59 protein-coding genes, 1 tRNA gene and 2 pseudogenes (2 of these 62 cut by a window edge) are annotated in these 54,182 nt (G+C 52.6%); 31 read left to right on the forward strand and 31 right to left on the reverse strand.

Features of this window, described 5'->3' with window-relative positions; all coding sequences use genetic code 11:
• On the reverse strand, positions 1 to 213 hold the 5' portion of the coding sequence (locus WNY38_RS11075; RefSeq protein ID WP_342857401.1) for an FAD-dependent monooxygenase. Its footprint begins 1,029 nt before the window's first position; the window shows 213 of its 1,242 coding nt (coding positions 1-213); its start codon is at positions 211 to 213; the stop codon falls past the left edge of the window.
• Positions 214 to 462: 249 nt separating this feature from the next.
• Here WNY38_RS11075 and WNY38_RS11080 point away from each other — a divergent pair, with 249 nt between their 5' ends.
• Positions 463 to 1,281, forward strand: a complete 819-nt coding sequence (locus WNY38_RS11080; protein WP_342857402.1) for an HAD family acid phosphatase — start codon at positions 463 to 465, stop codon at positions 1,279 to 1,281.
• A 220-nt stretch (positions 1,282 to 1,501) separates the two neighbouring features.
• Here the strand turns inward: WNY38_RS11080 and WNY38_RS11085 are convergent, their stop codons facing one another.
• Positions 1,502 to 2,152: a pyrimidine 5'-nucleotidase gene (locus WNY38_RS11085; RefSeq protein ID WP_342857403.1), complete on the reverse strand. Its 651-nt coding sequence runs from the start codon at positions 2,150 to 2,152 to the stop codon at positions 1,502 to 1,504.
• A 115-nt stretch (positions 2,153 to 2,267) separates the two neighbouring features.
• Here WNY38_RS11085 and WNY38_RS11090 point away from each other — a divergent pair, with 115 nt between their 5' ends.
• Entirely contained in the window at positions 2,268 to 2,948 is a 681-nt protein-coding gene (locus WNY38_RS11090; protein ID WP_342857404.1) for a GntR family transcriptional regulator, read from the forward strand.
• A 5-nt stretch (positions 2,949 to 2,953) separates the two neighbouring features.
• On the opposite strand, the gene WNY38_RS11095 is transcribed toward WNY38_RS11090, so the two are convergent.
• Both WNY38_RS11095 and carA read right to left on the reverse strand, forming a co-directional pair.
• Positions 2,954 to 5,626, reverse strand: a complete 2,673-nt coding sequence (locus WNY38_RS11095) for a glycosyltransferase family 2 protein (protein ID WP_342857405.1) — start codon at positions 5,624 to 5,626, stop codon at positions 2,954 to 2,956.
• A 197-nt stretch (positions 5,627 to 5,823) separates the two neighbouring features.
• Positions 5,824 to 6,987: a glutamine-hydrolyzing carbamoyl-phosphate synthase small subunit gene (gene carA, locus WNY38_RS11100; RefSeq protein WP_342857406.1), complete on the reverse strand. Its 1,164-nt coding sequence runs from the start codon at positions 6,985 to 6,987 to the stop codon at positions 5,824 to 5,826.
• A gap of 200 nt (positions 6,988 to 7,187) precedes the next feature.
• Between carA and WNY38_RS11105 the strand changes: the two genes are divergently transcribed.
• Both WNY38_RS11105 and WNY38_RS11110 read left to right on the forward strand, forming a co-directional pair.
• Positions 7,188 to 7,646, forward strand: coding sequence for a GatB/YqeY domain-containing protein (locus tag WNY38_RS11105; protein WP_342857407.1), 459 nt, complete (start codon positions 7,188 to 7,190; stop codon positions 7,644 to 7,646).
• 202 nt (positions 7,647 to 7,848) lie between these two features.
• Entirely contained in the window at positions 7,849 to 8,037 is a 189-nt protein-coding gene (locus WNY38_RS11110) for a hypothetical protein (RefSeq protein WP_342857408.1), read from the forward strand.
• A 24-nt stretch (positions 8,038 to 8,061) separates the two neighbouring features.
• Here WNY38_RS11110 and WNY38_RS11115 read toward each other — a convergent pair whose 3' ends face one another.
• The 8 genes and pseudogenes from WNY38_RS11115 to lipB form a co-directional block, all read right to left on the reverse strand.
• Positions 8,062 to 8,598 (reverse strand): DUF2244 domain-containing protein, encoded by a 537-nt coding sequence (locus tag WNY38_RS11115; RefSeq protein WP_342857409.1) that lies wholly within the window; start codon positions 8,596 to 8,598, stop codon positions 8,062 to 8,064.
• 74 nt (positions 8,599 to 8,672) lie between these two features.
• Positions 8,673 to 9,086 carry a VOC family protein gene (locus tag WNY38_RS11120; RefSeq protein ID WP_342857410.1) on the reverse strand — a complete coding sequence of 138 codons (414 nt, stop codon included), beginning with the start codon at positions 9,084 to 9,086 and terminating at the stop codon, positions 8,673 to 8,675.
• Between the two features lie 24 nt (positions 9,087 to 9,110).
• The gene (locus WNY38_RS11125) at positions 9,111 to 9,800 is read right to left on the reverse strand and encodes a DUF4336 domain-containing protein (protein ID WP_342857411.1); all 690 of its coding nucleotides are present in this window, start codon (positions 9,798 to 9,800) and stop codon (positions 9,111 to 9,113) included.
• An 89-nt stretch (positions 9,801 to 9,889) separates the two neighbouring features.
• Positions 9,890 to 10,096: pseudogene (locus tag WNY38_RS11130) on the reverse strand (cation transporter); the annotation flags it as partial.
• Between the two features lie 273 nt (positions 10,097 to 10,369).
• Positions 10,370 to 12,061 (reverse strand): cytochrome c oxidase subunit I, encoded by a 1,692-nt coding sequence (ctaD, locus tag WNY38_RS11135; protein WP_342857412.1) that lies wholly within the window; start codon positions 12,059 to 12,061, stop codon positions 10,370 to 10,372.
• A 356-nt stretch (positions 12,062 to 12,417) separates the two neighbouring features.
• Positions 12,418 to 12,864 carry a cytochrome C gene (locus WNY38_RS11140; protein WP_342857413.1) on the reverse strand — a complete coding sequence of 149 codons (447 nt, stop codon included), beginning with the start codon at positions 12,862 to 12,864 and terminating at the stop codon, positions 12,418 to 12,420.
• A 128-nt stretch (positions 12,865 to 12,992) separates the two neighbouring features.
• Complete coding sequence (locus WNY38_RS11145; RefSeq protein ID WP_342857414.1) at positions 12,993 to 13,937, reverse strand: DMT family transporter; 945 nt, start codon at positions 13,935 to 13,937, stop codon at positions 12,993 to 12,995.
• 74 nt (positions 13,938 to 14,011) lie between these two features.
• Positions 14,012 to 14,665 carry a lipoyl(octanoyl) transferase LipB gene (gene lipB, locus WNY38_RS11150; protein ID WP_342857415.1) on the reverse strand — a complete coding sequence of 218 codons (654 nt, stop codon included), beginning with the start codon at positions 14,663 to 14,665 and terminating at the stop codon, positions 14,012 to 14,014.
• A 362-nt stretch (positions 14,666 to 15,027) separates the two neighbouring features.
• Between lipB and WNY38_RS11155 the strand changes: the two are divergent.
• A pseudogene (locus tag WNY38_RS11155) lies at positions 15,028 to 15,507 on the forward strand (peptidoglycan-binding domain-containing protein); the annotation flags it as partial.
• A 278-nt stretch (positions 15,508 to 15,785) separates the two neighbouring features.
• Here WNY38_RS11155 and WNY38_RS11160 read toward each other — a convergent pair.
• The gene (locus WNY38_RS11160) at positions 15,786 to 16,586 is read right to left on the reverse strand and encodes a LytTR family DNA-binding domain-containing protein (RefSeq protein WP_342857416.1); all 801 of its coding nucleotides are present in this window, start codon (positions 16,584 to 16,586) and stop codon (positions 15,786 to 15,788) included.
• A 139-nt stretch (positions 16,587 to 16,725) separates the two neighbouring features.
• On the opposite strand from WNY38_RS11160, the gene WNY38_RS11165 reads away from it, so the two are divergent.
• Entirely contained in the window at positions 16,726 to 17,247 is a 522-nt protein-coding gene (locus tag WNY38_RS11165; protein WP_342857417.1) for a DUF2306 domain-containing protein, read from the forward strand.
• A 150-nt stretch (positions 17,248 to 17,397) separates the two neighbouring features.
• Positions 17,398 to 17,484: transfer RNA gene (locus WNY38_RS11170), tRNA-Leu, on the forward strand.
• A gap of 1,089 nt (positions 17,485 to 18,573) precedes the next feature.
• Here the strand turns inward: WNY38_RS11170 and WNY38_RS11175 are convergent.
• Positions 18,574 to 19,191 carry a hypothetical protein gene (locus tag WNY38_RS11175; RefSeq protein WP_342857418.1) on the reverse strand — a complete coding sequence of 206 codons (618 nt, stop codon included), beginning with the start codon at positions 19,189 to 19,191 and terminating at the stop codon, positions 18,574 to 18,576.
• Positions 19,192 to 19,342: 151 nt separating this feature from the next.
• Here WNY38_RS11175 and WNY38_RS11180 point away from each other — a divergent pair, with 151 nt between their 5' ends.
• Positions 19,343 to 19,528 carry an antirestriction protein ArdA gene (locus tag WNY38_RS11180; protein WP_342857419.1) on the forward strand — a complete coding sequence of 62 codons (186 nt, stop codon included), beginning with the start codon at positions 19,343 to 19,345 and terminating at the stop codon, positions 19,526 to 19,528.
• A 157-nt stretch (positions 19,529 to 19,685) separates the two neighbouring features.
• On the opposite strand, the gene WNY38_RS11185 is transcribed toward WNY38_RS11180, so the two are convergent.
• The gene (locus WNY38_RS11185) at positions 19,686 to 20,261 is read right to left on the reverse strand and encodes a pyridoxamine 5'-phosphate oxidase family protein (RefSeq protein WP_342857420.1); all 576 of its coding nucleotides are present in this window, start codon (positions 20,259 to 20,261) and stop codon (positions 19,686 to 19,688) included.
• An 87-nt stretch (positions 20,262 to 20,348) separates the two neighbouring features.
• Between WNY38_RS11185 and WNY38_RS11190 the strand changes: the two genes are divergently transcribed.
• The gene (locus WNY38_RS11190) at positions 20,349 to 21,596 is read left to right on the forward strand and encodes a DUF4147 domain-containing protein (protein WP_342857421.1); all 1,248 of its coding nucleotides are present in this window, start codon (positions 20,349 to 20,351) and stop codon (positions 21,594 to 21,596) included.
• On the opposite strand, the gene WNY38_RS11195 is transcribed toward WNY38_RS11190, so the two are convergent.
• The 4 genes from WNY38_RS11195 to WNY38_RS11210 are packed head-to-tail and all read right to left on the reverse strand — an operon-like array spanning position 21,597 to position 24,022.
• A complete protein-coding gene (locus WNY38_RS11195; RefSeq protein WP_342857422.1) occupies positions 21,597 to 22,646 on the reverse strand; it encodes a YeeE/YedE family protein in 1,050 nt (349 codons plus the stop codon).
• Positions 22,647 to 22,677: 31 nt separating this feature from the next.
• Positions 22,678 to 23,043 carry a metalloregulator ArsR/SmtB family transcription factor gene (locus WNY38_RS11200; RefSeq protein WP_342857423.1) on the reverse strand — a complete coding sequence of 122 codons (366 nt, stop codon included), beginning with the start codon at positions 23,041 to 23,043 and terminating at the stop codon, positions 22,678 to 22,680.
• 18 nt (positions 23,044 to 23,061) lie between these two features.
• Entirely contained in the window at positions 23,062 to 23,562 is a 501-nt protein-coding gene (locus tag WNY38_RS11205; protein WP_342857424.1) for a heme-binding protein, read from the reverse strand.
• A gap of 31 nt (positions 23,563 to 23,593) precedes the next feature.
• On the reverse strand, positions 23,594 to 24,022 hold the full coding sequence (locus WNY38_RS11210) for a thioredoxin family protein (protein WP_342857425.1): 429 nt from the start codon (positions 24,020 to 24,022) through the stop codon (positions 23,594 to 23,596).
• A gap of 137 nt (positions 24,023 to 24,159) precedes the next feature.
• On the opposite strand from WNY38_RS11210, the gene WNY38_RS11215 reads away from it, so the two are divergent.
• The 11 genes from WNY38_RS11215 to WNY38_RS11265 all read left to right on the forward strand — a co-directional run bounded on the left by WNY38_RS11215 (position 24,160) and on the right by WNY38_RS11265 (position 33,332).
• Positions 24,160 to 24,915, forward strand: a complete 756-nt coding sequence (locus WNY38_RS11215) for a cytochrome c biogenesis protein CcdA (RefSeq protein ID WP_342857426.1) — start codon at positions 24,160 to 24,162, stop codon at positions 24,913 to 24,915.
• 2 nt (positions 24,916 to 24,917) lie between these two features.
• Positions 24,918 to 25,523 (forward strand): thioredoxin family protein, encoded by a 606-nt coding sequence (locus tag WNY38_RS11220; protein ID WP_342857472.1) that lies wholly within the window; start codon positions 24,918 to 24,920, stop codon positions 25,521 to 25,523.
• 146 nt (positions 25,524 to 25,669) lie between these two features.
• A complete protein-coding gene (gene soxX / locus WNY38_RS11225) occupies positions 25,670 to 26,143 on the forward strand; it encodes a sulfur oxidation c-type cytochrome SoxX (protein ID WP_342857427.1) in 474 nt (157 codons plus the stop codon).
• A 37-nt stretch (positions 26,144 to 26,180) separates the two neighbouring features.
• Complete coding sequence (gene soxY / locus WNY38_RS11230) at positions 26,181 to 26,597, forward strand: thiosulfate oxidation carrier protein SoxY (RefSeq protein ID WP_342857428.1); 417 nt, start codon at positions 26,181 to 26,183, stop codon at positions 26,595 to 26,597.
• Between the two features lie 31 nt (positions 26,598 to 26,628).
• Entirely contained in the window at positions 26,629 to 26,958 is a 330-nt protein-coding gene (gene soxZ, locus WNY38_RS11235) for a thiosulfate oxidation carrier complex protein SoxZ (RefSeq protein WP_342857429.1), read from the forward strand.
• Between the two features lie 32 nt (positions 26,959 to 26,990).
• Complete coding sequence (soxA, locus tag WNY38_RS11240; protein ID WP_342857430.1) at positions 26,991 to 27,851, forward strand: sulfur oxidation c-type cytochrome SoxA; 861 nt, start codon at positions 26,991 to 26,993, stop codon at positions 27,849 to 27,851.
• Between the two features lie 111 nt (positions 27,852 to 27,962).
• Positions 27,963 to 29,660 carry a thiosulfohydrolase SoxB gene (gene soxB, locus WNY38_RS11245; protein ID WP_342857431.1) on the forward strand — a complete coding sequence of 566 codons (1,698 nt, stop codon included), beginning with the start codon at positions 27,963 to 27,965 and terminating at the stop codon, positions 29,658 to 29,660.
• Positions 29,661 to 29,755: 95 nt separating this feature from the next.
• The gene (gene soxC, locus WNY38_RS11250; RefSeq protein WP_342857432.1) at positions 29,756 to 31,051 is read left to right on the forward strand and encodes a sulfite dehydrogenase; all 1,296 of its coding nucleotides are present in this window, start codon (positions 29,756 to 29,758) and stop codon (positions 31,049 to 31,051) included.
• Positions 31,035 to 32,090: a c-type cytochrome gene (locus tag WNY38_RS11255; protein WP_342857433.1), complete on the forward strand. Its 1,056-nt coding sequence runs from the start codon at positions 31,035 to 31,037 to the stop codon at positions 32,088 to 32,090. The genes soxC and WNY38_RS11255 overlap by 17 nt, the downstream gene beginning before the upstream one ends.
• A gap of 96 nt (positions 32,091 to 32,186) precedes the next feature.
• Complete coding sequence (locus tag WNY38_RS11260; protein ID WP_342857434.1) at positions 32,187 to 32,621, forward strand: DUF302 domain-containing protein; 435 nt, start codon at positions 32,187 to 32,189, stop codon at positions 32,619 to 32,621.
• A gap of 54 nt (positions 32,622 to 32,675) precedes the next feature.
• Positions 32,676 to 33,332: a Crp/Fnr family transcriptional regulator gene (locus WNY38_RS11265; protein ID WP_342857435.1), complete on the forward strand. Its 657-nt coding sequence runs from the start codon at positions 32,676 to 32,678 to the stop codon at positions 33,330 to 33,332.
• Positions 33,333 to 33,349: 17 nt separating this feature from the next.
• On the opposite strand, the gene WNY38_RS11270 is transcribed toward WNY38_RS11265, so the two are convergent.
• On the reverse strand, positions 33,350 to 33,553 hold the full coding sequence (locus WNY38_RS11270) for a DUF2892 domain-containing protein (RefSeq protein WP_342857436.1): 204 nt from the start codon (positions 33,551 to 33,553) through the stop codon (positions 33,350 to 33,352).
• 173 nt (positions 33,554 to 33,726) lie between these two features.
• Positions 33,727 to 35,226: a CoA-acylating methylmalonate-semialdehyde dehydrogenase gene (locus WNY38_RS11275; protein WP_342857437.1), complete on the reverse strand. Its 1,500-nt coding sequence runs from the start codon at positions 35,224 to 35,226 to the stop codon at positions 33,727 to 33,729.
• A gap of 139 nt (positions 35,227 to 35,365) precedes the next feature.
• Here WNY38_RS11275 and WNY38_RS11280 point away from each other — a divergent pair, with 139 nt between their 5' ends.
• The 3 genes from WNY38_RS11280 to coaD all read left to right on the forward strand — a co-directional run bounded on the left by WNY38_RS11280 (position 35,366) and on the right by coaD (position 37,440).
• Positions 35,366 to 36,256, forward strand: a complete 891-nt coding sequence (locus tag WNY38_RS11280) for a LysR family transcriptional regulator (protein ID WP_342857438.1) — start codon at positions 35,366 to 35,368, stop codon at positions 36,254 to 36,256.
• A gap of 57 nt (positions 36,257 to 36,313) precedes the next feature.
• A complete protein-coding gene (locus WNY38_RS11285; protein ID WP_342857439.1) occupies positions 36,314 to 36,748 on the forward strand; it encodes a CBS domain-containing protein in 435 nt (144 codons plus the stop codon).
• A 194-nt stretch (positions 36,749 to 36,942) separates the two neighbouring features.
• Positions 36,943 to 37,440, forward strand: coding sequence for a pantetheine-phosphate adenylyltransferase (gene coaD / locus WNY38_RS11290; protein WP_342857440.1), 498 nt, complete (start codon positions 36,943 to 36,945; stop codon positions 37,438 to 37,440).
• A gap of 110 nt (positions 37,441 to 37,550) precedes the next feature.
• On the opposite strand, the gene WNY38_RS11295 is transcribed toward coaD, so the two are convergent.
• The 5 genes from WNY38_RS11295 to tkt all read right to left on the reverse strand — a co-directional run bounded on the left by WNY38_RS11295 (position 37,551) and on the right by tkt (position 43,200).
• Positions 37,551 to 38,201: a MarC family protein gene (locus WNY38_RS11295; protein ID WP_342857441.1), complete on the reverse strand. Its 651-nt coding sequence runs from the start codon at positions 38,199 to 38,201 to the stop codon at positions 37,551 to 37,553.
• Between the two features lie 251 nt (positions 38,202 to 38,452).
• Positions 38,453 to 39,454: a type I glyceraldehyde-3-phosphate dehydrogenase gene (gap, locus tag WNY38_RS11300; RefSeq protein WP_342857442.1), complete on the reverse strand. Its 1,002-nt coding sequence runs from the start codon at positions 39,452 to 39,454 to the stop codon at positions 38,453 to 38,455.
• Positions 39,455 to 39,587: 133 nt separating this feature from the next.
• On the reverse strand, positions 39,588 to 39,728 hold the full coding sequence (locus tag WNY38_RS11305) for a hypothetical protein (protein ID WP_342857443.1): 141 nt from the start codon (positions 39,726 to 39,728) through the stop codon (positions 39,588 to 39,590).
• Between the two features lie 139 nt (positions 39,729 to 39,867).
• Entirely contained in the window at positions 39,868 to 40,869 is a 1,002-nt protein-coding gene (gap, locus tag WNY38_RS11310; protein WP_342857444.1) for a type I glyceraldehyde-3-phosphate dehydrogenase, read from the reverse strand.
• A gap of 309 nt (positions 40,870 to 41,178) precedes the next feature.
• Positions 41,179 to 43,200 (reverse strand): transketolase, encoded by a 2,022-nt coding sequence (gene tkt / locus WNY38_RS11315; RefSeq protein WP_342857445.1) that lies wholly within the window; start codon positions 43,198 to 43,200, stop codon positions 41,179 to 41,181.
• 385 nt (positions 43,201 to 43,585) lie between these two features.
• On the opposite strand from tkt, the gene WNY38_RS11320 reads away from it, so the two are divergent.
• Both WNY38_RS11320 and WNY38_RS11325 read left to right on the forward strand, forming a co-directional pair.
• The gene (locus WNY38_RS11320) at positions 43,586 to 44,101 is read left to right on the forward strand and encodes a hypothetical protein (protein ID WP_342857446.1); all 516 of its coding nucleotides are present in this window, start codon (positions 43,586 to 43,588) and stop codon (positions 44,099 to 44,101) included.
• 3 nt (positions 44,102 to 44,104) lie between these two features.
• On the forward strand, positions 44,105 to 44,506 hold the full coding sequence (locus WNY38_RS11325) for a cell division protein ZapA (RefSeq protein WP_342857447.1): 402 nt from the start codon (positions 44,105 to 44,107) through the stop codon (positions 44,504 to 44,506).
• An 85-nt stretch (positions 44,507 to 44,591) separates the two neighbouring features.
• Here WNY38_RS11325 and grxD read toward each other — a convergent pair whose 3' ends face one another.
• The 5 genes from grxD to WNY38_RS11350 all read right to left on the reverse strand — a co-directional run bounded on the left by grxD (position 44,592) and on the right by WNY38_RS11350 (position 49,466).
• Complete coding sequence (gene grxD / locus WNY38_RS11330) at positions 44,592 to 44,954, reverse strand: Grx4 family monothiol glutaredoxin (protein ID WP_342857448.1); 363 nt, start codon at positions 44,952 to 44,954, stop codon at positions 44,592 to 44,594.
• A 54-nt stretch (positions 44,955 to 45,008) separates the two neighbouring features.
• Positions 45,009 to 45,239: a BolA/IbaG family iron-sulfur metabolism protein gene (locus WNY38_RS11335; RefSeq protein ID WP_215943380.1), complete on the reverse strand. Its 231-nt coding sequence runs from the start codon at positions 45,237 to 45,239 to the stop codon at positions 45,009 to 45,011.
• 78 nt (positions 45,240 to 45,317) lie between these two features.
• The gene (locus tag WNY38_RS11340) at positions 45,318 to 45,803 is read right to left on the reverse strand and encodes a hypothetical protein (RefSeq protein ID WP_342857449.1); all 486 of its coding nucleotides are present in this window, start codon (positions 45,801 to 45,803) and stop codon (positions 45,318 to 45,320) included.
• Between the two features lie 106 nt (positions 45,804 to 45,909).
• A complete protein-coding gene (purL, locus tag WNY38_RS11345; RefSeq protein ID WP_342857450.1) occupies positions 45,910 to 48,069 on the reverse strand; it encodes a phosphoribosylformylglycinamidine synthase subunit PurL in 2,160 nt (719 codons plus the stop codon).
• 494 nt (positions 48,070 to 48,563) lie between these two features.
• Positions 48,564 to 49,466 (reverse strand): LysR family transcriptional regulator, encoded by a 903-nt coding sequence (locus WNY38_RS11350; protein ID WP_342857451.1) that lies wholly within the window; start codon positions 49,464 to 49,466, stop codon positions 48,564 to 48,566.
• A 320-nt stretch (positions 49,467 to 49,786) separates the two neighbouring features.
• Between WNY38_RS11350 and WNY38_RS11355 the strand changes: the two genes are divergently transcribed.
• The 6 genes from WNY38_RS11355 to WNY38_RS11380 all read left to right on the forward strand — a co-directional run.
• Complete coding sequence (locus tag WNY38_RS11355; protein WP_342857452.1) at positions 49,787 to 50,797, forward strand: lysophospholipid acyltransferase family protein; 1,011 nt, start codon at positions 49,787 to 49,789, stop codon at positions 50,795 to 50,797.
• Positions 50,798 to 50,799: 2 nt separating this feature from the next.
• Positions 50,800 to 51,612: an aspartate/glutamate racemase family protein gene (locus WNY38_RS11360; RefSeq protein WP_342857453.1), complete on the forward strand. Its 813-nt coding sequence runs from the start codon at positions 50,800 to 50,802 to the stop codon at positions 51,610 to 51,612.
• 199 nt (positions 51,613 to 51,811) lie between these two features.
• Positions 51,812 to 52,840 carry an N-acetyl-gamma-glutamyl-phosphate reductase gene (gene argC, locus WNY38_RS11365; protein WP_342857454.1) on the forward strand — a complete coding sequence of 343 codons (1,029 nt, stop codon included), beginning with the start codon at positions 51,812 to 51,814 and terminating at the stop codon, positions 52,838 to 52,840.
• A 27-nt stretch (positions 52,841 to 52,867) separates the two neighbouring features.
• A complete protein-coding gene (gene ccmE / locus WNY38_RS11370; RefSeq protein WP_342857455.1) occupies positions 52,868 to 53,311 on the forward strand; it encodes a cytochrome c maturation protein CcmE in 444 nt (147 codons plus the stop codon).
• A gap of 74 nt (positions 53,312 to 53,385) precedes the next feature.
• Positions 53,386 to 53,997, forward strand: a complete 612-nt coding sequence (locus WNY38_RS11375; protein WP_342857456.1) for a holin-associated N-acetylmuramidase — start codon at positions 53,386 to 53,388, stop codon at positions 53,995 to 53,997.
• Positions 53,988 to 54,182: the start of a holin family protein gene (locus WNY38_RS11380; protein ID WP_342857457.1), read on the forward strand. The gene runs 423 nt beyond the window's last position; the window shows 195 of its 618 coding nt (coding positions 1-195); its start codon is at positions 53,988 to 53,990; its stop codon lies off the right edge, out of view. The genes WNY38_RS11375 and WNY38_RS11380 overlap by 10 nt, the downstream gene beginning before the upstream one ends.

Here is a 54,182-nt window from a genome sequence, read left to right on the forward strand (position 1 = left end):
CAGATCGCGGGCTGGGCGCAGAAAGGCCGTGGACCGCAAATCGCTAGAAGCCTCATCGGCCACAGTCACGGGGGGCGTGGGGTCAACCATCAAAGTCTTAAATCCAGCAGCGCCAAACGCAGCCGCCGCAATCATGCCTGCGATGCCGCCGCCTGAGATCAGAACGTCAACCTTTTGGCGGGATGTGGCGGCGGCTTTGATCTGTGCGGGCATGATGGGGTCTCACGTCTTGAATATGTGCGGCTAGCTGTGGGAGTGAGCTATAGACGACCACGTTGGGACTGTCCAAGCGGCAAGCTGTCTCAATCGCGGTGTAGCGCGCTGTGTCATCATGAATTTATTTCAAACCTAAGCGAATTTTAGGCTCAATTGATCTGATTGTTTTGCGCTCGTTACGTTCAAGGCTCATGGCGGATGCGTGAGTACTGAATTTTTGCCCCTTTTGCCCCTTAGGAGAAGATCATGTCTAGATATCAACTTTGCGGAACTATCGCCGCAGTCGCGCTTTTGGCCACCAGTGCATTTGCGCAGGAGCTGCCGCAACACAACTCACTTGGATATGCCGTTGCTTGGAAGCAGACAGCCGCAGAGTATCGCGCTTTATATCATCAAGGCTTCAACATTGCGAAAATGCATTTAGAAGCAGCGCTTGAAAACCAAAAAGAGGGCGATAAGCCTCTCGCAATTGTATCGGATCTCGACGATACGCTTGTGCATCCGCTTGAGTACTGGGGACGCCTGATTCAAGACGATGAAGAGTTTTTCAACGATCCGCTTTGGGATAGCTGGATTCCGACGAATGGTATGGTGCCAACACCGGGTTCGAAAGAATTCTTGGATTTTGCTGCGGCCAACGGTGTGGAAATTTTCTACGTCACATCGCGTAACCAAGGTGAGCCAACATGGCAGTTTGCCAAAGAAAACATCCTTGCGATGGGCTTTCCCTTGTCTGATGACGCAAATCTGACCGTTTTGACCGATACGTCAAATAAAGAAACACGCCAAGATGAAATCCTACAGGACTACGATGTGGTTGCCTTCCTAGGGGACAGCCTGAACGACTTTCGTAGAAAGTATTATATAAAAGGTGACGTTTCTGGCCGCATCGCTGCGATGGAAGAAGATAAAGACAAATACGGCAGCGAGTACATTTTGTTCCCGAACCCAACTGACGGCCACTGGATTGCGGCAATCTTTGGGGAGTCCGAGCCGCCAGCCAGTGATGAAAATCGCCAGCGTCTCATGGAAGCTGCAACCAGCACGGCTTGGGATGGTGAATAACCCTAAGCCATCATAGTCTGTGAAGCTCAAGTTTACAGATCTGATATGTCTAAAGTAATGTCTGGAGCTTAGAAATTAGGGTTCAGACATTACAATTTGTGGGATGGATCAATCGTGCTCTGAGATGCGCGTTTTCTCTTAAGCGCCGTCCCCCGCCTTTACAGATATCTAGTACGCAAAAAGGCTGCCAAGCTTACCCTGCATGCTATATGATCACCCTTTATTGAACTCTAACTAAAAAACCAGTCAGATCATCCGTATGGTGGTGAATGTAGTCACGATCCGTGATCTCATCTTGGGGGGCGACGTGTACGGTTTTCATCCCCAAGGCGTGCGGCACTTCTAGGTTACGTGGGTCATCTTCAAACATCGCGGCTTTGGTTGGATCAAGTCCGTCTTGCTCAATGATACGCGCATAGGCGTCAGCCTTGGGCTTTGGCTCAAAGTTTGCGTGCTCTACGCCGTAGGTGGCATCGAATAAACCAGACAGCCCACGTGCTTCTAGCACATCGCCTGCATAAGGCGCTGTGCCGTTTGTGAAGATGATCTTTCGTCCCGGGAGTGTCTCAATCGCTTTGCGCAGCTCAGGGGCAGGGGCGAGCACCGTGAAGTCGATGTCGTGCACATCTTCCAAGTAGGGATAGGGCTGTACGCCGTGCAGCTTCATCAGTCCCGCCAGTGTGGTGCCATGCTCACGCCAATAGGTGGTGCGCAGAGCGCTCGCTTCAGCGTGTGAGACGCCAAGCGTGTTCATCATATACGACGTCATCTTGATCTCAATTTGCGGAAACAAAGAGGTTGCAGGCGGATAAAGCGTGTTGTCGAGATCAAAGATCCACGTACGCACATGAGAGAATTGTTTTTGCACCATGTCACCTTGTTAGGGCCGCGCTTTGGATCAAACAAGCCCCTGATGGTCTGTTAAAGCTTGAACCCGCACAAAGGGCCTGTTTATGGTACAGCCTCGCACGGTAAGAGGGAAGCTGATGAAAGACGCACGTAAAGATCACGCTTCAGGCCAATTGTCTGGACAGACCGCCGGACAAAAAGACGCCTATAGTTTGATCTTGGAGGCGATCGATATTGGCATTTATCGCCCCGGTGATCGCCTCGTCGAAAGTGAGCTTGCAGAACGCTTTGGTGTCTCGCGCACGCCCATTCGTGAGGCGCTGCAGCGGTTGGAAACCCAATCTATGCTGACCCGCGATGGGCGGTCTTTGATTGTTGCGTCCTTGGATCACAACCAAATGGCGGATCTTTATGTGGTGCGCACTGAACTTGAAGGTTTGGCCGCACGATTGGCTGCGCGTCATGCCACACCCGAAGAAATCCGTGTGCTGCGTGATATGGTCGATGAAGACCGAGCCTTGGTCGATGACCCCGATGCGTTGTCAAAGGCGAACAGGCGGTTTCACAAGCAAATTCATTTGGCGTCACACAACCGGTATTTGGTGAAGCAACTGGATTTGGTGCATCGCTCGATGGCGCTTTTGGCGACAACATCTTTGGCCGTCGAAGGTCGCGGGGCCGAAGCCATCGATGAACACGATGAAATTGTGTCTGCTATTGAAGCTGGCGATGGCAATGCCGCACACGCGGCACTCAGTAATCATATTTCCAAAGCCTTTGTGACACGCCTTAAAATTGACGCAGAAACAGAGCGTTAAGCCCTCTATTTACGGTTAGGGTTTAGGCCGCTTACAATGCTTTTTAAGCGGCGATGTTTTTGGCGTGGCGAGATGGGCAGCCAATCAGGACTGTTGGAAAACACGGCCGTATGTGCCAATTCAGGATCCATTTGGGCGTTGTCGGCAATAGGTTGCGCAGGATTTTGAAGTAATTTTGGCATGTTATTCGGACCGCCAGTGATCTGATCTTCTTGCTTCGACAAGGCGATGTCAGGTCGTTTTGGGGCTGGACGCATGCGTGACATATCAATAGCCGAACCTGCAAAGTCGGCATCGTCTTTCACAGAAACCGGCACGATGTCTTTTGCATCATAGGCCAAGTCCAGTCCAAAAGTCAGGCGTCGCTTTCGTGGTGCTGCCACAGGCGCGAATGTGAAATCTGCATGCGCCTCTGAAAACCCCGACGCACGTTTCAAAATTGGTAAATCGATACGATTGGCTTGCTCTAGTTTATAGGGTATATTCCCTGTCGCAACCCGTGTGCCTGGCCCCAAAATCAAAGGCATAGCACTTTGCACTGGTGGTGTAATTGGCATGTCCTTCGAGCTTTGCTTCACGACAAGACCAGAAAAACCCAATGGTCCGCTGATGAGGCGCACGCGGTCTATACCCTGCGTAGAATGTGAGGATTCTGGAATAATGCCCATCGACTTTTGTTCGGGGGCTGGCCTCGTATAGTCCAACTCCAACTCCAACTCCTCTTGACCTGCAATCATGTCATGCAAACCATGTGCGGTCTTGTCCCAGTAATATGGACGCGTGAGCACTTCCCACAACCCTTTGATGGCGGCAAGCGTGCCCAACGGGTAATAGAAATGCAGCGTCGGCACCCATTTCCAAAGGCCTTTATGCTTGGGGGTCGATGTGGCCAACATGCCGATTGCGACGGTGATCACTTCTGACATCAAAAACAAAGTGCCCAATGCCCAAAATGTCTCATTGGGGACGACGTCTTGTAACGGATGGTGCAGGCCGAGGGGCATCGACCAAAATGACCACAGCAGCGGGGCCAGTACGAAATTGGACAAAGCCCCGAAAAACAGAACCTGTACGCCAAAGAATTTCCACCACCCCAAATCCGCCAAAAGCTTGCGCGGATTGCGCATATGCATCGCCCAAGTCATCGCATAGCCCTTAAGCCAGCGCGATCGCTGTTTGACCCATGGCCACAGCCGGCAATTTGCCTCTTCATCGGTGACGGTGCGAATAAGTTCGGTGCGATAGCCATGGCGGGCCAATCGAATGCCTAAATCGGCATCTTCAGTCACATTGTGTGCATCCCAACCACCAAGCTTTTCAATAGCTTCGCGGCGGAAAAACAACGTTGTGCCGCCCAAAGGCACGACCAGCCCAAGGCGTTCATACCCTGGCAAAATGATGCGAAACCAAGAGGCGTATTCCACCGTAAAACAGCGCGCGAGCCAATTTGTACGTGAATTATAGAAATCCAAAATGCCTTGCACGCAAGCCACATCAGGGGCAGCTTGCGCGAAATGATGCGCCACCTTATGGATTTGGTCCGGCTCAGGCGCATCTTCTGCATCGTAAATTCCGATGATTGACCCACGGCAAAAGTCGAGTGCGAAATTCAACGCCCGTGGTTTGGTCTTGACCCCACCTCGGGGTACAACAATCATCCGCATCCAACGGGGTAATTCAGTGCGAGAAACGGCCTCTTGTGTGATGGTGTCGTCTTCCTCAACCACAAGGCAAATGTCCAAAAGCTCACGCGGATAGGTCAGCTTGGACAGCCGTTTGACCAATCGACCTGCAATTTCGCGCTCATGAAACAGCGGCACCATCACTGAAACGGTGGGTAACTTTTTTGTACGTCGACCCGTGCTAAAGGTGGATTGGCGCTTTTGCGACACACGCGCCTGTGCGAAAGCCGCTGCGAGTTTTAAGACAGACGTAATGACAAGCACCAAAATAGCCCAACACACCAACGCTAAAAACATTGCATGTGGAAAGGCGATTGTTGCGGCAATAGCAGCGAACCCGATGGCCGACATCACGCGTGTGAGGCGGGCAATATCGAGCTCGCGACAACTTTCATGTGCTGCAACACGTGTTTCCGCGGCCTTTGCCAGCCTGCGCTGACGAGATTGCAACAAGGCCTCATGCATTGCCGTTTCTGATACGACCGCCATGCGCACAGGCCCAAACAACGCCGTCAGACGGGCGCGCATCTCTTCAAACTGTTCTGGGCGGCAAGACGCGATCAGCACAGTTGAGCCCGCGCGACGCCAAGGCAAAAGCCCTTTGCGCAGGCACTCATCGGCCCCAAAGGCGTCAATCAGGCGCACATCTGCGACATGGGTGTCAAAATTCGCAACTTCTGCGCCGTATTGCTTGGCCAAGGCGCTGTACAAAATCGCTTCATCGACCATGCCATGTGCCAACAAAATATCGCCGATTCGTGCGTCATGACGTTGGCGCATCGCTGTGGCGCGCACCAAATCTTGCGGGGTTAGCGCGCCGATATCGACAAGCATCTGTCCGATTGGCGTTTTGTTCGGGGGGCAGACTGTTGCTGTTTCGTCTGCGCGCGCGGATAATAAAGGCTGGTGGCGCGCATCATTTGAGAGCTCAGCACTTTGGGAATGCGGATGCTCCAAAGCGGAAGTTTTAAATGTACCGTGCCGAAGCTGCGCCATGTCCACAAAAGATCCCAGTCCGAGCAAAGGATCTTGCCCCTTTGGCAGAATGGCGCGAGATGGTTAATGGGCCGTTAATTATTAATCAAATTTGGCGAGGATATGTTTCCCAAGTCGCGAGAGACGCTGGCAATTTTAGCGCGTTTTATGACAAAGCCGCCCCAAGGAGCCGGCTTTGTCGAAAAAACATCAACCATTTAGGCTGTCGCGCGGATTTTCATCGCCTCAGCGAAGCGCTCGAACAGGTAGTAGCTGTCCATTGGACCTGGAGAGGCCTCTGGGTGGTATTGCACTGAAAACACAGGTTTCCCAGAAACCTTGATCCCACAGTTGGACCCGTCAAACAAAGACACATGGGTTTCAACCACACCTGCAGGCAAAGATTGGGCATCCACAGCAAAACCATGGTTCATCGAAGTGATTTCAACCTTGCCAGTGTCTTTGTCTTTCACAGGGTGGTTGGCGCCGTGGTGACCGTGGTTCATCTTGATGGTTTTTGCCCCAAGTGCCAAAGCAAGCATTTGGTGACCAAGACAGATGCCAAACACAGGCAGGTCTGCGGCCAAAACGCCTTTGATCATCGGCACGGCATATTCACCGGTTGCTGCGGGGTCACCTGGGCCATTGGACAAGAAAACGCCGTCTGGTGCGTGCGCGAGCACTTCTTCTGCCGAGGCTGACGCTGGCAAAACCGTGACATCGCAGCCCGCAGAGGCGAGGCAACGCAGGATGTTGCGTTTGGCGCCAAAATCGATGGCAACGACTTTAAAGCCTTTGATCTCGCGTTTGGGGAAGCCGTCAGGCCAAGCCCACCGCATTTCGTCCCAGACATAGGATTGTGTGCAGGTGACGTCTTTGGCCAAATCTGTGCCCTCGAGCCCTTTGAAATTACGTGCCATTTGTACCAAGGCTGCGATGTCAAAGTTGCCTTCGGGATCATGGGACATCGCGACATGCGGGGCACCTTGTTGGCGGATCGCGCGGGTCAGGCGGCGGGTGTCGATGCCCCCCATGCCGATACGTCCACGCGCAGATAACCATGGGCTTAGCTCGTTTTCCGTACGCCAATTCGATGGATCTGTGGGATCCCATTTGACCACCATGCCAGCCGCGACTGGATCGGCTGTTTCGTCATCTTCGGCGTTCACACCGGTGTTGCCGATATGCGGAAACGTAAAGGTCACGACTTGCCCCGCATAGGACGGGTCTGTCATAATCTCTTGATAGCCAGTCATGGCTGTGTTGAAGCACAACTCGGCAGTGGTGGTGCCCGTGGCCCCAAACCCTTTGCCGTAGAAAATAGTGCCGTCCGCAAGCGCCAAGCATGCTGTCGGTTTCGCAGTTGAGTGTACGGTGGTCATGGCACGACTCCCCTTAAAAGGCCCAAAATTGTCGGGAAACTAAGGAAAGCGACGGGGGGCGTCAAGCGCGTGTTGCGATTTTGCGCAAAGTTTCTGTTATCTATACTTTTCAATAACTTACGCTGAAAGTTAAGATGTTGTTAAATGCCGATTTTTTGGGTAGGGTGAGGACTTGCAATGGCTCAGGGGATGAGACACCAATGGATATGAGAACGCGACTTAGCACGGCTTTAAAGACGGCTATGAAAGAAAAAGACGCAGCACGCCTGTCAACATTGCGGTTGATTAGCGCTGCGATCAAAGATCGCGATATTGCGCTGCGCGGCGAAGGCAATGATGCAGGGGTATCTGATGCAGATGTCCTTGGAATTCTTGAGAAAATGGTCAAACAGCGCAAAGAAAGCGCCCGTGCTTTTGACGAAGGTGGACGTGTCGAAATGGCCGAAAAAGAACGCGCTGAGATCATCGTGATCGGTGATTTCTTGCCACGCCAATTGGGTGACGATGAGGTTTCAAAAGCCATCGATGATGCGATTTCCGCCTCCGGTGCCGAGTCGATCCGCGATATGGGCAAAGTGATGGGCGCTTTGAAAAGCAAGTACACGGGCCAGATTGACTTTGGTGCTGTTGGCCCTCGCGTGAAAGAAAAATTGGCTTAATGCGCTCAGGATGCGCATTTGTGCGCGTTTTGTGTAAATCAATGACAGTTTAAAAAGACCGCCGCGCATCATCGGCGGTCTTTTGCGTTTGCCCCCTTTAAGGGGCAGTTTTTCGATATTTGCGTTTTGTTAAGAGGTCTCGGCCACTCTCAGCTGGATTGGGGCGCTTGTTTTGGCCCTGCTTTCGATTTGGGAGGATTCTATGACGACAGGTGTGACTTCAAATTTCCTTGATACCCGCCATGCTGCCGAGACGGCCTATCTGGCCAAACAAAACATTGACGCCGCACAACACTTGGAAGGTCTGCCGCGCCAAATGTTTGATCATTTGACGACCAATGAGCTGGCTGAAATGGCGATGATGAATTCAGAACAGTCGGCGGCAGCATAAGCGATCACTAAGCCAAGTTTTGTGCTAACGAGGTTTGAGTTGGCCTAAGACAAAGGCCAAATCTTTGTGCAGCGTTTGGCGTTCTTCAGGGGACAAAAACGCGGCCAATTCGACGGCGCGCCCATTGTCCGTGGCGCTGCTGTATAGGGTCAAATACTGCTCGACAGGACCGCCCTCTGCGCGCAGGTGCAGCTTGATCCAATAGGGATTGGCTTGCCACTCTTTGCGCAAGTTCTTTGTGGTCCAATGGGTCAAGATCACTTTGTCATGCCAGATCAACAGTTCTTCGCGCAGATATTCACGGTCCGACAGGCGCAAGGCTGTCCATAGGGCTGCCAAAGTAATAAGCAGGCCAGCCAAAAGCACCCAAAACGCCGCTGTGCCTATAAACGCCAGCACAGGCAAACAACCGGCCAAAAACATCAACCAGATAGCGGCTTTGAACCCTGAGTTTGGCATGGAACGATGAGGCCAAATGTCGAGCTTTACCAGCGGCGCGTCCCCTGTGTGGGGCTTGGGCGCGTCAAGACGCGTGTGATCGGGGGTCCATCGATAGGGCATAGCAGGGCCTTATGGGGTTGCTCTAGAATAGCCGAGTGTCGTCTTGGCGCCAAATGACGGAATGCCGCAGCCTTTTATCGAGATCCCAAATCTTCAAAAAGGCGTAAGAGATACCCATCTGGATCAGCAACGACGAATTGGCGGTTGCCGACTTCCATATCATCTTTGCGATACCATTTGTCTTCAAGCGGCAAATAGAGGCCCGTACCTGCGTGCGTGAGACGCTTTAATATGGGGCTGACAGACGGGACTTCTAATTGCACATTGAGGCCTCGCCCAAAGGGATAGGCATGTGGCAGGTGTCCATCATCGAAAGTGCGGCCTGTCCCAATCTGGTCGATCATAAGGCGTGCTTCGGCGAGGGCCAACATGGCAAAGCCTTCCGAGGGGCGCTCATATTCGACGGCAAACCCAAGCAAGTCACAATAGAACGCTTTGGAGGCGCGCCAATCGGTTACCGCAAATTCTGGGATGAGTGCTGGAGGCATGCTGTGCAGGTCCTTTCTATGGCCTTAGGCGTTGAGCCAAGCAAAGGCGCGCTTGAGAAAGCCCGTGGCATCTTGCGTGACGGGGCGGCCATGGGCCATCAAAACCTGTTGTGCGGGCCAGCCGAGAATGGTTTTTAAACTGGCGCGTGCTGCTGTGCGGCCGTAAAACGCCACGCGGAATTTGCGCGGCACTTGTGGTTCGGTGCCTTCCATCAAGTCCAATCGCGCGATGATGGCGCGCCATCCCGTGAACCAGCCTTTATCGAACTGCTGCAAAATATCAGTGAACAACACGGTGCCACTGGCTTTGTGAAAAAACACCACCTCATCGGTCAACAGGTTCCCGCGCAGGATCACTTGCGCCAGCTCACCGGTCCAGATCACATCTGGGGCATCGGTCAAGGTTGCATCGAAAGTGATGTCCTCCCGTTTTTTTTCAAGGCGCGGGGCAGCAAAGCATTTGGCTGTCGGGTAGGCGAGGGCCCAGTCTTGGAAAAACAGATGATGAAAGGAATTCGGTGCAACAATGGCTTTGACAGGACCAAGGGCATCAACGGCGTCTTTGAGGTCTGGGGTCAAAGTGACCGGTGACCAGACCATTAAGTTTCCGTCACTGAGCCGGATAATGGCGCAGCGTGTCGGGTATTTAAACCCTGCCGTCGACAGAATTGGCCCTTTTGCGATCCAAATATCGGTGCCAAATGGTGTGAGCATAACTGTGTCCGGCGTCCCTTTGTTTCTTATGTTGTATCGATTTAACCACGGATGAAAAGCCCCACAACGGTGTTGGGCCTCGTGATGGTTTAGCGATGCCTGTGCATAGCTGTTTGGCGCAATTCTTGAACAGATTGGCGCAGAATTTGCCATGCTGAGGATAAAAACAACGATGCCATCAAAAGTGCGACGATCAAATCTGGCCATGCGGTCTGCATGACCCAAACCGCGATTGCTGCGATCATCACGGCGATATTGCCGATAGCGTCGTTGCGTGAACAGAGCCAGACAGGTCTTGCGCAGAGGCGGGTGCATTGGCACGTGCGCAACGGCAATTGGTGCAAGACAAGATCGCGCGATTGCAACGGCTGGACCAAGAGCTGACGCGGATATCGACGGGCTGCGACGGGCAGGGGACAGCAGGTGAATGTTACGTCTTGAGCAGCCTTGGGGACCACGGCGCTTGCGAGACGGATCACGAGTAGCATTCAACCTTAGCCTACATCAGTGACCTACAAATACAAAAGGCCCCGCAAATCTGCGGGGCCTTTGTTTAGATCAAAGAGGGATTAGTGCGCGTGGCCCTTGTCCCAGTCTTCTTGCTTTGGCAGGGTCTCGAATGTGTGCTCTGGTGGTGGGCACGGTAGGGTCCATTCGAGTGTATCCGCGTATTCATTCCAGTAGTTGTTCTCGGTGACGCGTTTCCCATATTTGAGAGAGTAGATCACGATACCGATAAAGAAGATGAATGACGCGAAGGACAAGAATGCACCGTAAGAGGAGACTTTGTTCCAAAGTGAGAAGGCTTCTGGGTAGTCGATGTAGCGACGTGGCATGCCTTGGCGACCCAAGAAGTGTTGTGGGAAGAAGGTCAAGTTCGCGCCGATAAACATCATCCAGAAGTGAACATGTGCTGCCCATTCAGGGTAGTGACGGCCAGACATTTTACCGAAGTAAAAGTAGATGCCGGCAAAGATCGAGAAGACCGCACCCAAGGACATAACGTAGTGGAAGTGTGCCACAACGTAGTAGGTGTCATGGTACGCACGGTCCACACCCGCTTGGGACAAGATGATGCCTGTCACGCCGCCGAGGGTGAAGAGGAAGAGGAAACCAAAAGCCCAAACCATAGGGGCTTTGAATTCGATCGACCCGCCCCACATAGTGGCGATCCAAGAGAAGATTTTCACCCCTGTTGGCACGGCGATAACCATCGTTGCCATCATGAAGTATGTCTGTTGGCTCAGCGACATGCCGACAGTGTACATGTGGTGCGCCCACACAACAAAGCCAAGACCACCAATCGCGATCAAAGCCCAAACCATCGGCAGGTAGCCGAACACGGGTTTGCGTGAGAAGGTCGCGATGATGTGGGAGATAATCCCAAAGCCAGGCAGGATGATGATGTATACTTCCGGGTGTCCGAAGAACCACAGGATGTGTTGGTACAAAATCGGATCGCCGCCGCCGCCAGGTTGGAAGAAGGATGTGCCAAAGTTGCGGTCTGTCAGCAACATGGTGATCGCGCCCGCCAAAACTGGCAAAGACAAAAGGATCAACCAAGAGGTCACAAAGATCGACCAAGCAAACAGTGGAACTTTGAAAAGGGTCATGCCCGGTGTGCGCATGTTCATGAATGTCGTGATCATGTTGATCGCGCCAAGGATGGATGACGCACCAGAAACGTGAACCGCAAAGATCGCGAGATCTGTTGAATAGCCTGCTTCAGACGTGGACAGTGGCGGGTAAAGAACCCAACCGATGCCTGAGCCTGACTGGCCGTTGCCGCCAGGTGCAAACAAGGACGCGATGCCCAAAGCCACACCACAAACGTACATCCAGTAGGACAAGTTGTTAAGGCGTGGGAAAGCCATGTCTGGTGCGCCGATTTGCAGCGGCATAAAGTAGTTACCGAAACCGCCAAAGAGCGCTGGAATAACCACAAAGAACATCATCAAAACACCGTGGTAGGTGATCATAACGTTCCAAAGGTGGCCGTTTGGCGCACATTCGTCGCCGCCAAAGCCTGAGATCAGGCGCGCGGCTGCGTTGCCGGCCTCATCGAGACACATGAACTGCACGCCCGGTTCCATGAGCTCTAGGCGCATGTAAACTGTTAGGGCGACAGAGATAAAGCCCACCACCGCAGCGGTGAAGAGATAAAGGATGCCGATATCCTTGTGGTTCGTTGACATGAACCAGCGCGTAAAGAAGTCGCGGTTGTCTTCATGTTCGTGGCCGTGAATGGCTGCGTCTGCCATGCGGTCCTCCCGATTTTTGCTTAAGCTATGCGTTAGCCCGCGCAGCAACAAAAACAGAGTCGCCACACAGAATTGCATATCGTCTTAAAGGCAATATATCGCTTGGGCAATGTGTCAACGCGCCCCATGCCGTGAAAAAGTGTCTCATCTGGCTTGAATTTTTCTAAGGACCGCCAGTTCGCTGGTTTTCCAAGACTGTTCTGATGGGCGCGGCTTTAAATGCAAGCCTTTGGCACAACCTGTTGTGCCGCTTTTTGATTGGTTGGGGCAGCCTTAGTTGGCTTAGGGGAATCGATGCGAGCATAAAAAAACGCCACCCCAAAGGGCAGCGTTTGAAATCGATATAGAGGTATGCCTTACTGGGCAGGGGCCGCGTCTTGTGCTGGCATTTCTTCTACAACGGGGCCAACAGAGGCCAAATATGCAGCAACATTTGAAGCGTCTTTGAGTTTGAACGACATTTTGGATTTTGCTGACGTATCAAGCTGCGCGCTCAAGAATGCTTTCGGGTCCTTGACGTATTCAACCAAAAGCTCTTCGGTCCAAACCAGACCCGCCGCGCCAACTGCAACCAAATCGTCACCGTATTTTGAGAAATTTTCTTCGGTGCCAGCAGTGCGGCCGATCACGCCGTAAAGGTTCGGGCCCGTTTTGCCGCCCTTAAAGATCACCTCATCGCCATTTGAGACGGTGTGACAGGCTTTGCATTTTTTCATATCTTTTTCGCCTTTGACGGCATCGCCTGCATAGGCAGATGTTGCCGCCAAAAGGGCAGCAGCAGTGAGTGCGAACATCTTAGTCATCGGAATCTCCAACGTGAGTCGTTTCAGGTTGCATGGACAATAGCGTTTGTATTCCAAGATACGAGCTCGCGATTGTCGCAGGGGATTTTGGTCTTATACGCGTCTGCGATGTGCTGTGTAAATGCGGATCATGACCCATTTGATTTGATAGGCGTCTGCGATGGCACCTGCGAGGCGGGCGCGGTCTTGCCAAAGGTGACCAAAAGCGCCGCCGCAACAATCGCACCTGCGCCGATCAGGGTTAAAGGCGTAAAGATGACGCCAAAGATCAGCACATCAAAGAGCAAGCCCCAGATAAGCCCTGTGTAATCAAACGGGGCCAGCACACTGACAGGCGCGCGCGACACGGCTTCGCTTGAAGCGATATGCCCGCAGCCGCCCAAAAGGCCCGCAAAACACAACAAGCCCAAGGTGGTGCTTGACACTTCGGTCCACCCAAACGGAAGGCTCGCCAATCCCACCAAGGTGCAGGTGATGGCGAAGTAAAACGAAATGGTGGCTGGCTTTTCTGTTTTGGTCATCGTTTTGATGTGAATGCGCACAAATGACATGGTCACAGCATAGCCCAATCCCGCAGCCACGCCGACCCAAGCCGCAGAGCCGGGCAGGGACAGCGCCGCCCAAAGCATCATCAACGTGCCCGCAAAGCCCAAAGCTGTGGCAAATATGATCAAGGGTGTGAGGCGTTCACGCAGCACAATTGCGGCCACAGGCAAGGACAGCGTCGGCGCTAGATAGGCCAAGGCTTGTGCTTGTGAAACGGAGAGGTAAATCAAGGACAAGAAAGACAACGCCATCGAAAGCGCGCCAAACAAGCTGCGTATGACGTGAGCTTTGGGATGTTTTGTTTTGAGCGCCGAAGGAAACTGTCCGCGCAGGGTCATATAGGCCAAAATCGGCAACAGCGCCATGAATGAGCGCCAAAAAATCAATTGTCCCAGCGAGACCTCATGCCCCACACGATGTATCACCGCCAACATTGAAGCCATCAAAAAGGTGGACAGCAGACGCAGGCCGATTCCTGTCAGGCGCGAGGTCGGGGGAGATGTTGGGGCGGTGTGGGCTGAGTGCATTTTAGCGCCTTGCGAATTGGGCCTTGCGAATTGGGCCCTGTAAATTAGACTGTGATTGGGTTTTGAAACGACAGTTAGGGCGTTTCAAACACATCGTCAAAGGCGCTGCGCAAAGCGTTGTCTACATCATCCATCGTCACAGGCAGGCCCAGATCGACCAAAGAGGTCACTCCATATTCGGTGATGCCGCAAGGCACGATACCATCGAAATGTGACAGATCCGGTTCAACATTGATCGACAAGCCATGAAAGGACACCCATTTGCGAATGCGCAAACCTATGGCAGCAATTTTGTCCTCGGCGGGCTTGCCTGTGATGGTGAGGGGTTTGTCATTCCGTTCGACCCATACGCCAACACGCCCCTCGCGAATTTCGCCTTTGACGTTGAATTCGGCCAAAGCGGCGATCACCCAAGTTTCCATGTTGTGGACGAATTTGCGTACATCGCGCCCGCGCTTGTTCAAATCGAGCATGGCATAGGCAACGCGTTGACCTGGGCCATGATAGGTATATTGCCCGCCGCGTCGCGTGTTATAAACAGGGAAACGATCCGGCTGCACGAGGTCCTCGATCTTGGCTGAGGTGCCGGCAGTATACAATGGCGGGTGTTCAACCAACCAGATCAGTTCGTCGGCCTCGCCTTTAGCGATCGCATCCGCGCGCGCTTCCATTGTGATCAGCGCCGTGTCGTAATCGGTCAAACCCTGCGAATAGCGCCATTCCACCATGTTGTTTTCCTCTTACTACGTGCGATCAAAGTGCCCTTCGAAGGGGTGTTGGTGTTCTACTCCGACTGCGCGGGACAAAGAAGAGAGTTTGAGGGCAAATGCGGCTTTATTAAAGTTTTGCAAAGTTTAGTTGCGTTGAATATGTGGCCGACATTTTTTTTGGGGGGAGTCTTAAATAATATGTGGCAGTCTCTTCTGTAATTTAGAATCTAAGACTTATTAAGACTTAATTATGCGAGGAAAACGATTATGTCGTGCAAATATATTATATCTGCAGCGCTTGCTGCGTCGCTATTTATTGGGACAACTGCACCCGTTTGGGCCAATGGCGGTGATTTTCTAGCTGGCAGAATTTTGGTTTTCCAGCCGGCAGAGTAGACGGGCAACTTGGCCAAAAAACGCGCAATGCTGTGTCTTCATACCAAGTTTACCTTGGTTACCCTGTGACGGGCCAGCTTTCCCCATTTGAGCAAGAACTTTTGATCTCTTCTTACAATCAGGCGCAGGCCGTCGGTTACCGCACTGACAACATGGAGGTGGCTTTGGCCTCGGCACTTTTGCTGGTGGCTTTGGGAGAGCGTCCCTACGGCGAACTTTTAGGGCACCATCTGAGCCAAGGTGTTGGCGCAGCACGCCGACCTGATTTGGCACAGGCATGGTATGCCGACAGCCTGAACGCGTTAGCAAGTGGGGCGACTGCCGTTTTTGCACCGGGGCAAACCGAGCGCATTGGTCTTTTATTCAAAGCGTCCACGTCGTTGAATGGTGGTGCCGTTGCCGCTCCCTCTGCTGTGGTTCCGGCCTCTGGAACAGCACTGCCTGCGTTCTCTATCGCACAATAAGTTAAGGGCGAGAGATGGAAAATAGTTGCCTGCCGGTGTTTTTTTCTGGCAGGCAAACCCGAAAATTTTAGTTCCCAAAAACGCAGCGCGCAGCGGGCCACACCGATACAACTGTGAAACACCCAGTTTAATAAATGCATTCACGCCTTTGATACAGCGGATATAAGGTGCTCCACCAGCTTCACTTAGCTCAATTGCATCCGCGCGTGCCTCAATTGTGGGCCGTGCCATGTGGTAATCGTTCAATGCTTCTAGCATTGCCATTCAGCCATAGTGTTTCAGGGTAAAAAACCTGCCTCCTTGAGCACGGACAGATAGGTGCGCGATACCGGAATGTCACGCCCATCTGAGGTTCTGATCACAGCTTTTGCGCCGTCACGTTTTACACAGGCGATGTGATCGCGGGCCACCCAATGTGACCTGTGCACCTGAAACCCGTCACCAGCCTCGCGGATTGAATCTGCCAACCGCATGAGCAACATTCCTGTCCCTTTGGTGGTGGTGACATCTACATAATGATCGTTCACCGACAACGAAATTAACGCGCCGCGTTTCTCGTAAGGCAGGCGACCCACCAAAGGCGGTTCAACTGTTGCTTTACAGTCAGGTATCGCATCACCGTCATGTGTTGTCATAGAACCGGATTTGGAGTGCTTCGCCATGAATATCGCGACGCGAATGATCACAGAGACCACAATGATATTGAGCAAAAGGGGCAGGGTATAACCCGCTTGCGTCGGCGAAATGCCAAAAATAGCCCAGTTGAATGCGAATACCTCGGCACCGATGATCACGCCAATCACAAGTCCCACGCCAGCTGCGAAGATCATTTCGGGCCCGCGCACATAAGATTTCAGCCGGTTGCCAAGCAGAGATATAAAACTGCCACTGGCAAAGGTCACTTCACACACTACGCCCCAATAAAAGATGCGCGGCAACAGCCGCATCACCTCGTCGGTGCCAAAGGGGCCCGCAAGCCCAAGGATAATCGCGACGGACAAGAGCACGGTTTGTGTCCTGCTGGACCACATAGCTTGTTGCGTTTCACGCATCGCCAAATGAAAAGTCGTTCGTTTCACGGAGTATTGGGTCCTTTTACGCAAGCGCTGTCGCATGGCCCAACGTCTTCGGCCAAACAGGATTTATCAAAATCACATCAGATCGAAAACGGCAAGTTCAACAACTTGTCGGATCGTAAACCTCACTCGGAGCACAGCCATGGTCACTCTTACGCCTTTCTTCACCGCGTCCCTCGCCGTTCAAATCCATATTTCTGCAGCGCTGATTTCTCTGGCCTTGATCCCGCCCGTATTGTGGCGTGTGCGTCGTGATGGCTGGCATAAGAAATTCGGCTATGTTTGGTTCACATCTATGGGGGTCACGGCCGTGTCGTCGTTTTGGATTTCAGGCATCGGCATGTTTGGTCGCTTCAGCCCTTTGCATCTTTTGTCGATCATGAGCCTCATCACCATGGCCTTGGCGATTTACTGGGCCGTCAAGCGCAACATCCATGCCCACAGCCGCGCCTTGCGCAACCTATCAACCTTTGGTTTGGGCATTCCTTCGGTTTTGAATTTTCTGCCGGGGCGCACATTCTCCAATGCGTTTTTCGTAAACGCTCCGATGCGCGGGCTGGCCCTGTCCGCTGTCGTGATGGGGGCAATTCTGTTGTGCCGGTCAGGCGCCTTGGCGTCAATTTTACGTCATTTCAAAGCGATTTTCGACAAAGCCCCCGCATAATCCTTAGGGAATTCTCGTTGAGTGGCTTGCAAAAAATACAGCGAAATTTGACAGCTTCATAGCGCTGTCACTTTTTTCCAATAAAGATCATTTTTGCCCTTTCCATCCATTCGCACCTTCGTTAGATACGCCTCACCAAGTCAAGACTGTGCGGTCGTGGCGGAATTGGTAGACGCGCAGCGTTGAGGTCGCTGTGGGGTAACACCCGTGGAAGTTCGAGTCTTCTCGACCGCACCATTTCACATTTTGATGTGATTTTCCCAAAAAACTCAAATATTACAGACGGTTGCGGAGTTCGATATCCGTTTTTTCGGTCGTATGCCAAGGGCGCTGCGAAGGCCGTTTTTAGGATGGTTTTGCGCATGGCGAGTGAACCTCTTTCGTATATATTCCAAGGGTTTGACAGGAATTCCCGCAATAGTTCGATAATTTCTCCGAGGTTGCTCTTAGGGTGAGTGTCGTGGGACAATTTATCGGTCAGCAACAGCTTCTGTTCTTCCATCTTTGCAATCTTGGTCTCAAACGCAGCGGACACTTTTGGATTTGAGGTCTCCACCAAACGCTCAAGCAGCGTATCCTGTTGTTTATCTAAGCCTTTGATTTGGCGTTTGATCGCAGACTTCGCCTGCGTCGCTTGATCGCGGCGTTGGTCCCATGCGTCTTTCAACATCGACATGGCAATATCGAGCAATTGCTTGCTTGGCGTCATCGAACGCAGAATTTCCTCAAATCCTGTATCGATCTTTTCTGCGCGAATGCCTTTGCGGTATTCCAAACAGTCACGGATTTGGCAATTAAAGTACGGATAACGTTTGCCAGTGGCACTGCGTGCCCAATAGGCGGTCATCACGTTTTCACAACAGGCACAGACGACAGAGCCACGCAGGGGGAAGTCTTCGTTGATGTCGGCACGCTTTGGCGCGATGCCTTTTTTGTTGCGCCGTTTCTGAATGGCTTCAAATGTCGCCAGCGAAATCAGAGCCTCATGATGCCCTTTGCGGCGACTGATGCCCCATGGCTCGTGTTCGACGTATCCCGCATAGATCACACGGTTCAGTATGTTCGTCACCTTTCGCGGCAGCGGTTTTCTTGCGACGCAAGCCCGTCACCTTCGCGCACTTGCTTGGCCCCTGACACGCGGGCGTAGATCTCGACCCGCGTTTGCGTCCATGTTCGGGCCTCCGTTCTGCTGTGCAAGGAATGCAGCTGCGGCTGCGTGCTTGATGCCGCCTGCGACAACCGTGCCAAGAGGTGCGCCCATGTCTAGCGCGCGTGGGGCTTGCCCTTTGCGTTCGCCATAACCGGTTTGAATGAGGGTTGGCGCGATTAAAGAGTTCTGATCTTTGCTGTTTGCACAAATCGTGTGATGTGGGGTGCGTATGTCGCGGTTTGCGCCACCGTGCTGCGCATAGGTGAGAACGGGCGCGATAAGTAAGTGCGCTGTGGCCGCCGCCTGCCAAAACCGTTGGGTGTGGGGGCGTCAATGGCGCAGGATCGGCGCGCTGTGCCCTTCATCGACATTAGGGATGGGGCAATAAGTGCGTGTCGGTTTTCAGCGGTCACGGTCCTAAGTGGTTCGGCTAAATCCGCGTTGCGAATGCTGCGCCCATCTGTGTGCCCATAGTAAGTTGCCAAGGCTGGGGCAATGATCCCAAGTGGTGCTGCGCCCCCTGGTCTTTTGATAAAGCTGTTTGCGGTGATTGTTGCCATTGGGTCGCGGAGGTCTTGACCTGTCGCGCCACCGTTAAAGCGCGTGATGCTTGGTGAGATCAAAGTTAGGCCTGCGCCACCGACTGTAATTGTGTGTGTGGGTTCGTTAATTCCCTGCCACGGTTTTTGACTGTTGCGCATGGTGGCGAGAAGTGGGGCGCAAATAGAGCTGTCTGCCTTTGCAGTGATAGTTTGCAGAGGTTTCAGGGTGGATCGCTCTGGATTTTGCTCCATTCGCCCCCAACTCCGACGATAAACGGTGATTTAGCGTCCAAAACGTAGCGCTTCATGCCGCGCGCCACTCTGGCCAAAGTATTGTGGGCAAGCGGGCGTTGCGATCGCAGGTCGTGCTTTTCCTTGATTTGGTCTGACGTGTCGAAGATAGATGGGCATCTACGCCGTCGAAAGCCTGAAAGAGCTGGCTGAGCAGCTTGTTGATGAAGGACTTTACGGCGATATCCCCGAGAACCTTACATATTACATTGATTTTGATGCCATCGCCCGTGACCTCAGCGTCGAGTACACCGAGACCTCAATCGCAGGAGGTCGCTATGTCTACGCTTGCCGATAAACGCGCCGAACGCTATCAGACCACCCGCGCCATATGGCGCGGGATATATGGAAACGTCTCAGTGGGCGCAGTTCTTCAACCAAGTTGTAATTTTTACCCAGTTCTAAATGCGTCCCAAGCTTGCAGTTATAAGGTGAGCCTGACGTTATTGGGCAATCTACGGCGCGCGCCATACGCCACGCCACGCATCACGACGTTCATAAAATGCGCGGGTGTGAATGGGGTCAGATAAGGACACCACATCCATATCAAACAAAGTCAATCGCAGGATTGCGAAACGGGCTTCAACAGGCGTGCGGGTGTAGGATGCCGCCGTTGCAATATTTGACCCAGGGGGCGGGGTTACGCCATAATTGGGCAAGGCATGATCGGGCAATGCGGACCAAGCAGCTTTGGCCTCAGCGCCTTCATCGATTTCAATCGTGCCTGACAAACGCAGTTGCAGTTGCAGGTCTGCGCGCCAAAGTGTCAGTGCGGCCCGAGGATCATTGGCAATTTCAGCACATTTGGGCGTTGCAGCATCAGTAAATATATCGACACAAGCACGCGACCTATCGGCTGCACGCAAGATAACACTACGTGCTGCAGGCGCGCCGCCTTGCCCGACGGTGGACAGCGTGGCGACTTGGGCCTTACGCTTGTCTCCAACGATTTGCGGCGCCAAAGCAGACCAAGCATTGGTTAAAAACTGTGCAAGTTCGTAGGGATGTGGTGCATTCATACAATCTGTCATGGGTTTAAAATGGCCTGTTGAACGTTGCATTGCAAGCTGCTGGACGCTAGGTCATTCACATGAGATAATTAAGGTATGCAAATAGATATGAACGCTCCGACCGCCTCTTTGAATTTTTCCGAAATGCGCGAACGTGCTTATGACGTGTTTATGGCAGGGGTTGGCGAAGCTGACCCGGCCAGCGCCGTTGAAGAAGCTTTGAAAGGTCGCACATTTACCCGCCCAACGATTATAGCTGTCGGAAAGGCCGCACGGGCCATGGCGCAGGCTGCGATGCGGCAAGTCAAAGCGGAAACTGTTCTGGTCGTGACAAACTATGAGAACGCCAAACCACTCGAGGGCGCTGAAGTACGGGGGGCAGGGCATCCGGTTCCAGACGTAGAAGGAGCGCGCGCAGCCCAGCGGGTTGAAGGTGTGTTAAGCATGGCGCAAGGGGATGTTATTGCGTTGATTTCTGGCGGAGGTTCTGCCTTGTTGCCCGCGCCTGTGATGGGTGTCAGCTTAGAAGACAAGGCTGCAGTGAATTCTCTTTTGCTCGCATCTGGGGCTGACATTGTCATGATGAATCTCATTCGCCAGCAATTGTCGCGCCTTAAAGGCGGTGGTTTTTTGCGAGCGGCTGGCCCGTCATTTGTCACAACTTTGGTTTTATCTGATGTTGTGGATGACGATTTGCGTGCCATTGCTTCTGGTCCGTCAGTGTCGCCGATCGGCAGGCGCGCAGATGCTGTCGCCGCGTTGAAGACTTTGCAAATTTGGAATCGCTTACCCGAGTCTGTGCGGACTCATTTGCTGAAACCTGAACCTGATCTTGGGCCTTTGCCTGACAGCGATACTATTTTGATTGGATCAAACAGCCGGTCTGTTGCAGCCATGGCGCGCGCGGCCGGTGGTGGCTTAGGGCACGGCGTTCACGTGTTTCCGATGCCGCTAGAGGGGGATGTAGATGTCGCAGCAAAAGTTATTTTGGACTGCGCTATTGAACCTGGCATTTTTCTGTTTGGTGGTGAGACCACTGTGAAACTTGCTGGCAGAGGACTTGGTGGACGCAACCAAGAACTGTCTTTGCGTGTGGCAAAGCTTGCAGCCGAGCGTGGACTTGTGGACTATGTGTTTTTATCTGGAGGCACCGATGGTCGTGATGGGCCAACGGATGCTGCGGGCGGACTGGTGGATGGATCAACGCTTGAGCGACTTAAAGCTGCGGGTGTGGATCTTAACGATGTCTTGGCGCGCAACGACAGCTATCACGGTCTTGAGGCGGCAAATGATTTGTTAAAAATCGGTGCGACAGGAACAAATGTTGCCGACCTTCAGGTGCTTATACGTCGTTGATCATTTGACGGGAGAAAAGCCGTAAATAAGCTGGCGCAGACCCAATGCGGCGCCAGCGATGATGGCGGCCATGGTGATAGGCGCTGAAAATGCGAGCACAGACATGGCCGAAATGCCCTGTCCGATGGTGCAGCCAAAGGCCAACACCGCGCCGATGCCCATCAATGCGGCTCCGCCAATTTGGCGTTTCAATTCTCTTGGATCGTCGCAGGCTTCCCATTTGAAGTGGCCTTTTATAAGTGATCCAGCGGCCGCGCCAATAAGCACGCCTGCGACCGATCCAATTCCAAAGTTCGGCGAGGTGGCAGAAGACATCATCAGAAAAAACATTGCGTCACCGATCGGCGCAGCAAACGAATGGGACACGATCCCCTCTGCCTCAAAGGTGAGATTTGAAAGCCAAGCTGTGCCTGCCCAGCCAGAGATGATTACCAATCCGACGACGCTACCCCACAAAATGGCTTTGCGCTCAGATAGAAAAGACTTTGAACTGAGCGCCAAGGTGAGGATTGCAAGGCCGATACTTAATCCCACTGGCACCAAGGGAAGTCTGTATCCGTTAAGCCAATGCGCGATGCCAGCAGGATTTTGCGCAGGCTCAGGCGGGAATAAGGCGACGCGCAGTTCTGCCAACGGCCCGTTCAGCGTCATATAGCTGAAAAGCCCCATGACGATAACGATGACAAAGTTGCGCAGATCGCCACCACCGAGACGCGCCAAAGCGCCAAAGCCGCAGTTACCTGCCAGTGCCATGCCGTAGCCGAACATCAACCCGCCCAGAACCGATGCAGCAGGGGACCATTGCAAGGCTAAGAAATGAGACTGTGTTGGATCGAAGTCAAATAGCCCGATCAAGGTGAAGACGCCGATGATAGCCACGCCTATCGCCACGCCCCATTGGCGCGCGCGGATGTATGAGCCTTGGTACAAAGCGTCCTCAATCGCACCCATCGAGCAAAACCGTCCAAGGCGCGCAGCCAAACCAAGGCCAATGCCACCGGCACAGCCAATCAGGGCCGCAAATGCGCCCGGGCTTAAGATATCAAGCATATGTCCTCCCTATCGGTGGGAGAGGCCGGGGCTAGTCGCCGCGCTTTTCCGCACCGTCATCTGCGACACAAAATAGGTCGTAGATAACTTCAAGGATGCGTTTGGGGCGGTCATCGGTCAAGGAATAATAAATCGCTTTGCCCTCGCGCCGCGGGGTCACAAGACCCTCAAGGCGCAAACGGGACAATTGTTGACTTACCGCGGCTTGGCGCGCTGACAAAAGATCTTCGAGCTCAGTTACGGATTTTTCCCCAGTGACGAGGTGGCATAAAATCATCAGGCGCCCTTCGTGAGACAGCGCTTTGAGCAAGTTTGATGCTTCACAGGCGCTCGACATCATTTTGTCGAGTTCCGTGTCAGATAGATCATCCGAAAACACTGGCAAAGAAGACGCCATCGCCAAAGTCCCTCATTGTTAGAACGCTATATCATCCAATATCGCGTCAATCCCATCTTGAGCACAGCGTTCGTCAATATCCGGCCCTGGTGCCCCTGATACACCAATCCCCGCGACAATAGAACCCGCCGCTTCGATCATAAGTCCGCCACCAAGCGCCAGTGGCTCTGAAAGCTCTCGAATGCCAGCCATCATCTCGCCAGGGGCGGTGATGGTGGCGAGGTCAAGTGTTGACGTGCGAAAAGACACCGCTGTCCAAGCTTTGCGCCGCGCGGTCTCGAACACGTGCAAACCGGCAAAGCGGTCGCGCACATACACTTGTGGAATTCCAAAGCGGTCAACAACCATAACGCCGACCTGATAGCCTTGCTCGCGACAGCTTTCCATCGCGGCCACGGCCGCCACGCGCGCCACTTCGGGTTTGAGCACTTTGAAGGTGACAAAGGCGTCATCGTCTTGGGCAAAGCTTGAAGTTGTCGTCGCTGCCAATAGGGCAAGTGCTGTTAGTATCCGTTTCATGTCAGTGGCCTCCCGTTTTTTATTTCTGTATTTATTCAGTTACTTGAGATTTAAATTCACTGTGGTTTTGCAATATAACTGTCAGCATCGCCCAAAACATCTCGTCGCCACCGTAGCCTTCAATCCGCGCTTGCTCATGACCGTCCGTGACCAAAACAAACGTTGGGGTTATGGCCAGTGCCCCTTTGAACGTGATGTTTTCCAGAGGCTCGTCGTGTAGATCCATGCGGCGCAGCGGCGCAAACTTGCCTTCGGGTGTTTTGGGGTAGATGTCAGAAATCTCTGCATTCCAGCGCGCGCAATAGGCACATCCAGCTTGTTCCACCATGATCAACTGAGTGCCGTTATTTGTGTGGGCATCGACGGAACGAGCCTGATCTGCTATAGTTGCGCTAAAGGGTATCGCAAGCGGAATGCTTAAAAAACAGGCTAAAAAGAAACGACGCGTTTGCATAAGCATGTCGGGACCATTGGGTTTGATTTAAGAGAATGTTTGTTGACGTCAGTATAACAAACAACATAATTTGAATATGTGAATAACACAAGGTTTTCACCGCGCATGATACCTCGCGCAGGTGAGGCCGAAGGAGGACCTATATGTTAGATGTGACGGTGATCTCCGCTTTTCTAGGGGGGCTGATTGTATTTTTCTCACCCTGCATTCTGCCCATCGTACCGTTTTACCTGTCTTACATGGCGGGCACTTCAATGGGGGAAATCTCTGAGGACGGCCAATTGGCTGCGGGCGTGCGCAGGCGTGCCATTGTGTCGTCCATCATGTTTTCGTTCGGCATTATCACGGTTTTTGTCGCCCTTGGGGCCGCAGCGTTTTCCTTTTCGCAGGTGTTTCGCGGCCAACAAGACCTGTTTCGCATCCTCGCCAGTGTCATCGTGTTTGTCATGGGGCTGCACTTCTTAGGCGTCATCCGCATTGGAATCTTAAACCGCCAATTTCAAATGGAGGCCGGCGACACCTCGAACATGAGCATCTTTGGATCTTATGTTGTCGGGCTGGCCTTTGCCGCTGGCTGGACGCCTTGCGTGGGCGGTGTTTTGACGGCTGTCGTCTTTACCGCATCGGTTGAAGAGACGGCGGTCAAAGGCCTGATCATGATGCTGGTCTTCGGCATTGGCATGACCCTGCCATTCGTCGTGGCGGCTGTGTTTATCAAGCCGTTTTTGAAATTCGCCGCCACATTCCGGCGTCATTTGCCTAAAGTTGAAAAACTCATGGGGGTATTTTTGATTGTCTTCGCCATTCTTATTCTTACAAATTCTGTCAATCTGATCGCGGCTTGGATGCTGGAAACCTTTCCTGCCTTCACCAAAATCGGATCATCTGGGAGTCTATGAAAATGTTTCATCTGTCACGCCGCACCTTTGGAACTGTCATTCTGAGCTTGGCCTGCACCTTGACCCCAGCCTTTTCGGCTGTGTTGGGTGACGACGGGTTACACAAAGCCCCATGGCAGCGCGAAACGTTTAAAGATTTGCGCGAAGATTTGGAAGAAGCCACGGCTGAGGGCAAGCGCTTGATGGTGATGGTCGAGCAGCGCGGCTGTATTTATTGCACCAAGATGCACGAAGAGGTGTTTCCCGATCCGGAAGTGACTCAAATGATCGAGGACAATTTTTTCGTCGTACAGATCAATATGTTTGGCGATGTCGAGGTCACGGACTTTGACGGTGAGGTCTTGCCTGAAAAGGACATGGTTCAAAAATGGCGCGCCTTGTTTACGCCCACGACCTTTTTCTTTCCCCAAGAAGTGGGCGAGGGGCTCAGCGCGCCGGAGGCAGCTGTCTCCACTGTGCCCGGCGCTTTTGGGCGTATGACAACTTATAATATGATGGCTTGGGTTTTGGAGCAGGGCTACGAGACTGATGTGCCATTTCAAAAATACCATGCGGAACGTGTGGCGAGGCAGCAAAAGGCAGGTACACTACGCCTTGACGCTCAATGATTCTAATAAGATACCGCTCTTTGCCAGTTTTATAATTTGATTGCTCGACAAATATTAAAATTCTATTTTTTGAATTTGTTCTTGCGCCAAAGCAAAATGCTGGTCTACGGTATCTGACAATACACAAGTCTTTCTAGGGAGGAGACATGAAACGCATCGTAACGACACTCGTCGTACTTGGCCTAACGGCTGGTGCCGCAATCGCAGAGGTGGCGCCAAATGACGTTGCCTACGCTGATGGCGCAATCGCAGAATCTTTGTCTGGTGTTGCTGGCAACGCTGATAGAGGCCGCGAAATTTTGACATCCAAAAGTCTCGGCAATTGCGTGGCTTGTCACGCAGCTGACGCATATGATGATATCTCTTTCCATGGCGAAATTGGCCCCATGCTTGATGGTGTTGGATCGCGCTGGGAAGAAGCTGAAGTCAGGGGCATCGTGGCCAACGCCAAGATGACCTTTGAGGGCACAATCATGCCCGCCTTTTACAAAACAAACGGCTACATTCGTCCGGGCGATGCCTACACTGGCAAAGCGGCAAAAGGGGATCTGCCACCGCTTTTGAGCGCGCAGCAGATTGAGGACGTGGTCGCCTACCTAATGACGCTGAAAGACGAGTAATCGCTTTCAGCTGGCTAGAATTTTTGAGGAGAACACTATGAATCTCACACGACGTGACGCGCTTGCGCTTGGGCTTGGGGCGACGGCTGCTTCTTTGTTGCCTTTGCGCGCTGTTGCCGCTGCTGATGATGCGATTGCCGCTTTTACAGGTGGTGCAGACATTGGTGCCGGTGGCATCACTTTGACCGCGCCTGAGATCGCTGAAAACGGCAACACAGTCCCTGTGTCTGTTGATGCGCCTGGAGCTGTTTCCATTTTGGTTTTGGCGACTGGCAACCCGACGCCTGGCGTGGCGACCTTTAACTTTGGTCCTTTGGCTGGATCGCAATCTGCCTCTACGCGGATGCGTCTTGCGGGTACGCAAGATGTTGTTGCGATTGCCAAAATGGCAGACGGCTCCTTTGTGAAAGCATCGAGCACTGTCAAAGTGACCATCGGCGGCTGCGGCGGCTAACTCAACCGACTAATCTTAGGAGACCCTATCAATGGCATCAGGTGTAAAACCCCGCGTGAAAGTCCCCAAGTCGGCAGCAGCTGGCGAGACAATCACGATCAAAACGCTCATCTCTCACATAATGGAATCTGGTCAACGCAAAGACAGTGATGGCAACATCATCCCGCGTTCGATCATCAACCGCTTTACCTGTGATTTTAACGGCCAATCTGTGATCGACGTTAAAATGGAAGCGGCCATTTCGACCAATCCATATTTCGAATTCGACGCTTTGGTTCCCGAAGCAGGCGAATTTAAATTCACTTGGTATGACGACGACGGCGATGTTTATGAAGAAACAAAAGCTGTCGCAATCGCATAAACCAAAACCAAGTGCTTAGGGAGGACACACGCATGAAAACGAAATTGCTTAGCAGGGTGCTTGGCACGGCGGCGCTTTCGGCTTTGGTATTTGCGGCACCTGTGCTTGCAGATGAAGACGCTGAATTGATCGTCAATGGCGATCTGGAGTTGGTGACCAAAACCGCAGCGCCGGCACATTTGTCAGATAGCCTAGACGAAATTCTATCTGGCTGGCGCTTTCGCTCAGATGGCACGCAAGCCATGCAACTTGATGATTTTGACAATCCAGGTATGCTTGGGGCTGAGGAAGGTCTTTTTCAGTTTGAAACCACCATGGGCTCAGATGGCAAAGCCTGTTCTGATTGTCACAATGGACCAGAGAGCCTGTCCACAGTGCGCGCCACATATCCGAAATGGAACGAAGACGCAGGCGAAGTGCGCACCATTCAGATGCAGATCAACGATTGTTTGACAACGCAGATGGGTGCAGAGCCGGAGAAATACGACAGCACTAAAATGTTGAACTTTGAGGCGATGCTTGCGGTGGTTGCGCGCGGTACACCGATCAATGTTGCGATCGATGGGCCTGCGCAATCCACATGGGAGCAGGGCAAAGAGATATACTACACGCGTTTTGGGCAGCTTGAATTGTCATGTGCCAATTGTCACGAAGACAACTACGGCACTATGATTCGCGCCGACCATTTGTCTCAAGGTCAGATCAACGGTTTTCCAACATACCGTTTGAAAAACACTAAGCTCAACGGCTCGCATTCACGTTTTAAAGGCTGTATTCGCGACACCCGTGCTGAGACCTTTAACCCTGGTTCGCCTGAGTTTATCGCACTTGAGCTTTATGTCGCCTCTCGCGGCAATGGCTTGTCGGTCGAAGGACCGTCAGTGCGCAACTAAATCATGAAAGACCCCGCCAGATTTGTCTGAGCGGGGTCTTATTTCTCTTTATATATTCAAGTTTGCGCATGAGATGTTGCCTTGCGACCCATGCGATGACGGGAGTCCAGTATGATCAATCGTCGTGATTTTCTTCAGGTGTCTATGGCAGCCTCTGCTGTGGTCGGTGCGTCAGGCTTTGGCGATTGGTCGCGTTTGGCGGCGCAACAGCTTTTGACTCAAGATCAGCTGTTGGACTTTGACACCTTTGGCAATGTGTCCCTCATCCATGTGACGGACATCCATGCCCAGCTCAAGCCAATCCATTTCCGCGAACCCAGCATCAATATCGGTGTGGGCGACAACAAAGGCCAAGTGCCGCATGTCACCGGCGCGGATTTTCGCAAGCTTTACGGTATCGATGACGGATCTGCGTCTCACTACGCGCTGACCTCTGATGATTTTGCGGCTTTGGGTCAGACTTACGGCAAAGTTGGCGGTTTGGATCGTGTCTCTACCGTGATCAATTCGATCCGCGCCGCGCGCCCCGATGCGCTTTTGCTGGATGGTGGCGATACGTGGCATGGGTCTTACACCTGTTACCACACCGAAGGCCAAGACATGGTCAACGTGATGAATGCGCTGAAACCTGATGCGATGACCTTCCACTGGGAATTCACGCTGGGGTCTGATCGCGTACGCGACATTGTGCAGGACCTGCCGTTTGCCGCTCTGGGTGCCAATATCTATGACGCGGAATGGGACGAGCCTGCCGAGGATTTCGAGCCCTACAAATTCTTCGTCCGTGGCGGCGTAAAAATCGCTGTCATCGGACAGGCGTTCCCTTACATGCCAATCGCCAATCCCGGCTGGATGTTCCCTGAATACTCCTTCGGTATCCGCACAGAGCGTATGCAAGAAGTCGTTGACGAGGTGCGCGGGCAGGGCGCTGAACTGGTTGTTCTGCTATCGCACAACGGCTTTGACGTGGATAAAAAGATGGCTGGACTGGTCAAAGGTATCGATGTTGTCTTGTCAGGCCACACCCATGACGCTTTGCCAGAACCTGTTTTGGTGGGCGAGACGATTATCGTTGCCTCTGGGTCCAACGGTAAATTTGTCTCTCGTGTGGATTTGGATGTGCGCGATGGTCGGATGATGGGCTTTCGTCACAAATTGATCCCTATTTTCTCTGACGTAATAGAACCTGACAAAGCAGTCACTGAACTGATCGACGCGCAGCGCGCCCCTTATGAAACCGCCATGTCCGAAGTGATTGGTGAGACTGACGGTGTTTTGTACCGTCGCGGCAATTTCAACGGCACATGGGATGATCTGATCTGTGATGCGCTTTTGTCAGAGCGCGAGGCAGACATCGCCATGAGCCCAGGCGTGCGTTGGGGGCCATCCTTGATGCCGGGGGATCAAATCACCCGCGAGGATATTTTTAACGCCACCTCTATGAGCTACCCGAACGCTTACCGCACTGAAATGACTGGCGAGTTTATCAAGACCATTATGGAAGACGTGGCCGACAATATCTTCAACCCTGACCCCTATTACCAACAGGGCGGCGATATGGTGCGTCTTGGCGGACTTGGCTACCGTATTGATGTAACCAAACCGCAAGGGTCACGGATTACAGATATCACTATGCTGAAAACCGGTGAGCAGCTTGATCCTTATAAATCCTATGTTGTCGCGGGCTGGGCCTCCGTCAATGAGGGCACAGAAGGCCCTGAAATTTGGAACGTGGTCGAAGATCACATTCGCAAGATTGGCACCGTCAGCCCGACCGAAAATACGTCGGTGAAAGTCGTCGGCGCCTAAAGCCTTTGACCGCTTTGCCGATCTGGCAGGGCGGTTTTCAAACCTCAGTTTCATTCACATAGCTGAATGAAAGAATGCATAAGGGAGACATCCCCATGACTGACAAACGGATTGAATTGAAACAGGTTCCGGCCCCATCGCGGCGTGCATTTTTGCGCGGGGCTGCGGCGACTGGCGCAGGGCTTGCCGCCAGTGCTGCCAGCGGTCAAAGCGCCCCTGATCCGCTGATCACCGAGGTCCAAGATTGGGCTTCAGGCACAGGCGATGGCGTTGACGCCACACCCTATGGATTGCCCATCGAATTTGAAAGCGATGTCATCCGCCGCAACGTGGCATGGCTGACGGCAGACACAATTTCATCGATCAACTTCACGCCGATTCATGCGCTGGATGGCACGATCACGCCACAAGGTTGCGCGTTCGAGCGGCATCATTCGGGTGCGATCGAGCTGAGCAAAAGTGACTATCGTTTGATGATCCACGGTTTGGTCGATAAGCCGCTGGTGTTCACCTACGCCGATCTTGAACGCTTCCCGCGTATCAACAAAACATTCTTTTTGGAATGCGCTGCGAACACCGGTATGGAATGGGCGGGCGCGCAGTTGAATGGCGCGCAGTTCACTCACGGAATGATCCACAATATGGAATACTCCGGCGTGTCTTTGCGTACATTGCTTCACGAGGCAGGCTTGAGTGCTGCGGGTGATTTCAAAGATAAATGGGTTTACGTTGAGGGGGCAGATGCTTCGTCCAACGGGCGCTCTATTCCGCTGGAAAAAGCGCTGGATGATGTGATGATCGCCTTCAAAGCCAACGGCGAAGCCCTGCGCAAAGAGCACGGCTATCCGGTGCGTTTGGTTGTCCCCGGTTGGGAAGGCAATATGTGGGTCAAATGGCTGCGCCGCATTGAGATCACGGATCAAGCCATTGAATCGCGTGAAGAAACATCGAAATATACTGATACGTTAGAGGACGGCACCGCGCGCAAATGGACATGGGTGATGGACGCGAAATCCGTCGTCACCTCGCCCAGTCCGCAAGCGCCGATCACCCATGGCAAAGGGCCTTTGGTGATCACGGGACTGGCTTGGTCCGGTCGCGGGGCAATCACCGGCGTGGATGTGACGATTGATGGCGGCAAGACTTGGCAAAAAGCGCGTTTGGCGGCCCCCGGTCAACCGATGGCGCTGACGCGGTTCTATTTGGATATCGATTGGGATGGCTCTGAAATGTATCTGCAAAGCCGTGCGCATGACGACACGGGCTATGTGCAGCCGACCAAGGATCAATTGCGCGAGGTGCGCGGGCTCAATTCTGTGTATCACAACAACTGTATTCAAACATGGTGGGTCAAAGAAAACGGGGAGGCTGAAAATGTCGAAGTATCTTAAACTGGCTCTGGCAACGGCGATCAGCACTGCGTGTATTAGCGCCCCTGCTATGGCCGCAAGCCTCGGGTTGGGACGTGCCGCATTGACCGAGGAAATCGCGGCTTGGGACAAAGACATCTCGCCTGATGGAACTGGGTTGCCGGTTGGCTCTGGGTCTGTTGAATACGGCGAAGAAATTTTTTCCGAAGGCTGTGCAAGCTGTCACGGTGAATTTGCCGAAGGGGTGGACAATTGGCCCAAGCTTTCGGGCGGCATGAACACCTTGAACCGCGAAGATCCGCTCAAAACCATTGGGTCCTATTGGCCTTACCTGTCAACCACTTACGACTACATCCGCCGCTCTATGCCTTTCGGCGGCGCGCAGACGCTTTCTGATGACGATGTCTATGCGATGGTGGCCTATATTCTGTATTCTAATGATTTGGTCGACGATGATTTCGTGCTGTCCAATGAAAACTTTCTTGAGGTCGAGATGCCAAACGCAGATGGATTTGTCATCGACGATCGGGCGGTGACAGAATATTCGCAGTTCACCTCTGAGGCAGCTTGTTATGAAAATTGCAAAGACACGGTCGAGATCACCATGCGCGCCGCTGTGTTGGATGTAACGCCAGAAGAAGAAATGTCTGAACCCATGGTCGAGCATACGCAAGAATCCGCGCTTGAAACCGCTCCAGTGGTTGAAGTGCCCGCGGCAGCGGTTGTTGCAGCCTTTGATGCCGATCTGGTCGCTGCGGGGGAAAAGGTCTTTAAAAAATGTAAGGCTTGTCACCAAGTGGGTGAGGGGGCCAAAAACAAGGTCGGGCCGATGTTGAACGGCGTGGTTGGAGCACCTGTTGCCCATGTGGATGGCTTTAAATATTCCAATGATCTTTTGGCGGCCAAGGATGCTGGCCGTGTCTGGGATGAGGCCTTGATGTCCGAGTTCTTGGCCAAGCCGAAATCTGTATTCAAAAAAACCAAGATGAGCTTCGCTGGCTTGAAAAAGGACAGTGAGATCGTCTCTGTGATTGAATATTTAAAATCCGTGTCGCAGTAAGTTTTTGAACTATCTTTGAACAAAGGCGGCGTGATGCCGCCTTTGTTCGTTTGCGGGTATAATTTATGCTATGATCAAATCAGAAAGGATTTTGTCATGAAATATAAGCTGATAGCCCTCGCGTTAAGTCTTTACTCCGCAACGCAAGCAAGCGCCGGTGAAGCGATTTTGTATGACTACGATGGCACGTTCGAGGACGCGACCTTTGCCGTTGAAGATGCCATCGTATCCAAAGGCTTGGTGATCGATTATCGCTCGCACACAGGCGAAATGCTGGAACGCACCCGAGAGGTTGTGGGCTCTGATGTGGTTCTGTTCGACAACGCAGATATATTCTTGTTCTGCTCCGCCGTGGTGTCGCGCAAGGTTATGGAAGCCGACCCGATGAATATCGTGCATTGCCCATTTTCCATTTTTGTCGCCGACCAAGCGGGCAAGGTGACAATTGGTCATCGTGACTATCCCGAAGGCGTGATGCAAATGGTGGAAGACCTGTTGTCAGAGATTGTGACCGAAGCCACATCATTCTAAGCATTGGGGATATGAGCAAAGCCGTTTTGGTGATGCGCAAGGGCAAGGACTATTATGGACTGGATTGATAGATTTGCAGGGCTGTCTCAACTTGAGGACAGCTTGCGCAACACCTTGGTGTCGAAATCGCAGATCGTGAATATGCCCAAGAAGACCGTTCTGTTTGGTCCAGGCAATTCACCTGAAAACCTATTGCTGTTGCTTGAAGGAGTCGTGCGTGTGCAGCAGGTTACCGAAGGCGGGCGCGAGATCGTGCTCTACCGTGTGCATGCGGGCGAAAGCTGTGTGCTAACGACGGCCTGTCTTTTGGCCTATGAAAACTACGCCGCAGAAGGCATTGCCGAGACCGATGTCAAAGCGGTCGCGATCCCGCGTATTGTGTTTGACGATCTTGTGGCGGGCTCAAAATCGTTCAGAAATTTCGTATTCTCAACTTACTCGCGCAGGATCACGGATCTGTTTCATGTGATCGAAGAAATCGCCTTTCAAAAAGTCGATATTCGTCTGGCGCATAAACTTGTGGAACTGGCAGGAGCCGATCATAAATTGTCAGCCACGCACGCGCAACTGGCTGCAGAACTTGGCACTGCGCGCGAAGTGATTTCGCGTCAGTTGCAAGAGTTCCAGCGCCGCGGATGGGTGACCACCGCCCGAGGCGCTGTTACATTGACAGATCGCAGTGCTTTGGAAACCCTGTCTGAGGCAGGGTAACGCAGCAGGGTTCACCGTTATTTTTTGATATTGCAGGTGTTGATCCCGATGAGGGAATACAAAGCACAGCTGTTCATCAACCCCGTGGCCAAAGGTACGATCCCGATGAGGTACAGCCAGCGATAGCTTGCGTCTGCGTTCAATACGAACCCAGCCAAAAGCGCCACGCCTACGACGATGCGGATGATACGGTCAATCTTGCCGACATTCTTAGAAAACATGGTGAACTCCCCTAATGTTTCATTAACCATCGCATGGCGCGTGTGTGGCTGTCTGTGACAAGGTCACCAAGTTTGAATGAAATCTCAAATTTTAAAACAACGTTGCAAAATAACTGAAAAGGGGCAGCCCTTCGACTGAAAAGCTGCCCCAAAAGTCGTATGGTACGTCGGTTTTAATCGAGCGCTTGGAAGTTCAACGCAGCGCCGTCTTTGATGCCTGAATACCAACGCGATGTGACCGTTTTCGTCTTGGTGTAGAACTTGAACGCGTCAGGACCGTATTGGTTCAAATCGCCAAAGGCCGATTTTTTCCAACCGCCGAACGAGAAGTAAGACAAAGGCACTGGGATCGGGAAGTTGATGCCCACCATACCCACATTGACGCGAGACGCAAAATCACGCGCTGTGTCGCCATCAGCCGTGTAGATCGCTGTGCCGTTGCCGTATTGGTTGTCCATGACCAGTTTAAGCGCTTCTTCGTAATTGTCTGCGCGCACTTGTGTCAGCACTGGGCCAAAGATCTCTTCTTTGTAGATGTCCATGTCTGGTGTCACATCGTCAAATAGTGTTGGGCCAACGTAGTAGCCGTTCTCGTAGCCTTGCAATGAAAAGCCGCGGCCATCTGCCAACAAAGTGGCACCTTGCGCGACACCAGAATCGATCAGGCCCACGATGCGCTCTTTTGAGGCCGCCGTGATGACGGGGCCATAGTCGACGTCGTCGCCAGATGTGTATGGGCCGACTTTCAAGGCTTCGATTTTTGGCAGCAATTTCGCGACAAGTTTGTCTGCGGTGTCTTTGCCCACAGGCACAGCCACCGAGATAGCCATGCAGCGTTCGCCTGCCGCGCCAAAACCAGCGCCTATAAGGGCGTCAGCCGCTTTGTCGATATCCGCATCAGGCATAATGATCATGTGGTTTTTCGCGCCGCCAAAACACTGCGCGCGTTTGCCATTGGTGGCTGCACGCCCGTAGATGTACTGCGCGATTGGCGTGGAACCAACAAAGCCGACAGCTTGGATCGTGTCGTTGTCGAGCAGGGAGTCAACGGCTTCTTTGTCGCCGTTGACCACTTGCAATACGCCATCAGGCAGACCTGCTTCAGAGAACAACTCAGCAAGACGCAAAGCTGTGGAAGGCGCGCGCTCGGAGGGTTTTAAAATCATCGCGTTGCCGCAGACAATCGCAGGGGCCATTTTCCAAAGTGGGATCATCGCGGGGAAGTTGAACGGCGTGATACCCGCCACAACACCCAAAGCTTGACGCATGGAGGTCAAATCGATGCCAGGGCCAGCGCTGTCCATGAATTCGCCTTTGAGCATCGCAGGCGCGCCCATGCAAACTTCGACAACTTCCAAGCCACGTTGTACATCGCCTTTGGCGTCTGGGATGGTTTTGCCGTGCTCGCGCGACACCAGCTCTGCCAGTTCTTCCATGTGTTCATTGATCAGGGCGCCGAATTTCATCATAACGCGGGCGCGGCGTTGCGGGTTCACTTTTGCCCATTCCACTTGCGCAATCGCGGCTTTCGCAACCGCTTCATTGACCTCTTCGGGGGTCGCAAGCGGTAGGCGGGCCTGAACTTCGCCGGTGGCTGGGTTGTAAACGTCTGCAAAACGACCGGATGTGCCTTTGACGTGCACACCGTTGATGTAATGAGTAAGCTCTTGCATGGAATCCTCCTTGGACATTTTTTTTAAATCTACTCTTGCGAAAATGTTTGTAAAAGAGGCAATAACCCAAAAACGAAATGCATAAATGCAAAGCTGTGTGGGGGAGCAATGCATTTGAATGATAAAAAGGGGTGAGCAGATGAACTGGGATGATATTCGCGTATTTTTGGCTGTGGCGCGTACAGAAAGCCTGTCTGGGGCAGGACGTGCGCTAAAAATGGACCCAGCCACAGTGGGGCGACGTGTGGCGCGTCTTGAGCAAGGGATGAGCGTGACACTGTTTGCCAAATCACCGCAAGGCTATGACTTGACGCGCGATGGCGCACGTTTGTTGGTTCATGCAGAAGATGCAGAAAAGGCCATGACCTTGGGCGCGGCTGATTTGGAAGGTGGCGGAGACACCTTGAGCGGGGTGATCCGCTTGGGCGCACCGGATGGTTGTGCGAATTATGTTCTACCCAAGGTTTTGGCGCGCATTGCAGTTCAGCATCCTGATTTGCAGGTGCAGGTGGTGGCCTTGCCGCGGGTGATCAGCCTGTCCAAACGCGAGGCGGATTTGGTGATTTCTGTCAGTGCACCACAAACGGGCCGTTTGTTGGTACAAAAGATCACTGATTACCACCTCTCACTGGCGGCGATGCGTTGGTATCTGCGTCAAGAAGGCGAGGTCAAAATCTTGGATGATGTGAAAAAACACAAGATTGTTGGTTATGTCCCTGACTTGATTTTTGATAAGGAGCTTGACTACTTAGATACTATCGGCGGGGCCACTGCGGATTTTTCTTCAAATACAGTGTCGGTACAACTCAACATGATCAAGGCGGGTTTGGGGATCGGTGTTGTACATGATTTTTGCGTGCCTCATGTCGCCCGCATGGTGAGGATTTTACCCGATGATTTCCGCCTTAAGCGGGCGTTTTATTTGATCCGCCATGCAGATGATAGCAAGGTTGAGCGTCTGACGCGATTTGCCGATCTTTTGGTGACTGAGATGAAAGCCATAGTCGATGAGCTTGAAGGAGAAGCTTGACACACGAAGCTGTGTGACGGACCTTAAAGGTGGGAGCAGGACAATTTAGGAGGAATTATGTTAATTGGTCAGATTCTAAAAGAAAAAGACATCTCGGACATTGTGACAATCGGACCAGATATGACAATTGCCGCAGCAACAGAGCTTTTGTCATCTAAAAAGATCGGCGCCATTATTGTTCAAAGCCAAGCGGGCGGATTCGATGGCATTTTGTCTGAACGCGATGTGGTGCGTGAGCTGGGCAAAGAGGGCGCGAGCGTGTTGAAACGCAAGGTGTCCGAATTGATGACAGAAAAGCTGCAGACATGTGTGCTCGATGACACCGCTTTGGCCGTTTTGGAGCGCATGAGCTCTGGCCGGTTTCGTCACATGCCTGTGGTCGATGCTGGCAAGCTGGTGGGCCTCGTTTCCATCGGCGATGTGGTGTCGGCGCGTTTGGCGCAACTTGCGATGGAAAACTCTGCCCTTGAGGGCATGATCATGGGGCATTGATCGCTCGTTTTTGACCCTGAGTCCTCTATCGCTGTTCTCAAAAGTTCAGCTTTTGCAACTGCGGTAGAGGCGCTTAAAAATCAATAGTTTGATGTGGGGCGGCGACAGTTTTGTGCTTAGGTGAAAAACTATCGACTTGTGCTTGCAATTGGTGACGCAATATTGTTGCGTGCGTTCAAGCAAAGGAGAATGCTATGCGCATTGGTTTATATCCTGGAACCTTCGATCCGGTCACACATGGTCATCTTGATATCATACGTCGAAGCTGCGCTTTGGTGGATCGTCTTGTAATTGGCGTTGCGATCAATCGCTCCAAAGGTCCGATGTTTTCTCTTGAAGAACGTGTGGCCATGCTCGAACCGATTTGTGCGCAGATGTCACAAGACACAGGTTGCCAAGTCATTGTGCATCCTTTTGAAAACTTGCTGATCCAGTGTGCCGCCGATGTCGGGGCCTCGATCATTGTGCGAGGCTTGCGGGCTGTTGCGGATTTTGAGTACGAATATCAGATGGTTGGTATGAATAGGGCGCTCGATGACAGCATCGAGACCGTGTTCTTGATGGCCGAAGCACGCCATCAAGCGATTGCCTCAAAGCTGGTCAAAGAGATCGCGCGCCTTGGCGGTGATGTGTCCAAGTTCGTCACGCCAGAGATCGAAGCAAAGCTGAAAGACAAATTGGCCAGCAGCTAAGTTGTCAGCGACAAATTTGAATATCTATTAGAATACGAAAAACATCTGCAGGACTTAGGTGCTCGGCTGTACGTGTCTGATAGGTTCAGAGTATAAAGTGTTCCCAAAGGTTAAAACTCAGGGATCACTCCAATTGCCACGAACCCTTGCAGCACTGTGTCTACGGCTACAGCCGCTAAAATCATGCCCATCACACGGCTTACAATCGCAGCACCTGTGTCGCGTAAAACCCGCAGAATGGGGCGCGCAGCCAGCAAGATAAACAGAGTGATGATCAAGATCAGTGTCATGACCGTGGCGGTCATCATTTGATGAGCCACTGAAAATCGATCATTGTCTGTCAACATGACCACGGCAAGCATGGCACCTGGAGAGGCAATGGATGGCATCGCTAAGGGAAAAACCGCCACACGGCGTGCGTGCAGCGCCATGGATTTGGTCTCCGGTGAGGTCTGGCCTGTTTCTTGATTTGGCTTGCCGTCTCCAAATATCATCGTCATGGCAAAGAGAAACAACACGAGGCCGCCTGCGATTTGGAACGATGGCAATCCAAGCCCAAGCGCGTTGAGTATGACCTGACCAAAAATAATAAACACCATCAAGATCGCAAAAGCCGTCGCCGTGGCTCTTACAGCCACCTGTTTTGAAAGCTTCGGATCCAGTGATACAGTTGCGGCAATAAACACGGGCAGGGTGCCGATGGGATCGATGACAACCCATAAGGTAATAAATTCGCTGAGGAGCGTTTGAAAGTTAGTCATAAATTGAGTGAATTGTCATTTTAGTGCACAGGTTTCTGAGAATAACATGGGCATTCTCGGGCGAGACATCAATGAGTTAGCTGGCAAAACTTGTGGATGGCTATAAAAAAAGCCCCGCAAGCGGTGGGGCTTTTGCTCTATCGAAAAATGCTTATTTTGGAGAAGTTTACCCATAGCAACCGCATTACCGAACATACGGTTACCAAAGGCCTGCGCAAGCAAGGCTTGCACAGGCTTAGAAGACGTTTGTCTTACAGGAATTTACCCATAGCAACCGCAGTGTCGGACATACGGTTAGAGAAGCCCCACTCGTTGTCGTACCACGTCAAAATGCGCACCATTGTGCCTTCCATGACCTTGGTTTGGTCTGTGTGGAAGATGGAAGAGTGCGGATCGTGGTTGAAGTCTGAGGACACGAGCTGCGCGTCTGTGTAGCCAAGCACCCCTTTGAGTGGACCGTCAGCTGCAGCGCGGATCAAGGCGTTGACTTCTTCCACAGTTGTCTCACGTGCCGCCTCAAAAGTGAGATCGACAACAGAAACATTTGGTGTTGGAACGCGGATAGAAACGCCGTCCAATTTGCCGTTAAGTTCTGGCAAAACAAGACCCACAGCTTTCGCTGCACCCGTTGATGTCGGGATCATGGACAAAGCCGCCGCACGTGCGCGGTAGAGGTCTTTGTGCATGGTGTCCAAAGTAGGCTGATCGCCTGTGTAGGAGTGGATCGTGGTCATGAAGCCTTTGACGATGCCGATCTCGTCGTTGAGCACTTTGGCCACAGGGGACAGACAGTTGGTGGTGCAAGACGCGTTGGAGACAACGATATCATCTGCAGTCAATGTGTCGTCGTTCACACCAAACACGATGGTTTTGTCAGCGTCTTTACCTGGTGCAGAAATCAACACGCGGTTAGAGCCGTTGTCGAGGTGTGCTTGGCAAGCTTCTTTAGACGTGAAGATTCCCGTACATTCCATAACGATGTCAACGTCAGACCAAGGCAGGTCCGCAGGGTTACGCATCGCGGTCACTTTGATCGGGCCACGGCCTACGTCGATGGTGTCTTCTGTGTGGGTCACTGGGAAGGGAAAGCGACCGTGTATAGAATCGTACTGCAATAGGTGTGCATTTGTGGCCACTGGGCCAAGATCGTTGATTGCGATCACTTCGATGTCTGTACGACCAGATTCGATGATGGCGCGCAGAATATTGCGACCGATCCGACCAAATCCGTTAATTGCGACTTTTACCGCCATTTCAACAACTCCTTGACGCTAGAATGTGAGCAGACAGTCTGCCCCTTATGGGCGCAAAGGAAGCAATTCTCCCTCGCGTCGTTAACGCTAACATCGCCATCTTGGCCAAAAGGTCAACCTTCAAAGGCGAAAATTATCGCCAAAAAGCCACTAGAGCGATGAGGTCCATGAATTTACGAGCTAAGAACAGTGAAGCTGCACCGTGATTAAGTGTGATATCCAATGCAACCGATATAACGATCAGCAGGGCAAAGGCGATGGAGAGGCGGTCCATACTCGAAATTCATTCCTTGAACTGCGCCGAAGATGACGCAGACTTGGAACGAAGCATAGAGAGATTGAGAAAAAAGAAAACCGCCCAAAGACCCGAAACAGATCTTTTGAGCGGCTAAACTTTTCAGGTTCTTGCCAGCTTAGTGCATCAAGCGGCCCATGGCGCCGGCGACGTCTGCCATGCGCGAGGAAAAGCCCCATTCGTTATCGTACCACGCCAAAACACGCACTGTGCGACCAACCACTTTGGTTTGCTCGGGTGCGAAAATTGAGCTTTCAGATGTATGGTTGAAGTCGATCGAGACTTTGGCTTCAGCATCATAGCTCATCACCATGCCCATATAGCCGTTGGCCGCATCGCGCACGATCTCATTGATGTCTTCAACCGTCACGTCTTTGCCCGCTTGGAAGGTCAAATCGACAGCAGAAACATTCGGTGTTGGGACGCGTATGGACGAGCCATCAAGCTTGCCTGCCAGTTCTGGCAAAACCAAACCAAGCGCCTTGGCGGCGCCTGTGGATGTCGGGATCATCGCCATGGCGGCGGCACGGGCGCGGTAAAGATCAGAGTGGCGGCGGTCCAAAGTTGGTTGGTCGCCTGTGTAAGAATGGATCGTGGTCATGATGCCGCTCTCAATGCCAACGGCGTCGTTCAACACTTTGGCCAAAGGGGCAAGACAGTTGGTTGTGCAAGACCCGTTAGAAATCATGCGCTCATCCGCCAGCATATCGCGGTGGTTCACGCCGTAGACCACGGTGCGATCCACATTGGTGGCAGGGGCAGAGATCAGCACTTTTTTTGCACCGCGTTCGAGGTGCACCGCAGATTTCAAACCGTCGTTAAATTTGCCTGTGCATTCCAAAACAACGTCAACACCTTCCCAATCCAATTCTTGCGGATCGTAGGTGGACATCACTTTGATCGGACCACGGCCCAAGTCCAATGTGTCGCCATCGATTTTGATATTACCGCCAAAGCGACCATGGACTGAGTCGTATTTCAATAGATGTGCGTTGGTAGCAATCGGGCCAGTCGCGTTGATCTTGACGACCTCCACATCATTGCGCGCGGCTTCTGCGATATGGGCCAATGTGCAGCGTCCGATACGGCCAAAACCGTTGATCCCTAAGCGAATGGTCATATGCGTCTCTCCTAGTGCTCTCTTTGATGGTTTTCACCACCGCTCAGATTTATGCGATCTCAAGACATGCTGCGGGGGGCCGCCCAAAGCGCATCTGAAGTTCGTATAGGGGAGACTCGGTTTTGAAAAAAGACGTTTAGCGCCAACATGTTAGCGTAAACATAGGGTGTTAGCGCAAACAAGATGCTGCGATGCGGAAATGCTTGACGTAGAGCGTTGTTTTGAAGTGTTCACCAAAGTCAGCTCCTAAGTGTCAAAAAGCCCGCGCATCGCTGCACGGGCTTTTCTAATTTTACAGTTACGACGTTCTTAGCCCAAAAGTGTTTTGACTTGCTCAACAATGTTTTCAGCGGTGATGCCGAATTTTTCATAAAGCTCATCGATTGGCGCAGAGGCACCAAAGCGATCCAATCCAACAAAGGCTTGTTTTTGCTCACGGCCACGTTCGCCCAAAAGCAACTTGTCCCAACCGCCAGCACGCGCGGCAGCCTCAATCCCAACACGCACAGGGCCAGCAGGCAGGACTTTGCGGCGGTAAGCCAAGTCTTGCTCGGCAAAAAGCTCCATACAAGGCATAGAGACAACGCGTGTGCCGATACCGGCCTCTTGCAAGATGTCACGTGCTGCCATTGCGATGGCGACTTCAGAGCCTGTTGCGATCAAGATCGCTTGGCGTTTGCCCTCAGAGTCGGCCAAAACATAGCCGCCTTGTGCGACCAGATTTTTGACTTTGTGCTCTTTGCGCAAAGTTGGCAGACCTTGACGGGTTAGTGCTAAAACTGTTGGCGTTTTCTGCGACGTCAGTGCGATTTCCCATGCTTCTGCCGTTTCCACAGTGTCACATGGACGGATGGTCAATGTGTTTGGTGTGGCGCGACAGATGGCGAGGTGCTCAACAGGTTGGTGTGTTGGGCCGTCTTCGCCAAGACCGATAGAGTCGTGTGTCATCACGTAGGTCACAGGAATCTGCATCAAGGCTGACAGGCGCATCGCAGGGCGGGCGTAGTCGGTGAAACAGAAGAAAGTGCCGCCGTAGGGGCGCACACCACCGTGCAACGCCATGCCGTTCATGGCTGCTGCCATACCGTGCTCACGGATGCCGTAGTAGACGTAGCGGCCTTTACGATTGTTCTCGTCAAATGTGCCCATGTCAGCTGTGAGCGTGTTGTTGGAACCTGTAAGATCTGCAGAGCCACCAATGGTTTCAGGCAACACAGGATTCACGACGCCAAGCACCATTTCAGATGATTTGCGTGTGGCCACTTTGGGCTGATCTTCGGAAATTTGTTTTTTAAGGGCGCGAATGACAGACCCTAGTTTGTTAGGTGTTTCGCCTGCAAATGTGCGGGCAAACTCGGCTTGGCGGCGCTCTGACTGCTCGTCAAGGCGCGCTTCCCAAGCCGCACGGTCGGTGCGACCACGTGATCCGATGGCTTCCCACTGTGCTTTGATATCCGTAGGAACCTCAAACGGCGCAGATGTCCATCCGTAGACCTCTTTCGCCGCTTTCATTTGATCCGCATCGGTCAAAGCGCCGTGGCCTTTGGATGTATCTTGTTGCGCATGGCCCAAAGCGATGTGCGTTTTGCACGCAATCATCGATGGCTTTCCTGCGTTTTTCGCAGCAGTGATCGCCGCGTCGATGGCCTCTGGATCGTGGCCGTCGATTTCTTGCACGTGCCAGCCTGCAGCTTTGAAACGCATAGGTTGATCAGTGCGATCAGACAGGTCAACGGTGCCATCAATGGTGATGTTGTTGTTGTCCCAGAACACGATAAGTTTGCTAAGCTTTTGACGTCCCGCCAAGGCAATCGCCTCGTGTGACACACCTTCCATCAAGCAGCCGTCGCCCGCGATACAGTATGTGTGGTGATCTTGCAGTTTTTTGCCGAAACGCGCGCGCAGGTGCTCTTCTGCCATGGCAAAGCCGACGGCATTGGAAATCCCCTGACCTAGCGGACCCGTTGTGGTTTCGACCGCTTCCAACAAGAAGTTTTCAGGGTGGCCAGCGGTTTTGGCGTTCATTTGGCGGAAGTTTTTCACTTGCTCCAATGGCATCTCTTCGTAGCCTGTGAGGTACAGCAAAGAGTACACCAGCATAGAGCCATGGCCTGCAGACAAAATAAAGCGATCGCGGTCAGCCCAAAGTGGGGCAGAGGCGTCGAACTTCAGGTGTTTTTCAAACAAAACAGTTGCCACATCGGCCATGCCCATCGGCATGCCAGAGTGACCTGAGTTGGCAGCAGCGACAGCATCAAGTGTCAAAGTGCGGATGGCGGCGGCACGCATCCAGTGATCAGGGTGCGCCGCGCGCAGTTTTGCGATGTCCACGTGTGGATCTCCTAGCTGTCTCAAAGGCAGCCGCAAAATCCAACATGTAGAGCCAGACATCGCAGCCATTCGGGCTTGGTGATAACGATGTTGCGCGAAAGTGCAAGCCAGACAGGCCAATTTGACCCCATATCGGGCCATATCAAGTAACTTTCGGTCAAGCAGTTGGTAAAGCCTTTGTCATAGGCTAACCTATCGAATCAAATGGTCTTAAATGTCTTAGACTTGCGCCCCGCTGGCTTTGGGGTAGTTTGATTCAATCGTACTTGGGCATGTTGGGCGGGGTTTGTGACATCGGCCGAGGATGTGTTATAGAGTAAAAGACGTTTGTGCGGTCTATTCAGGACTGCGATGGGTTCAAGAACAGTGATAAGCAGTAACAGGTATGGCGATGAGCGAAATTTCAGACTTTGCGACACGGATCACGGCAGCGCTTGAGCGCATTGGCCGTGCAGTGGCTGCCGCCGAAGAACAAAATGCTTCAAGCGGCGGAATTGCCTCTGATGAAATGATGGCTGAAATGGCGCGGTTGCAAGAGGCGTTGGATTCAGAGCGCGACACCAACGTGCAGCTTGAAGAACGTGTGCGCGCGATCCATGAAAAGCAGCAAAGCCATGTGGCGTCTTTGGAAGAAGAAGTCGAAACGCTGCGCCACCAGTTGATGAACCATGATGCCGAAACGCAAAAACTACGCCGTGTGAACGTGCAGTTGCGTGCCAATAATACTGCGTTGCGCGAATCTAATATGAATGCGATGGGCGATCCGGCTTTGGTGAACAAAGCGTTGATGACGGAACTCGAAGCGATCAAAGTCGGGCGCGACGCCGATCTTGTTGAGCTTGATGCAATTTTGAAAGATTTGCGCCCGTTCGTCGATGATGCCCCAAAAGAAGAGGTCTAAACCATGCCAGAGATCAAAATTTCCATCGGCGGGCGTGAGTTTGAAGTGGCTTGCCAACTTGGTGAAGAACATTTCTTGAAATCCGCAGCACAGCTGTTGGACAATGAAGCCACTGTTTTATCAAGTCAAATTGGCCGTTTGCCAGAGGCGCGTATGCTGCTTATGTCTGGTTTGATGTTGGCGGATAAGACTGCAGGTATGGAAGAACAAATGCGCGCGCTTGAAGCCAAGCTTGGCGCGCAAGAGGCGCTTTTGGAAGAGTTGCGTTCGGCGCCAGCCCCAGTGCCTGAGCGTATCGAGGTGCCCGTAGTGCCCGCTGAGGTCAATGACACATTCGCTGAATTGGCTGCGCGCACCGAGGCTATGGCAGCAGCTCTCGAAGACCGCTTGGGTGTGTCCGCTTAAAGGCTTTGTCGAAAATTTGATTTATCAATAAGGGCGGCAAAGAGAAAATCTTTGCCGCCCTTATTTTCTATAAAAACAGACTGTTTTACGCGTTTGCAGCGCGCACTTGCTCGGCCTTATCTTTGTCGAAAGCAATGCCGTTGGTCTCAAGCAATGTGTCCAATTCACCAGAAAGCGTCATCTCGGTGATGATGTCGCAACCGCCAACAAACTCGCCTTTGACGTAGAGCTGTGGAATGGTTGGCCAATCGGAAAAGTCTTTGATGCCTTGGCGAATCTCGGCATCGGCCAGAACGTTTTCGTCGTGGAATTCCACGCCCATAAAGTTCAAAACACCAGCCACACGGGATGAAAATCCACATTGCGGCATCAGTTTATTGCCCTTCATGAACAGAACGACTTCGTTGTCATCAATGGTTTTTTGGATCGTTGCTTTTGCGTCGGACATGGGGTCGACCTTTCGAATGTTTGTGCCGCATCAAGCGCGGCTGATGTGTATCTTTTACTCAGGCGCGCGTGTGGACAGGGCCAGCGCATGCAGCTTACCACTGTCAATCTCGGCTTTAAGAGCCGCGTTCACCGCGCGCTGTTGCTGAACGCGGTTTTTGCCACGAAAACTTTCATCCACCACTTCGGCGGCAAAATGTTGTCCGTCGTCGCCTTGAACAACGATGCGGGCCTCGGGAAAGGCTGTGCGGATCAGAGTTTCGATTTCAGCGGCAGTGATGGCCATGTAAGGCGCTCCTTGGTGTCGTCTTGTGTTGCTGTAAATGTAGGGCCCGCGTAGCTCCGCTGCAAGACGTTGATCGGATTAAGACGCGGTGCTATGTGCCAGTTCGGTCAAAAAAACGTCATATCGGCGCTTCAACGTGTCGGTATCGGCCCAAACACGGGCGCTGCGTTTCAATAAATCGGCGCGTTCAGTTTCCAGTGCCTCTGGCAGATCTGTCTTGCCCGCCTCAGTCAGTTGGATCATTCGCTCATGCAAAGGGCGCAGGTTTTCAAAATCACGCATCATAGCAAACATCAATTCAGGATGATCTTGCCAGCTTTCGCCGTTGAACCGCATTTGCGTCACGCGTTGACCTGCGCCCGCGCAATCGAACTTGATGCAGCCTTCAAACCCATCGTCTTTGAGCGTGCTGTGGATTTTACAGCGATGCGTATGGTCCAAATTTGGGCAGGGCGTGCCTGAGGTCTTGTCGATGGCGAAATCATCGCCCTTTTGAAAGGACATGCCCACGCAGCACAGCCCCACACAATTGGCGCAATCTGATGTGAGGTCTGGCAGGTCCATGTGGGTCATCCTTGGTTTGGGGGCAAACTTGGGTCGGGTTGAAAAACGAAGGCCCGCGCAAAGTGGCGGGCCTTTGAAATATCTTGTGCAGCTCTAAAGCCGCGCTTTAAGCAAAGGTCTCGGCAAAGGCACCGTTGAACACGGCGCTCAAACTTGCGAGCGAGGCGTCCGAGCCGCCGAGCTTGACCATATCGCCGCCAAATTTACCAACCGTGGTCAATGTGACGCCCGCTTGGCTCGCGGCCACCATCAAAGCTTCGGCTTGATCAAAGGAACATGACACCAGGTAACGTGCTTGATCTTCGCCAAACAGTTCCGCTGTGTCGCCACTGTCCAAAGTCAGCCCAAGGCCCGCTTTGTCCGCCAATTCAAACGCCGCCAAAGCAAGTCCGCCGTCAGACAGGTCGGTGGCTGCATTGATCAGCTTGCGGTTGGCTTTGAGGAACTCACCGTTGGTTTGTTCAAGTGCAAGGTCAACATGAGGCGCGTCGCCGCCTTCGCGGTTGAACACTTCGGCGAGCAGTGCCGATTGGCCAAGGTGCGTGCCAACAGCACCGATCACAACGGCGACGTCACCGTCTTGGGCAAGGCCCGCGATCAGTTCGTCTTCATTGTTGATCAGGCCCACAGCGCCGATGGTTGGTGTTGGCAAAATACCCACGCCATCAGTTTCATTGTACAAAGACACATTGCCGGACACGATTGGCATATCAAGGAACTTCACCGCCTCAGCGATCCCTTGCAGCGCGCCAACCAACTGACCCATGATTTCGGGTTTTTCGGGATTGCCGAAGTTCAAGTTGTCTGTTGTCGCCAAGGGCTTAGCGCCCACAGCGGTCAAGTTGCGGTAGGCTTCGGCCACGGCTTGTTTGCCGCCTTCAACAGGGTTGGCTTTCACGTAGCGCGGTGTCACGTCTGATGTAAAGGCAAGCATCTTCGGCGTGCCGTGCACACGGATGACGCCAGAGCCCATGCCCGGTGCGCGCACTGTATCGGCCATGACTTGGCTGTCGTATTGCTCGTAAACCCAAGATTTCGCCGCGTAGTTTGGCGAGGCCAAGAGCGCTTTCAGCCCATCAATCGGATCGATGCTTGGCACGTCATCCATAGGTTCCGCTGGGGGTGTCGGCACCCAAGGGCGGTCATATTCTGGCGCAGAAGATGCAAGTGTAGACAGCGGCAAGTCGCCTTTGACTTCGCCGTTGTGCATGATCAAGAACCGGTCTTCTTCGAGCGTTTCACCGACGATGGCAAAGTCGAGGTCCCATTTGTCAAACACAGCGCGGGCTTCGGCTTCAAGCTCGGGCTTGAGCACCATCAACATACGCTCTTGGGATTCGGACAGCATCATTTCATAGGCGGTCATATTGAGTTCGCGTTGCGGCACGTTTTCAAGGTCAAGACGCACGCCCAATTTGCCTTTGTCGCCCATTTCTACGGCCGAACAGGTCAAGCCTGCGGCCCCCATATCTTGGATCGAAATCACAGCGCCGGTGGCCATCAACTCGAGCGTTGCTTCCATCAAGCGTTTTTCTGTGAACGGATCACCCACTTGGACGGTGGGACGTTTGTCTTCGATTGTGTCATCGAACTCAGCCGAAGCCATCGTCGCGCCGCCAACGCCATCACGGCCTGTTTTGGCGCCAAGGTAGACAACAGGCATGCCAACGCCAGAGGCGGCGGAGTAAAAGATTTTATCTGTATCAGCCAAGCCCGCCGCAAACGCGTTCACAAGGCAGTTGCCGTTATAAGCAGAGTGGAACCGCACTTCGCCGCCAACTGTTGGCACGCCAAAGCAGTTGCCGTAGCCGCCAACGCCCTCAACAACACCGTGCACAAGCTGCTTGGTTTTGTGGTGCTCTTTGACGCCAAAGGACAGGGAATTCATCGCCGCAATTGGACGTGCGCCCATAGTAAAGACATCGCGCAAAATACCGCCAACGCCAGTGGCCGCACCTTGGTAAGGTTCGATGTAGGACGGATGGTTGTGGCTTTCCATTTTGAAGACAACACATTGACCATCGCCAATATCCACGATGCCAGCGTTCTCACCGGGGCCACAAATCACTTGCGGGCCGTCAACGGGCAGGCCGCGCAGGTGTTTCTTGGATGATTTATAAGAACAATGCTCGTTCCACATGGCCGAGAAAATGCCGAGCTCGGTGTATGTCGGCTCACGGCCCATGATCTCAAGGATGCGCGCATATTCTTCGCCGTTCAGGCCGTGTGCGGCAATCAGATCATCGGTAATTTTCGGATCGGTCATGGAAATCCCCCAAAAGGTCATCAGAGCATCCTACATCATGCACAAAGGCACCCGCGGACGCGTATCTCGGTCAGGCGTTCTCATAGGCTATCGCTGGGCTTTGGGAAAGAGGGCACTTGGCCACAAATGGCCTCTAACTGCGGTTTTTGGCGTTGAAGCAGTCAGGCGCGATCAAAAATAACACTTACCACGCTCTAGAAAGGGCGCAATTGGGTGTGAACTTATACTTGGGAATAAAAAAAAGGCCGAGCATAAGCTCGGCCCAAGTCCAACAGGGAGGTGAAGTTGCTAAGAGTTTCCTCCATCAGCACCTTCAATGATTGATTTATGTGCGGTTTGTGAATCTATCAAGGGTTAACCGTTCAAATTCGCGCATGCCCGATATGCACTCAGGGCATAGCTCTGCTGTGGCCTGTCGCTAACATTTTGAAATAATGCATTTTTAAGCAGATATGCATCGCCGAGCCGCTAAAGTTAGCTGAAAGGCTGTAACCTTAACTTGGTGTGTCGCGTTGGCGGCGGCGATAATCGCTGATCTCGCTGGTGATAAAATCCCGGAATACTTCGATCCGTTTTGAATGGCGCAACTCTTCAGGGTAGGCCAAGAAAACGGGCACTTCATTGCTTTCTACTGTGTCTAAAACGCGTATGAGGTTTGAGGTGCTGTGGAAAAGATAGTCTGGTAAGACACCGATTCCCAGATCATTGAGTACGGCTTGCAGGACGCCAAAATAGTTGTTCACATAAAGTTTGGATTTCACCTCGTGCAAAGACAGCTCATGCGTGAGGCTAGCACCCGCGGCCACCTGCGCTGACTTCGGGTTTTGTGAAATCAAGCGGTGGTTGTCCAAATCATCTAGATCGGTGGGCGTACCGTGTTCATCGAGATATTTTTGCGTTGCAAACAATCGCATACGGATGTTCATCAAACGCTTGCGAATTAAATCTGCCTGAGATGGTTCTTTCATACGAATGGCCACATCAGCCTCACGCATGGGCAAATCCAATACGCGCTCTTCGAGCATCAAATCGATGGTTAGGTCAGGGTATTTTTCATAGAGTTTTGATAAGCGTGGCGCGAGCCAAAGTGTGCCAAATCCGGTAGCTGTGGTGACGCGTAATTCACCATAGACCTCTTCTTCGCTGTCTTTGATCCGCGCGGCTGCCGCATCAAGGCGTTTGGCCATGGCGCGGGTGGCGTCAAACAACAACTCGCCTTGCTCTGTCAAAATGAGGCCACGGGCATGACGGTGAAACAAGGTGGTGCTGAGTGATTCTTCCAGCGCGCGAATTTGGCGCGAGACAGCAGATTGGCTCAAATGCAGCGTGTCGCCCGCATGGGTGAGTGAGCCAGCATCTGCAACAGCGTGGAAAATCCGTAGTTTATCCCAGTCCATACCCGAAACCCTTTTATTCTTATTGCCTGTAACATACTTGCCTTTTGAGACAAAGCGCAGCTTGGTGGCCCTCTTTTGCGCTTTTTGAGGGCGCTGCAAGAGGAGATTGTTGCTTGGTTGGCTTATACTTACGTTTTTTTGGTTTTTCTGTTTCTTCAACAATATTGTAGCAGCGCGTTTACCAATTTGCGCAGGTTTTAATCGTATTTGTCGTGAGTATATCTTTGATGAGTACAAAAAATCATGAACACAGTGTCTTTTTAGACGAAAAACAATGGAGGCCTCGCGCGCGGCGCGCTAAAGTGCTCAAACATTTATGAATGGAACAGCTCCAAGTGATTGTGCATCCTAAACCTAAAAAAGGTTCTTCTAAAGAAAGTGCTCGCAAAGATCGCCAAGTTGCGCGAGATATCACTTATGCCGGTTCGGCGCAGACGCGGCGCGGGCGTGCGCTTATTCGTGTCATGGAAAATGTCACAGGGCGTTTGTCTTTGATCAAGCGGGCTGAGGGCTATAGTAAAGATCTTGAGAATGGGAAGACCATTTGGCAAGTCATGGTGAGCCGTTATGGGCTTGAACTTGATGTGCTTGAGGGCGCTTTGGAAAATATCCCACGTGAAGGGCCTCTGATCGTGGTCTCTAACCATCCTTATGGAATTTTGGATGGGCTGATGATGGGGCATATGTTGTCTGTCACGCGTGGTGATTTTCGGATTTTGGCCAATACCGTGTTCAAACAAGCTGAAGACATTGATCGCGTGATCTTGCCGGTGTCTTTTGATGCGACCAAGGAAGCGGTGCAGCTCAATCTTGAGACGCGCAAGGTGGCGTTAGAATATCTCGCAGATGGGGGCTGTATCGGGATCTTTCCTGGCGGCACTGTCTCGACCTCCGCCACGCCTATGGGCAAGCCGCTTGACCCGTCATGGCGTGCCTTCACGGCGAAAATGGTGGCCAAATCTGGCGCGCAAGTGGTGCCAATTTTCTTTGAAGGCAGCAACTCGCGCCTGTTCCAGCTGGCCAGCCATTTGCATTCTAGCTTGCGAACGGGGCTGTTGATTCGTGAATTTAGAAACCGTATCGATGAACCTGTGCGTGTTGTCATAGGCGAGCCGATCGCGCCTGAAGAACTTGAACCTTTCCGCAAAGATCCCAAGCTGATGATGGATTTTCTGCGCAAACGGACCTATGCTTTGTCCCCTAATCCAATTGACAATCTAACACTTGGGTTTGAATTTGAAGCAAAGCACGGGGCTACGCCTCGCACATTGTTTGGCGCTCCGCTGAAGCGATTTAGGGTGTCTCAAAAAGGTCAAAAGGACCGATATTAAGCATGGCAGTAGGTATTTTTGACAGCGGACTTGGTGGGCTGACGGTTTATGATGCGGTAAGCAAACGCTTGCCTGATTTGCCGCTGGTCTATTTCGGTGACAGCGCCCATGCGCCTTACGGTGTGCGCGATGCCGATGATATTTACAATCTGACCACGGTGGCCGTTGAGCGTCTTTGGGATGCGGGTTGTGATTTGGTGATCTTGGCTTGTAACACGGCCTCTGCAGCGGCCTTGCGCCGGATGCAGGAAAGCTGGATTCCAACCGATAAGCGTGTTCTTGGCGTTTTTGTGCCGTTGATAGAGGCCCTTACCGAGCGCGAATGGGGAGACAACTCCCCCCCAAAAGAGGTCGCTGTGAAATCCGTGGCCTTGTTTGCCACGCCTGCCACGGTATCGTCGCGCGCGTTTCAACGCGAACTGGCGTTCCGCGCCATTGGTGTTGATGTCGAAGCTCAAGCCTGCGGCGGTGTGGTTGATGCGATTGAAGATGGCGATATGATTTTGGCTGATGCTTTGGTGCGCTCTCATGTGGATGCGTTAAAACGCAAATTGCCCAAACCTGATGCAGCGATTTTGGGCTGCACCCATTACCCGATGATGGAAAAAGAGTTCCAAGACGCATTGGGCGCGGATGTGAAAGTGTTTTCGCAAGCCAATTTGGTCGCGGAGAGCTTGGAGCATTATCTGGAACGTCGCCCTGAGATGCTTGGGGCAGGGACAGAAAACCTGTTTTTAACCACAGGTGATCCCGCCAAAGTCAGCCGCGGTGCCACGCAGTTTTTGAAACGCCAAGTGACGTTCGAGCAGGCTTGAAATCGAAGCATCATTGCCCCATCGCTTCAGTGTTACGTGAGCGCGCATTGACACGACCATTATGATGTGGACTTCTCGATCGCCCGCCTCTTGCCCTTTTGCCGCAATTGCGCTTTGCCGCCCGCAGCACTACATTGACGCGAAATACCTCTGCGGGCGCATCGCTTGACGAGGCAGCCCTGAGATCAAAGAGAGACTTATGACCTATAAAATCGCTATTTTGGGCGCCTCTGGTTACACCGGTGCAGAGCTCGTGCGCTTGATTTCCACCCATCCTGTGATGGACATCGTGGCCCTGTCTGGTGATCGCAAGGCGGGTATGGCGATGGCGGATGTGTATCCGCATCTGCGTCACTTGGATTTGCCTGCGCTGTGCAAAATTGACGACATTGATTTCGCCGGCGTCGATCTGGCCTTTTGTGCGCTGCCTCATGCGACCTCGCAGGCGGTGATCTCAAAACTACCAACGACATTGAAAATTGTCGATCTGTCTGCTGATTTCCGCCTGCGCGATCCAGAAGCTTACGCCAAATGGTACGGCCAACCCCATTCTGCAATCGAGATGCAGTCCGAGGCGGTTTATGGCCTGACCGAATTTTACCGTGACGAGATCAAATCCGCGCGTCTTGTGGCGGGCACGGGGTGTAATGCGGCCACTGGTCAGTTCATTTTACGGCCCCTTGTCGCTGCTGGCGTGATTGACTTGGATGACATCATCTTGGATCTCAAAGTTGGTGTTTCTGGTGCGGGCCGGTCGCTCAAGGAACCGTTCTTGTTTGGCGAATTGCACGATAATGCTTTTGGCTATGCCGTTGGCGGCAAGCACCGTCACTTGGGCGAATTTGATCAAGAGTTCTCATTGATTGCAGGGCGTCCTGTCGAAATTCAGTTCACCCCGCATTTGATCCCTGCCACCCACGGCATTTTGGCTACGGCCTATGTCAAAGGCGAAGCTGACGCTGTTTACGCCGTGCTGGTCGCACAATATGCAGACGAGCCGTTTATCCAAGTGCTGCCCATGGGCGAAGTGCCTGCGCTGAAACATGTGCGGGCCTCGAACTATTGTCACATCGGTGTCGTTGCAGACCGCCGTGCGGGCCGCGTGATCGTTATCGGCACACTCGATAACCTGACCAAAGGTTCAAGCGGGCAAGCAATACAAAATGCCAATTTGATGCTTGGCCTTGATGAGGTGACGGGGCTGACCTTGGCGCCAGTGTATCCGTAAAATTTAAAGATAGATTGTTAATGTGCAATGAAAAACCTTAAAAAACAACGCCGTATTCAAATTATTGCGGTGGCGGCTGTTGCGCTCACTCTGTCTACAGCTTTGATCGGCTATGCGATGAAAGATGGGATCAATCTGTTCAGGTCCCCGACCCAAGTGGTCGAGGAACCACCCCGTATGGGCGAGGTGTTTCGCATTGGTGGCTTGGTGCTTGAAGGCAGTTTGATCCGCGGCGAAGGCACGGCGGTGACCTTTGCGGTGACCGACACCAATGCTACAGTGCCCGTCAGCTACACGGGCGTTCTGCCTGATTTGTTTGAAGAAAATCAGGGCATGATTGGCACGGGAACGTTGCAAGATGGCGTGTTTATTGCGTCCGAGATTTTGGCCAAACACGACGAAAGCTATATGCCCAAAGAGGTCGTGGATGCCTTGAAAGAACAGGGCGTTTACCAACCCAGCTCTGAGTGACCCGCGCGCTCTAGTCCGCCTGCGTTAACCTTTTTACCTCAGCCTTAGCTCATCAAATTGGTGGGTTTGGGCATATGAAAACAGTACAGCAAATAGCAAACGATATTATCGCTCGTGAGGGCGGTTACGTGAATGATCCCGATGATTTGGGGGGCGCGACAAATTTTGGCGTCACCATAGGCACGCTGCGCCGCCTTGGGATTGACAACGACGGTGACGGGCGCGTGACATCGGCTGATGTGCGCATATTGACCCGTGCGCAAGCCAGCGATATTTTTGTTGAACACTACTTTAGCGGGCCGCGTATCGACGAATTGCCGCCTGTCTTGCACGCCAGCGTGTTTGACATGTACGTCAACGCCGGCTCGAATGCGGTGCGTATTTTGCAGCGGCTTTTGGTCGATATGGGGCAAAGCATCGTCGTTGACGGTCAAATCGGCCCGCAAACGATTGAAGCCTGTGTGATCGCGCATAGCTTGGCACCGCATCATTTGGCGGATGCTTTTGGCATTGCGCGGCGCAACTATTACTACGCTTTGGCCGACAGGCGTCCTAAAAGTCGCAAATACGCCAAACGGCGTGATGGCGGCAAAGGCGGCTGGATCACACGGGCCGAAGAGTTCATTTCTCCAAGATATCATCTGACCGAGGCGGAACATGCCGCACGGGTGGCGTCATGGGAATAGTCCAGATCTTAGGCCAGTTGCTGTTCGGGAATGGTACGAACGTGATCAAAGAAACGGCTGAGGTGTTTATGGAGAACACCGAAAACGGTTCGATCCGCGAAGCGACTTTGCGCGCCGCTGCCATGGATCAATTCGCCAAAGAATTCGCCGTGGCGCGCACGGGGCGGTTTGATCGGTTCATGGAT

This window comes from Pacificibacter sp. AS14 (assembly GCF_038899935.1).
Taxonomy (GTDB): Bacteria; Pseudomonadota; Alphaproteobacteria; order Rhodobacterales; family Rhodobacteraceae; genus Celeribacter.

What these genes read in the sequence shown, in the direction of transcription:
- WNY38_RS11080 (WP_342857402.1), top strand. Translation starts at nt 463, where the DNA reads ATGTCTAGATATCAACTTTGCGGAACTATCGCCGCAGTCGCGCTTTTG.
- WNY38_RS11085 (WP_342857403.1), bottom strand. Translation starts at nt 2,152, where the DNA reads ATGGTGCAAAAACAATTCTCTCATGTGCGTACGTGGATCTTTGATCTC.
- WNY38_RS11090 (WP_342857404.1), top strand. Translation starts at nt 2,268, where the DNA reads ATGAAAGACGCACGTAAAGATCACGCTTCAGGCCAATTGTCTGGACAG.
- WNY38_RS11095 (WP_342857405.1), bottom strand. Translation starts at nt 5,626, where the DNA reads ATGGCGCAGCTTCGGCACGGTACATTTAAAACTTCCGCTTTGGAGCAT.
- carA (WP_342857406.1), bottom strand. Translation starts at nt 6,987, where the DNA reads ATGACCACCGTACACTCAACTGCGAAACCGACAGCATGCTTGGCGCTT.
- WNY38_RS11105 (WP_342857407.1), top strand. Translation starts at nt 7,188, where the DNA reads ATGGATATGAGAACGCGACTTAGCACGGCTTTAAAGACGGCTATGAAA.
- WNY38_RS11110 (WP_342857408.1), top strand. Translation starts at nt 7,849, where the DNA reads ATGACGACAGGTGTGACTTCAAATTTCCTTGATACCCGCCATGCTGCC.
- WNY38_RS11115 (WP_342857409.1), bottom strand. Translation starts at nt 8,598, where the DNA reads ATGCCCTATCGATGGACCCCCGATCACACGCGTCTTGACGCGCCCAAG.
- WNY38_RS11120 (WP_342857410.1), bottom strand. Translation starts at nt 9,086, where the DNA reads ATGCCTCCAGCACTCATCCCAGAATTTGCGGTAACCGATTGGCGCGCC.
- WNY38_RS11125 (WP_342857411.1), bottom strand. Translation starts at nt 9,800, where the DNA reads ATGCTCACACCATTTGGCACCGATATTTGGATCGCAAAAGGGCCAATT.
- ctaD (WP_342857412.1), bottom strand. Translation starts at nt 12,061, where the DNA reads ATGGCAGACGCAGCCATTCACGGCCACGAACATGAAGACAACCGCGAC.
- WNY38_RS11140 (WP_342857413.1), bottom strand. Translation starts at nt 12,864, where the DNA reads ATGACTAAGATGTTCGCACTCACTGCTGCTGCCCTTTTGGCGGCAACA.
- WNY38_RS11145 (WP_342857414.1), bottom strand. Translation starts at nt 13,937, where the DNA reads ATGCACTCAGCCCACACCGCCCCAACATCTCCCCCGACCTCGCGCCTG.
- lipB (WP_342857415.1), bottom strand. Translation starts at nt 14,665, where the DNA reads ATGGTGGAATGGCGCTATTCGCAGGGTTTGACCGATTACGACACGGCG.
- WNY38_RS11165 (WP_342857417.1), top strand. Translation starts at nt 16,726, where the DNA reads ATGGTCACTCTTACGCCTTTCTTCACCGCGTCCCTCGCCGTTCAAATC.
- WNY38_RS11175 (WP_342857418.1), bottom strand. Translation starts at nt 19,191, where the DNA reads ATGGAGCAAAATCCAGAGCGATCCACCCTGAAACCTCTGCAAACTATC.
- WNY38_RS11180 (WP_342857419.1), top strand. Translation starts at nt 19,343, where the DNA reads ATGGGCATCTACGCCGTCGAAAGCCTGAAAGAGCTGGCTGAGCAGCTT.
- WNY38_RS11185 (WP_342857420.1), bottom strand. Translation starts at nt 20,261, where the DNA reads ATGACAGATTGTATGAATGCACCACATCCCTACGAACTTGCACAGTTT.
- WNY38_RS11190 (WP_342857421.1), top strand. Translation starts at nt 20,349, where the DNA reads ATGAACGCTCCGACCGCCTCTTTGAATTTTTCCGAAATGCGCGAACGT.
- WNY38_RS11195 (WP_342857422.1), bottom strand. Translation starts at nt 22,646, where the DNA reads ATGCTTGATATCTTAAGCCCGGGCGCATTTGCGGCCCTGATTGGCTGT.
- WNY38_RS11200 (WP_342857423.1), bottom strand. Translation starts at nt 23,043, where the DNA reads ATGGCGTCTTCTTTGCCAGTGTTTTCGGATGATCTATCTGACACGGAA.
- WNY38_RS11205 (WP_342857424.1), bottom strand. Translation starts at nt 23,562, where the DNA reads ATGAAACGGATACTAACAGCACTTGCCCTATTGGCAGCGACGACAACT.
- WNY38_RS11210 (WP_342857425.1), bottom strand. Translation starts at nt 24,022, where the DNA reads ATGCTTATGCAAACGCGTCGTTTCTTTTTAGCCTGTTTTTTAAGCATT.
- WNY38_RS11215 (WP_342857426.1), top strand. Translation starts at nt 24,160, where the DNA reads ATGTTAGATGTGACGGTGATCTCCGCTTTTCTAGGGGGGCTGATTGTA.
- WNY38_RS11220 (WP_342857472.1), top strand. Translation starts at nt 24,918, where the DNA reads ATGTTTCATCTGTCACGCCGCACCTTTGGAACTGTCATTCTGAGCTTG.
- soxX (WP_342857427.1), top strand. Translation starts at nt 25,670, where the DNA reads ATGAAACGCATCGTAACGACACTCGTCGTACTTGGCCTAACGGCTGGT.
- soxY (WP_342857428.1), top strand. Translation starts at nt 26,181, where the DNA reads ATGAATCTCACACGACGTGACGCGCTTGCGCTTGGGCTTGGGGCGACG.
- soxZ (WP_342857429.1), top strand. Translation starts at nt 26,629, where the DNA reads ATGGCATCAGGTGTAAAACCCCGCGTGAAAGTCCCCAAGTCGGCAGCA.
- soxA (WP_342857430.1), top strand. Translation starts at nt 26,991, where the DNA reads ATGAAAACGAAATTGCTTAGCAGGGTGCTTGGCACGGCGGCGCTTTCG.
- soxB (WP_342857431.1), top strand. Translation starts at nt 27,963, where the DNA reads ATGATCAATCGTCGTGATTTTCTTCAGGTGTCTATGGCAGCCTCTGCT.
- soxC (WP_342857432.1), top strand. Translation starts at nt 29,756, where the DNA reads ATGACTGACAAACGGATTGAATTGAAACAGGTTCCGGCCCCATCGCGG.
- WNY38_RS11255 (WP_342857433.1), top strand. Translation starts at nt 31,035, where the DNA reads ATGTCGAAGTATCTTAAACTGGCTCTGGCAACGGCGATCAGCACTGCG.
- WNY38_RS11260 (WP_342857434.1), top strand. Translation starts at nt 32,187, where the DNA reads ATGAAATATAAGCTGATAGCCCTCGCGTTAAGTCTTTACTCCGCAACG.
- WNY38_RS11265 (WP_342857435.1), top strand. Translation starts at nt 32,676, where the DNA reads ATGGACTGGATTGATAGATTTGCAGGGCTGTCTCAACTTGAGGACAGC.
- WNY38_RS11270 (WP_342857436.1), bottom strand. Translation starts at nt 33,553, where the DNA reads ATGTTTTCTAAGAATGTCGGCAAGATTGACCGTATCATCCGCATCGTC.
- WNY38_RS11275 (WP_342857437.1), bottom strand. Translation starts at nt 35,226, where the DNA reads ATGCAAGAGCTTACTCATTACATCAACGGTGTGCACGTCAAAGGCACA.
- WNY38_RS11280 (WP_342857438.1), top strand. Translation starts at nt 35,366, where the DNA reads ATGAACTGGGATGATATTCGCGTATTTTTGGCTGTGGCGCGTACAGAA.
- WNY38_RS11285 (WP_342857439.1), top strand. Translation starts at nt 36,314, where the DNA reads ATGTTAATTGGTCAGATTCTAAAAGAAAAAGACATCTCGGACATTGTG.
- coaD (WP_342857440.1), top strand. Translation starts at nt 36,943, where the DNA reads ATGCGCATTGGTTTATATCCTGGAACCTTCGATCCGGTCACACATGGT.
- WNY38_RS11295 (WP_342857441.1), bottom strand. Translation starts at nt 38,201, where the DNA reads ATGACTAACTTTCAAACGCTCCTCAGCGAATTTATTACCTTATGGGTT.
- gap (WP_342857442.1), bottom strand. Translation starts at nt 39,454, where the DNA reads ATGGCGGTAAAAGTCGCAATTAACGGATTTGGTCGGATCGGTCGCAAT.
- WNY38_RS11305 (WP_342857443.1), bottom strand. Translation starts at nt 39,728, where the DNA reads ATGGACCGCCTCTCCATCGCCTTTGCCCTGCTGATCGTTATATCGGTT.
- gap (WP_342857444.1), bottom strand. Translation starts at nt 40,869, where the DNA reads ATGACCATTCGCTTAGGGATCAACGGTTTTGGCCGTATCGGACGCTGC.
- WNY38_RS11320 (WP_342857446.1), top strand. Translation starts at nt 43,586, where the DNA reads ATGGCGATGAGCGAAATTTCAGACTTTGCGACACGGATCACGGCAGCG.
- WNY38_RS11325 (WP_342857447.1), top strand. Translation starts at nt 44,105, where the DNA reads ATGCCAGAGATCAAAATTTCCATCGGCGGGCGTGAGTTTGAAGTGGCT.
- grxD (WP_342857448.1), bottom strand. Translation starts at nt 44,954, where the DNA reads ATGTCCGACGCAAAAGCAACGATCCAAAAAACCATTGATGACAACGAA.
- WNY38_RS11335 (WP_215943380.1), bottom strand. Translation starts at nt 45,239, where the DNA reads ATGGCCATCACTGCCGCTGAAATCGAAACTCTGATCCGCACAGCCTTT.
- WNY38_RS11340 (WP_342857449.1), bottom strand. Translation starts at nt 45,803, where the DNA reads ATGGACCTGCCAGACCTCACATCAGATTGCGCCAATTGTGTGGGGCTG.
- purL (WP_342857450.1), bottom strand. Translation starts at nt 48,069, where the DNA reads ATGACCGATCCGAAAATTACCGATGATCTGATTGCCGCACACGGCCTG.
- WNY38_RS11350 (WP_342857451.1), bottom strand. Translation starts at nt 49,466, where the DNA reads ATGGACTGGGATAAACTACGGATTTTCCACGCTGTTGCAGATGCTGGC.
- WNY38_RS11355 (WP_342857452.1), top strand. Translation starts at nt 49,787, where the DNA reads ATGGAACAGCTCCAAGTGATTGTGCATCCTAAACCTAAAAAAGGTTCT.
- WNY38_RS11360 (WP_342857453.1), top strand. Translation starts at nt 50,800, where the DNA reads ATGGCAGTAGGTATTTTTGACAGCGGACTTGGTGGGCTGACGGTTTAT.
- argC (WP_342857454.1), top strand. Translation starts at nt 51,812, where the DNA reads ATGACCTATAAAATCGCTATTTTGGGCGCCTCTGGTTACACCGGTGCA.
- ccmE (WP_342857455.1), top strand. Translation starts at nt 52,868, where the DNA reads ATGAAAAACCTTAAAAAACAACGCCGTATTCAAATTATTGCGGTGGCG.
- WNY38_RS11375 (WP_342857456.1), top strand. Translation starts at nt 53,386, where the DNA reads ATGAAAACAGTACAGCAAATAGCAAACGATATTATCGCTCGTGAGGGC.